At 64.7% G+C, this 55,746-nt stretch carries 53 protein-coding genes, 1 other RNA gene and 1 riboswitch (2 of these 55 running past the window's edge); of the genes, 24 read left to right on the top strand and 30 right to left on the bottom strand.

Translation table 11 applies throughout. The features are described from left to right. The 9 genes from BM190_RS08420 to BM190_RS08380 form a co-directional block, all read right to left on the bottom strand. Positions 1–435: the 5' portion of a HEPN domain-containing protein gene (locus tag BM190_RS08420; protein WP_092253549.1), read on the bottom strand. Its footprint begins 36 nt before the window's first position; the window shows 435 of its 471 coding nt (coding positions 1–435); it begins with the start codon at positions 433–435; its stop codon lies beyond the left edge, outside the window. A 1-nt stretch (position 436) separates the two neighbouring features. Beyond that, positions 437–1,603, bottom strand: a complete 1,167-nt coding sequence (locus BM190_RS08415) for a DUF262 domain-containing protein (protein ID WP_092253547.1) — start codon at positions 1,601–1,603, stop codon at positions 437–439. A gap of 531 nt (positions 1,604–2,134) precedes the next feature. Continuing rightward, positions 2,135–3,022, bottom strand: a complete 888-nt coding sequence (locus BM190_RS08410) for a ParA family protein (RefSeq protein WP_092253545.1) — start codon at positions 3,020–3,022, stop codon at positions 2,135–2,137. 135 nt (positions 3,023–3,157) lie between these two features. Continuing rightward, the gene (thiC, locus tag BM190_RS08405) at positions 3,158–5,056 is read right to left on the bottom strand and encodes a phosphomethylpyrimidine synthase ThiC (protein WP_092253543.1); all 1,899 of its coding nucleotides are present in this window, start codon (positions 5,054–5,056) and stop codon (positions 3,158–3,160) included. Positions 5,057–5,220: 164 nt separating this feature from the next. Beyond that, positions 5,221–5,829, bottom strand: coding sequence for a thiamine phosphate synthase (locus tag BM190_RS08400; RefSeq protein ID WP_092253541.1), 609 nt, complete (start codon positions 5,827–5,829; stop codon positions 5,221–5,223). After that, the gene (locus BM190_RS08395) at positions 5,816–6,598 is read right to left on the bottom strand and encodes a thiazole synthase (RefSeq protein ID WP_092253539.1); all 783 of its coding nucleotides are present in this window, start codon (positions 6,596–6,598) and stop codon (positions 5,816–5,818) included. Before BM190_RS08395 ends, BM190_RS08400 begins: the two co-directional genes overlap by 14 nt. A 164-nt stretch (positions 6,599–6,762) precedes the next feature. Further along, complete coding sequence (thiS, locus tag BM190_RS08390) at positions 6,763–6,960, bottom strand: sulfur carrier protein ThiS (protein ID WP_018318622.1); 198 nt, start codon at positions 6,958–6,960, stop codon at positions 6,763–6,765. After that, the gene (locus BM190_RS08385; RefSeq protein WP_092253537.1) at positions 6,951–7,961 is read right to left on the bottom strand and encodes an FAD-dependent oxidoreductase; all 1,011 of its coding nucleotides are present in this window, start codon (positions 7,959–7,961) and stop codon (positions 6,951–6,953) included. The genes thiS and BM190_RS08385 overlap by 10 nt, the downstream gene beginning before the upstream one ends. After that, a riboswitch (TPP riboswitch) is annotated at positions 7,949–8,077 on the bottom strand. Its footprint overlaps the gene before it by 13 nt. Positions 8,078–8,255: 178 nt before the next feature. Next, positions 8,256–8,813 (bottom strand): lytic transglycosylase domain-containing protein, encoded by a 558-nt coding sequence (locus BM190_RS08380; RefSeq protein WP_092253535.1) that lies wholly within the window; start codon positions 8,811–8,813, stop codon positions 8,256–8,258. Between the two features lie 242 nt (positions 8,814–9,055). Between BM190_RS08380 and BM190_RS08375 the strand changes: the two genes are divergently transcribed. Further along, a complete protein-coding gene (locus BM190_RS08375) occupies positions 9,056–9,271 on the top strand; it encodes a hypothetical protein (protein ID WP_092253533.1) in 216 nt (71 codons plus the stop codon). 1 nt (position 9,272) lies between these two features. Here BM190_RS08375 and BM190_RS08370 read toward each other — a convergent pair whose 3' ends face one another. Together BM190_RS08370 and BM190_RS08365 are read right to left on the bottom strand one after the other, a co-directional pair. After that, a complete protein-coding gene (locus BM190_RS08370; RefSeq protein WP_092253531.1) occupies positions 9,273–10,595 on the bottom strand; it encodes an ATP-binding protein in 1,323 nt (440 codons plus the stop codon). 14 nt (positions 10,596–10,609) lie between these two features. Continuing rightward, positions 10,610–11,389: a response regulator gene (locus tag BM190_RS08365; RefSeq protein WP_092253529.1), complete on the bottom strand. Its 780-nt coding sequence runs from the start codon at positions 11,387–11,389 to the stop codon at positions 10,610–10,612. Positions 11,390–11,569: 180 nt separating this feature from the next. Between BM190_RS08365 and BM190_RS08360 the strand changes: the two genes are divergently transcribed. Both BM190_RS08360 and BM190_RS08355 read left to right on the top strand, forming a co-directional pair. Then, positions 11,570–12,142, top strand: coding sequence for a hypothetical protein (locus BM190_RS08360; protein WP_177236970.1), 573 nt, complete (start codon positions 11,570–11,572; stop codon positions 12,140–12,142). Positions 12,143–12,373: 231 nt separating this feature from the next. Beyond that, positions 12,374–12,904: a PRC-barrel domain-containing protein gene (locus BM190_RS08355; protein WP_018318630.1), complete on the top strand. Its 531-nt coding sequence runs from the start codon at positions 12,374–12,376 to the stop codon at positions 12,902–12,904. A gap of 108 nt (positions 12,905–13,012) precedes the next feature. Here BM190_RS08355 and BM190_RS08350 read toward each other — a convergent pair whose 3' ends face one another. The 8 genes from BM190_RS08350 to BM190_RS08315 form a co-directional block, all read right to left on the bottom strand. Next, positions 13,013–14,224, bottom strand: a complete 1,212-nt coding sequence (locus BM190_RS08350; protein WP_092253527.1) for an ABC transporter substrate-binding protein — start codon at positions 14,222–14,224, stop codon at positions 13,013–13,015. A 366-nt stretch (positions 14,225–14,590) separates the two neighbouring features. Continuing rightward, the gene (locus BM190_RS08345; RefSeq protein ID WP_177236969.1) at positions 14,591–15,418 is read right to left on the bottom strand and encodes an ABC transporter permease; all 828 of its coding nucleotides are present in this window, start codon (positions 15,416–15,418) and stop codon (positions 14,591–14,593) included. Continuing rightward, complete coding sequence (locus tag BM190_RS08340; protein WP_092253524.1) at positions 15,415–16,677, bottom strand: ABC transporter permease; 1,263 nt, start codon at positions 16,675–16,677, stop codon at positions 15,415–15,417. Before BM190_RS08340 ends, BM190_RS08345 begins: the two co-directional genes overlap by 4 nt. Positions 16,678–16,699: 22 nt before the next feature. After that, positions 16,700–17,758: an ABC transporter substrate-binding protein gene (locus tag BM190_RS08335; protein ID WP_026202048.1), complete on the bottom strand. Its 1,059-nt coding sequence runs from the start codon at positions 17,756–17,758 to the stop codon at positions 16,700–16,702. Positions 17,759–17,806: 48 nt separating this feature from the next. Next, complete coding sequence (locus BM190_RS08330; RefSeq protein ID WP_092253522.1) at positions 17,807–18,916, bottom strand: ABC transporter ATP-binding protein; 1,110 nt, start codon at positions 18,914–18,916, stop codon at positions 17,807–17,809. Between the two features lie 136 nt (positions 18,917–19,052). Next, positions 19,053–20,618: a DUF4403 family protein gene (locus tag BM190_RS08325; protein ID WP_092253520.1), complete on the bottom strand. Its 1,566-nt coding sequence runs from the start codon at positions 20,616–20,618 to the stop codon at positions 19,053–19,055. A 140-nt stretch (positions 20,619–20,758) separates the two neighbouring features. Then, positions 20,759–21,397 (bottom strand): Vgb family protein, encoded by a 639-nt coding sequence (locus BM190_RS08320; RefSeq protein WP_018318637.1) that lies wholly within the window; start codon positions 21,395–21,397, stop codon positions 20,759–20,761. Between the two features lie 28 nt (positions 21,398–21,425). Then, on the bottom strand, positions 21,426–22,646 hold the full coding sequence (locus tag BM190_RS08315; protein WP_092253518.1) for a winged helix-turn-helix domain-containing protein: 1,221 nt from the start codon (positions 22,644–22,646) through the stop codon (positions 21,426–21,428). A 153-nt stretch (positions 22,647–22,799) separates the two neighbouring features. Here BM190_RS08315 and BM190_RS08310 point away from each other — a divergent pair, with 153 nt between their 5' ends. Continuing rightward, on the top strand, positions 22,800–23,591 hold the full coding sequence (locus BM190_RS08310) for a DUF899 domain-containing protein (protein WP_409362358.1): 792 nt from the start codon (positions 22,800–22,802) through the stop codon (positions 23,589–23,591). After that, complete coding sequence (locus BM190_RS08305) at positions 23,584–23,850, top strand: hypothetical protein (RefSeq protein WP_092253514.1); 267 nt, start codon at positions 23,584–23,586, stop codon at positions 23,848–23,850. The genes BM190_RS08310 and BM190_RS08305 overlap by 8 nt, the downstream gene beginning before the upstream one ends. On the opposite strand, the gene BM190_RS08300 is transcribed toward BM190_RS08305, so the two are convergent. Continuing rightward, a complete protein-coding gene (locus BM190_RS08300; RefSeq protein ID WP_049814899.1) occupies positions 23,847–24,263 on the bottom strand; it encodes a c-type cytochrome in 417 nt (138 codons plus the stop codon). The two genes, BM190_RS08305 and BM190_RS08300, sit on opposite strands and share 4 nt — an antisense overlap. Positions 24,264–24,377: 114 nt before the next feature. Further along, the gene (locus BM190_RS08295; RefSeq protein WP_018318642.1) at positions 24,378–25,094 is read right to left on the bottom strand and encodes a L,D-transpeptidase; all 717 of its coding nucleotides are present in this window, start codon (positions 25,092–25,094) and stop codon (positions 24,378–24,380) included. A 275-nt stretch (positions 25,095–25,369) separates the two neighbouring features. Here BM190_RS08295 and BM190_RS08290 point away from each other — a divergent pair, with 275 nt between their 5' ends. The 3 genes from BM190_RS08290 to BM190_RS08280 all read left to right on the top strand — a co-directional run bounded on the left by BM190_RS08290 (position 25,370) and on the right by BM190_RS08280 (position 27,930). Beyond that, positions 25,370–26,422, top strand: coding sequence for a glycosyltransferase family 4 protein (locus BM190_RS08290; protein ID WP_177236968.1), 1,053 nt, complete (start codon positions 25,370–25,372; stop codon positions 26,420–26,422). 33 nt (positions 26,423–26,455) lie between these two features. Beyond that, positions 26,456–27,145, top strand: coding sequence for a class I SAM-dependent methyltransferase (locus BM190_RS08285; protein WP_092253510.1), 690 nt, complete (start codon positions 26,456–26,458; stop codon positions 27,143–27,145). Between the two features lie 125 nt (positions 27,146–27,270). After that, positions 27,271–27,930, top strand: coding sequence for a hypothetical protein (locus BM190_RS08280; RefSeq protein ID WP_018318645.1), 660 nt, complete (start codon positions 27,271–27,273; stop codon positions 27,928–27,930). 350 nt (positions 27,931–28,280) lie between these two features. Here the strand turns inward: BM190_RS08280 and BM190_RS08275 are convergent, their stop codons facing one another. Continuing rightward, the gene (locus BM190_RS08275; RefSeq protein WP_092253508.1) at positions 28,281–29,945 is read right to left on the bottom strand and encodes an aminotransferase class III-fold pyridoxal phosphate-dependent enzyme; all 1,665 of its coding nucleotides are present in this window, start codon (positions 29,943–29,945) and stop codon (positions 28,281–28,283) included. Between the two features lie 35 nt (positions 29,946–29,980). Between BM190_RS08275 and asd the strand changes: the two genes are divergently transcribed. After that, positions 29,981–30,844, top strand: a complete 864-nt coding sequence (gene asd, locus BM190_RS08270; protein ID WP_092253506.1) for an archaetidylserine decarboxylase — start codon at positions 29,981–29,983, stop codon at positions 30,842–30,844. A gap of 69 nt (positions 30,845–30,913) precedes the next feature. Next, positions 30,914–31,477, top strand: a complete 564-nt coding sequence (locus tag BM190_RS08265; protein WP_018318648.1) for an NUDIX hydrolase — start codon at positions 30,914–30,916, stop codon at positions 31,475–31,477. A 179-nt stretch (positions 31,478–31,656) separates the two neighbouring features. Here BM190_RS08265 and BM190_RS08260 read toward each other — a convergent pair whose 3' ends face one another. Together BM190_RS08260 and BM190_RS08255 are read right to left on the bottom strand one after the other, a co-directional pair. Continuing rightward, a complete protein-coding gene (locus BM190_RS08260) occupies positions 31,657–33,099 on the bottom strand; it encodes a FecR domain-containing protein (protein ID WP_177237002.1) in 1,443 nt (480 codons plus the stop codon). Positions 33,100–33,363: 264 nt separating this feature from the next. Beyond that, positions 33,364–34,143, bottom strand: a complete 780-nt coding sequence (locus BM190_RS08255; protein WP_092253502.1) for a DUF2147 domain-containing protein — start codon at positions 34,141–34,143, stop codon at positions 33,364–33,366. 194 nt (positions 34,144–34,337) lie between these two features. Between BM190_RS08255 and BM190_RS08250 the strand changes: the two genes are divergently transcribed. Together BM190_RS08250 and BM190_RS08245 are read left to right on the top strand one after the other, a co-directional pair. Further along, positions 34,338–35,177 carry a DUF2147 domain-containing protein gene (locus BM190_RS08250; protein WP_092253976.1) on the top strand — a complete coding sequence of 280 codons (840 nt, stop codon included), beginning with the start codon at positions 34,338–34,340 and terminating at the stop codon, positions 35,175–35,177. A gap of 471 nt (positions 35,178–35,648) precedes the next feature. Next, positions 35,649–36,854, top strand: a complete 1,206-nt coding sequence (locus BM190_RS08245; RefSeq protein ID WP_092253500.1) for an extensin family protein — start codon at positions 35,649–35,651, stop codon at positions 36,852–36,854. 42 nt (positions 36,855–36,896) lie between these two features. On the opposite strand, the gene BM190_RS08240 is transcribed toward BM190_RS08245, so the two are convergent. Together BM190_RS08240 and BM190_RS08235 are read right to left on the bottom strand one after the other, a co-directional pair. Next, entirely contained in the window at positions 36,897–37,232 is a 336-nt protein-coding gene (locus BM190_RS08240; protein WP_092253499.1) for a DUF6665 family protein, read from the bottom strand. 44 nt (positions 37,233–37,276) lie between these two features. Beyond that, positions 37,277–37,912, bottom strand: coding sequence for a TetR/AcrR family transcriptional regulator (locus BM190_RS08235; protein ID WP_092253497.1), 636 nt, complete (start codon positions 37,910–37,912; stop codon positions 37,277–37,279). 196 nt (positions 37,913–38,108) lie between these two features. On the opposite strand from BM190_RS08235, the gene BM190_RS08230 reads away from it, so the two are divergent. The 5 genes from BM190_RS08230 to BM190_RS08210 all read left to right on the top strand — a co-directional run bounded on the left by BM190_RS08230 (position 38,109) and on the right by BM190_RS08210 (position 46,185). Further along, positions 38,109–39,422 carry an HlyD family secretion protein gene (locus tag BM190_RS08230; protein ID WP_092253495.1) on the top strand — a complete coding sequence of 438 codons (1,314 nt, stop codon included), beginning with the start codon at positions 38,109–38,111 and terminating at the stop codon, positions 39,420–39,422. 29 nt (positions 39,423–39,451) lie between these two features. Further along, complete coding sequence (locus BM190_RS08225) at positions 39,452–41,035, top strand: DHA2 family efflux MFS transporter permease subunit (protein WP_092253493.1); 1,584 nt, start codon at positions 39,452–39,454, stop codon at positions 41,033–41,035. 519 nt (positions 41,036–41,554) lie between these two features. Further along, positions 41,555–43,354, top strand: coding sequence for an ABC transporter ATP-binding protein (locus tag BM190_RS08220; protein WP_177236967.1), 1,800 nt, complete (start codon positions 41,555–41,557; stop codon positions 43,352–43,354). 78 nt (positions 43,355–43,432) lie between these two features. Continuing rightward, entirely contained in the window at positions 43,433–44,839 is a 1,407-nt protein-coding gene (locus tag BM190_RS08215; protein ID WP_177236966.1) for an MATE family efflux transporter, read from the top strand. A gap of 74 nt (positions 44,840–44,913) precedes the next feature. Continuing rightward, positions 44,914–46,185, top strand: a complete 1,272-nt coding sequence (locus tag BM190_RS08210) for an O-antigen ligase family protein (RefSeq protein WP_092253487.1) — start codon at positions 44,914–44,916, stop codon at positions 46,183–46,185. Here the strand turns inward: BM190_RS08210 and BM190_RS08205 are convergent. Then, positions 46,182–46,925 carry a sulfite exporter TauE/SafE family protein gene (locus tag BM190_RS08205; protein ID WP_092253974.1) on the bottom strand — a complete coding sequence of 248 codons (744 nt, stop codon included), beginning with the start codon at positions 46,923–46,925 and terminating at the stop codon, positions 46,182–46,184. The genes BM190_RS08210 and BM190_RS08205 overlap by 4 nt on opposite strands. Positions 46,926–47,149: 224 nt before the next feature. Here BM190_RS08205 and BM190_RS08200 point away from each other — a divergent pair, with 224 nt between their 5' ends. Beyond that, positions 47,150–47,413, top strand: a complete 264-nt coding sequence (locus tag BM190_RS08200) for a hypothetical protein (protein WP_177236965.1) — start codon at positions 47,150–47,152, stop codon at positions 47,411–47,413. A gap of 1 nt (position 47,414) precedes the next feature. Here BM190_RS08200 and BM190_RS08195 read toward each other — a convergent pair whose 3' ends face one another. Further along, positions 47,415–48,785 (bottom strand): aminotransferase-like domain-containing protein, encoded by a 1,371-nt coding sequence (locus tag BM190_RS08195; RefSeq protein WP_177236964.1) that lies wholly within the window; start codon positions 48,783–48,785, stop codon positions 47,415–47,417. 49 nt (positions 48,786–48,834) lie between these two features. On the opposite strand from BM190_RS08195, the gene BM190_RS08190 reads away from it, so the two are divergent. Then, a complete protein-coding gene (locus BM190_RS08190) occupies positions 48,835–49,299 on the top strand; it encodes a DUF983 domain-containing protein (protein WP_177236963.1) in 465 nt (154 codons plus the stop codon). A 135-nt stretch (positions 49,300–49,434) separates the two neighbouring features. On the opposite strand, the gene rnpB is transcribed toward BM190_RS08190, so the two are convergent. Next, positions 49,435–49,914, bottom strand: an RNA gene (rnpB, locus tag BM190_RS08185) — RNase P RNA component class A. Positions 49,915–50,063: 149 nt separating this feature from the next. On the opposite strand from rnpB, the gene BM190_RS08180 reads away from it, so the two are divergent. Together BM190_RS08180 and BM190_RS08175 are read left to right on the top strand one after the other, a co-directional pair. After that, positions 50,064–50,417: a YciI family protein gene (locus BM190_RS08180; RefSeq protein WP_026202052.1), complete on the top strand. Its 354-nt coding sequence runs from the start codon at positions 50,064–50,066 to the stop codon at positions 50,415–50,417. Positions 50,418–50,439: 22 nt separating this feature from the next. Then, positions 50,440–51,675, top strand: a complete 1,236-nt coding sequence (locus BM190_RS08175) for an RNA polymerase sigma factor (protein ID WP_092253479.1) — start codon at positions 50,440–50,442, stop codon at positions 51,673–51,675. A 5-nt stretch (positions 51,676–51,680) separates the two neighbouring features. Here BM190_RS08175 and BM190_RS08170 read toward each other — a convergent pair whose 3' ends face one another. Further along, a complete protein-coding gene (locus BM190_RS08170; protein WP_092253477.1) occupies positions 51,681–52,463 on the bottom strand; it encodes an N-acetylmuramoyl-L-alanine amidase in 783 nt (260 codons plus the stop codon). Positions 52,464–52,987: 524 nt separating this feature from the next. On the opposite strand from BM190_RS08170, the gene rsmH reads away from it, so the two are divergent. The 3 genes in view from rsmH to BM190_RS08155 are tightly spaced (at most 3 nt apart) and all read left to right on the top strand, a layout consistent with a single transcriptional unit that may run on beyond the window. Continuing rightward, positions 52,988–53,977: a 16S rRNA (cytosine(1402)-N(4))-methyltransferase RsmH gene (rsmH, locus tag BM190_RS08165; protein ID WP_177236962.1), complete on the top strand. Its 990-nt coding sequence runs from the start codon at positions 52,988–52,990 to the stop codon at positions 53,975–53,977. A 3-nt stretch (positions 53,978–53,980) separates the two neighbouring features. Next, complete coding sequence (gene ftsL, locus BM190_RS08160) at positions 53,981–54,373, top strand: cell division protein FtsL (RefSeq protein WP_092253473.1); 393 nt, start codon at positions 53,981–53,983, stop codon at positions 54,371–54,373. Beyond that, positions 54,370–55,746, top strand: the 5' portion of a protein-coding gene (locus BM190_RS08155) for a peptidoglycan D,D-transpeptidase FtsI family protein (protein WP_092253471.1). 366 nt of this gene lie beyond the right edge of the window; the window shows 1,377 of its 1,743 coding nt (coding positions 1–1,377); the start codon lies at positions 54,370–54,372; the stop codon falls past the right edge of the window. The genes ftsL and BM190_RS08155 overlap by 4 nt, the downstream gene beginning before the upstream one ends.

Raw genomic sequence — 55,746 nt, 5'->3', positions numbered from 1 at the left:
CCGCGCCGCCGGCACCCACTGCAATAGGGAAGTGACTCCCATCGAGACACTTTCGCCATGCGCAATGCGGTTCCTATTGGAAACAATGGACTTTATCTTATCTTCGCCTACGGCATCGATTACGGATCCAATGTGAGACCCCCAGTCTGGGTCGAACCTCGAAAGAGTCTCCTTGATATATCCGGGGGAAGGATTCCTTCCCGTCTTAAGCGACTCGGAAACAAAGGCGCTCAGGCGATCGTCACCAAATCTATCAGCGTAAGACACCGCAGTATCGATCAATGCCTGTTCGATAGCTGCGCACGTCAGAAGACAACCATAACGAACCAACTGCGATTGAATGAAGTCGCCATCGCCTCCGGGAAGGCTGATTGGAGCGCTTTTGGCTTGGGAAATTAGATTGTCGACTTGATCCAAAATGCCATGACTTCTCATCTTACGTCACACTGGCGAAAGCCGATGTTGCAAGCTTGATACGATTCTTAACGCTCTCTTCGTCCGCCGTTGCTCGTTGATAGTTGCGACGAAAAGTTTCGTCTGCAAGAAGTGCAGCGTACGCATTGGCGAATTCGTCTTTGTTACTAACATTGCCATTCTGGAGCCGCTTGGCGCAACCGATCATCATTGCATCAAAGACCGCGGCATTGATGGCCTTCTCCGGACGAAATGCTCGATCTCCTAAAACATCATAGAAGACATCTAGTGTCCTTACAAAAAGAGCTACAAGATCGGCGAAGGATTGGTCGGATATGTCTTTGTTTGCCTCGAGATAGTCATCAAGAAAGACGCGCATCGGTCGCTTATAGCTGTCGACGGCGTGCAGTAATGCAAAGAACCGAAGGATCAGTTCTTCGTCCTTCAGTCGTGGACTCCTTCTGCCATAAATTCTGCGCCAATTCGGAAGCTCAGCAGCTTCGCCCAACTTTACGACGAAGGTGCCGTGGCTAACGCACGCTCTTATTTCCTGGGGCGAGAGACGAAGGCCGCCGGTGTTAATTCTTTCAAAGACCTCGTAGATGCTGCGATCTTTAGCCTTTGGATGATCTTGACGAAATATCGTCGCATGAATGAGGTAGTTCTCGATTTCGTCTCGATCGTCTTTGTCCAATTTCTGGAATGTCCTCCCTTCCCATGCAGGATCCACATCTACCAGATCGAACGGCGTGACGACTTCAACGTCCTTCCCTCCTTGCTTTCGAGTCTTCGTCTCCCAAGTTCCTGACAGAAATCTGTCCAAAGTAATCAGCCGCTGTTGTCCATCGACGATGAGTTGCTTCTTATCCTTCAGATAGACAAAGATACCAGGCACAGGGAGGCCAAGGAGAATAGATTCGACAAATCGCGATGCTTGGCGTTGGGTCCAGACAAATTTCCGCTGAAATGGCGCAGGGATGAGAATTTCATGTCCAAGTCGTCGTCTAAGATCAAACACGGAAAGGTCGGCGCCATAAGACGTGATCCGAAAGCGTGTTGGTGCTAGCTTTTCGTCTTCCGTCTCGTCGATGACGTTCAGTTCGTCGGAGACCTGCTCAAGTGCTAGCTTGTCTTCAGTAGCTGCTGCTGCATCGGAATGCTCAATTTCGTCGAATAGTGTTTTGGCCATGAAAACTCCCGTTCGAATGAGGTTTGCGAATGCATCGTTCGCCTTGCCGAGTGCCGCAGTTCTGTCCACTGCAAGATGTCAGCTGGCAAGTTGTTCATTCTCGACGACTATGACGTGACAAGAGTAGGCTCTCTCGGACTTTACCGAGAATTGCGTCAAGCATAGCGCGAACCGAAGGTTTGTTACTGGGAAATGTAACGCCAACTTCTCTCGCTATTGAGAGTAGGTCGGCAGAAGGACGGCGAGCAAGATAAGTCTCTGCCTCAGATGTGGCTCCTGAAGAGGCGAGCTGTACAATCTTGTCGAACTCGGCCACCGCTTGATCGGCTGAGAGAGTGCTTTCCCTCTGCGCTGACCGTGCTTGCCGCTGCTCCTTAATCTTCTTGGCCGCAGCTGGAAACGCGGCCTTTATCCGGTTCTCCATCCGGGAAAGCTGGGAACTAATGGTCTTAAGTGTCCTCTTAAGCTCCCCGCATTCCTCCAAGAGCTTTTCAATCTCTTCGTCAGAACTCCGAAATGGTGCTTCATTTGTCACTTAATCACCCCCAAACACGCACTCCAGAGCGTCTGAAAATCGGCGACTAAATCCGCCGGTACGCCGCCGCCGGTAATGGCTCGCTTAATGCCTACTCTCTCACGTACCCATGCATCATCGAAGAATTTTGCACGGATGCCGTGATCTTTAGTCGCGCGGTCGCAGATCTGCTGAATTTGCCGCATGTAGAATGTAGTTTCTTTTGTTGGTGAGTTGGCCCACGTCTTAGTCTTGTTCATGAAGACCGCGATCTGCGGAGTTGGGTGGGGTTCTATTCGCATCTTAAGCGAATTCAACAACAAGCTGACGCCCCTTGATGCAAAGAAGTCTGGGTTGACCGGGATGAGGACCAAATCGCAGCATGACAGTACGCTGTACGAAAGGAGCGTGAATGAAGGCGGGCAATCGAACAGAACATAGTCATAGTCGGTGACTTTGCTTGAGTGATGAATTTTGCCGAGTAGCCTGCGCATAAAGTCCTTCATCTGGTCCCGATCAAAAACTTCCAGTTCGAGCCAATAGAGGTCCTCTACCGAGGGAACGAAGTGAAGACCCTTCGTAATCTGATAGATAAAGTCGTACGCTATCGGAAAATCGAAGTGAGCTCCTGGCTTCGTGTATTGATCAATCGCATCAAAGATTGTCCGACGGTCAGAGACGCTTTTGTCGTACCAGCTGCCAAATGCTGCATGCAGTGAGCCGCTGTCCTCGTTAAGGCCAACAGCCTGTGTAAGTGACATTTGCGCATCGAGGTCGAACATGAGAACGCTTGCATTGGAGTAAGTGGCAAGCGTATCGGCGAGACACCAGGTAACCGTTGTTTTCCCCACGCCGCCTTTAAAATTGATAGTCGCAATTGTCTTAGGGCTCTTATTGCCTGCCATGACCTTCCCCCTAAATGGCCAAAAATCAAATGAGGTTAGCTTGGCTGAAAATAAATCGGTCGGCAACTAAAAGTTGCCGGCCGATGGTCTAAGCGCTCTATCTTTAGGCTTCTAGGTGAAAACGGGCTTGCCCCCTCACAACACCCGATTGCTCTCCTTCACCTTCTCCGCATCCAGATAAACGCTGCTCCCCATCTCCTTGAACTTCGCGCTCATCTTGGCCATGCCGTCCTCGGCGGTGCCGGCCAGCGACATGCCCACGCTGTTCGGATCGTTCAGCGTCGCCGCGTAGTCCCGCACGTCCTGCGTGATCTTCATCGAGCAGAATTTTGGGCCGCACATCGAGCAGAAATGGGCGACCTTGTGGGCTTCCTTGGGCAGGGTCTCGTCGTGGAAGTTCTTGGCCGTGTCAGGGTCGAGGCCGAGGTTGAACTGGTCGCTCCAGCGGAAGTCGAACCTCGCGCGGGAGAGGGCGTCGTCGCGCAGTTGGGCTGCGGGGTGGCCCTTGGCGAGATCGGACGCGTGGGCGGCGATCTTGTAGGTGATGACGCCGACCTTGACGTCGTTGCGATCGGGCAGGCCGAGATGCTCTTTCGGCGTGACGTAGCAGAGCATGGCGCAGCCGAACCAGCCGATCATGGCGGCGCCGATACCCGAGGTGATGTGGTCGTAGCCCGGCGCGATATCGGTGGTCAGAGGTCCAAGCGTGTAGAACGGCGCTTCGCCGCACTCCTTGAGCTGCTTGTCCATGTTGATCTTGATCTTGTGCATCGGCACGTGGCCGGGGCCTTCGATCATGACCTGGCAGCCCTTGTCCCACGCAATCTTGGTGAGCTCGCCGAGCGTCTCCAGCTCCGCGAACTGCGCGCGGTCGTTGGCGTCCGCGATCGAGCCGGGGCGCAGGCCGTCGCCGAGCGAGAACGAGACGTCATACTTGCGCATGAGGTCGCAGATCTCGTCGAAATGCGTATAGAGGAAGCTCTCCTTGTGATGCGCCAGGCACCACTTCGCCATGATCGAGCCGCCTCTGGAGACGATGCCGGTGACGCGGTTGGCGGTGAGATGGATGTATTGCAGGCGGACGCCGGCGTGGATGGTGAAATAGTCGACGCCCTGCTCGCACTGCTCGATCAGCGTGTCCTTGTAGAGCTCCCAGGTGAGCGCCACCGGATCGCCGTTGCACTTCTCCAGCGCCTGATAAATGGGGACGGTGCCGATCGGCACCGGCGAGTTGCGCAGGATCCATTCGCGGGTGGTGTGGATGTTGCGGCCGGTCGAGAGGTCCATCACGGTGTCGGCGCCCCAGCGGATCGCCCACACCATCTTCTCGACCTCTTCCTCGACGGACGAGGTCACGGCCGAGTTGCCGATATTGGCGTTGATCTTGGTCAGGAAGTTGCGGCCGATGATCATCGGCTCGAGTTCACTGTGGTTGATGTTGGAGGGGATGATGGCGCGGCCGCGCGCGATCTCGTCGCGAACGAACTCCGGGGTGATGAAGGCGGGCACGGCGGCGCCGAAGCTCTCGCCGTCGGCGAGGGCTGCTTCCGCGCGCTCGAGCTGCTGCTTGCGGCCGAGGTTCTCGCGGGCGGCGACGTAGATCATCTCCTTGGTGATGATGCCGGCGCGGGCGAATTCGAGCTGGGTGATCTTGTGACCGTCGAGGCCGCGTAGCGGCTGGTGATAGGCGCTGAAGGCGCGCGCGGCGTTGTCGGTGGAGACGCTGCCGTTGTCCTCCGGCTTGATCTGCCGGCCGTGATATTCCTCGACGCCGCCGCGCTCCAGCACCCATTGCTTGCGATTGCGGGCAAGGCCGGCGTTGACGTCGATGGTCACGGACGGATCGGTGTAAGGGCCCGAGGTGTCGTAGACCGGCAGGTTCGGCTCGCCCGCGCCTTCGGACAGGATGATCTCGCGCAGCGGCACGCGCAGGTCGGGCGCAGCGTCCGGCGAGGCGAAGATTTTTCGCGAGGAGGGAAGGGGGCCGGTGGTGACGGCGGGGACGGTTTTCTCGGGATTGGAGCGGATGTTCATGGGATCCTCCGGTTTAATTCTGTTGTGAGATATTCGATCTCGTCATCCTGAGGTGCTCGCGGAACGCGAGCCTCGAAGGATGAAAGAGCCGGGCCGTCGCCCTTCGAGGGCCGCTGAAGAAGCGGCCACCTCAGGGTGACGGGTCGAATAGGGGCGGACCTGCATCATGCATCCTCCGCTGATTGGCCGAGCCATTGCCGCACGCGCGCATCGGGATCGGCGTTCTGCGTCACATCGCTCACCACTGCGATCGAGTCCGCGCCCGCCGCAAATATCTCCGCGGCGTGCTCGAACTTGATGCCGCCGATCGCGACCAGCGGGATGTTGCCGATGCGCTTCTTCCATTCGGTGATCTTCGGAATGCCCTGCGGCTCGAAGCGCATCGATTTAAGTGTGGTGAAGAAGATCGGGCCGAGCGCGACATAGTCGGGCTTGGCCTCGAGCGCGGTTTCAAGCTCGGCATCGTCATGGGTGGAGATGCCGAGCGAAAGGCCGGCCTCGCGGATGGCCTTGAGGTCGGCTTCCGCCAGATCCTCCTGGCCGAGATGCAGATATTTCGCGCCGGCGACGACGGCGGCGCGCCAATAGTCGTTCACGACCAGCTTGGCTTGCGTATCCTTGGTGATGGCCAGCGCGTCGGTGACGATCTGCAGCGCGTCGGCGTCGTTGAGCTCCTTGGCGCGCAGCTGGATGGTGCCGACGCCGAGCTTTGTCAGTCGCTCGACCCATTTGAGGTTGTCGACGACGGGATAAAATCGATCAGGATACGGCATGCCAGAACGGAGTCCCAACGACAGGGGTGGAGGGGGAGGCGAAGTCGCGGGCGTTCATCAGCCCGGCTTCATAAGCGGTGCGGCCGGCATCACAGCCGAGGCGGAAGGCGTTTGCCATCGCGACGGGATCGGCGGCTTTGGCGATCGCGGTGTTGAGCAGCACGGCGTCATAGCCGAGCTCCAGCGCCTGCGCGGCGTGGCTGGGAGCGCCGAGGCCGGCGTCGACCACCAGCGTGATGTCGGGCAGGCGCTCGCGCAGCAGCCTCAAGGCATCGCGATTGGTGATGCCCTTCGCGCTGCCGATCGGAGCTGCCCACGGCATCACCACCTTGCAGCCGGCATCGACCAGGCGGTTGGCGACCGAGAGATCCTCGGTGCAATAGGGGAACACTTCAAAGCCGTCCTTGATCAGGATGGTGGCAGCTTCGACGAGGCCGACGACATCGGGCTGCAGCGTGTCGTTGTCGGCGATCACCTCGAGCTTGATCCAGCTCGTCCCGAACAATTCGCGCGCGAGCTTTGCCGTGGTCACGGCCTCGCGCACGCTGCGGCATCCCGCGGTGTTCGGCAGCACGGTGACGTCGAGCTCGCGGATCAGCTTCCAGAACGCGTCCCCGGTCTTGCCGCCGGCGGATTCGCGCCGCAGCGACACCGTGACGATGTTCGAGCCGGAGGCGCGGATCGCTTCCTGCATGATCGCAGGCGAGGGATAGAGCGCGCTGCCGATCAGCAGGCGGGAGGCGAAGGATTTGCCGTAGAAGGTCACCATGGCTTCAATTTCCTTGCGGGCGACTTGCACAGACCGTCATCCTGAGGTGCGCGCACTTGCGCGTCTCGAAGGATGACAGCGCCGCTTGCGGCCATCCTTCGAGGCGAGCCGAAGACGGCTCGCACCTCAGGATGACGGCGTCGTTTGTGGCGACAGGCATCACCTCACCCTCCCTGCCGCGGCGTGATGATCTCGATCTCGTCGCCGGCCTTCAGTGCCGTCTCGGCCCAGCGGCTCTTCGGCACGACGTCGTAGTTCAGCGCGATCGCGAAATGGGTGCCCTCGTAGTCGAGCTCCGAGAGCAGCGCATCGACGCTTCCCGAAGTCACCTCGCGCTGCTCGCCGTTGACGATCACAAGCATCGCATCACCTCGTTGTCGATCTGGCCGCGCTCGACATAGGCGAGCGTCAGCTCGGCGAGCGCCGGCGCGATCAGGAAGCCGTGGCGGTAGAGTCCGTTGACGGAGATCGTCTTGCCGCGAATGCCGATGCGCGGCAGATTGTCGGGATAGGCGGGACGCAGCCCCGAGCCGAATTCGACGATGCGGGCCTCGCCGAAGGCGGGGTGCACGGCGTAGGCCGCGCCCAAAAGCTCCAGCGCGGAGCGGACGCTGACGCCGGTGTCCTCGGCCTCGATCGAGGTCGCGCCCAGCATGAACAGATTGTCCTCGCGCGGGATCACGTAAAGCGGCCAGCGCGGATGCATCAGCCGCACCGGGCGCGCAAGCTGCACCTCGTCTGTCTCGATCAGGATCATCTCGCCCTTGACGCCGCGAAGCTCGCTCTGCTCGTCGCGGGCGCCAAGGCCGCGGCAGTCGATCACGATGCCGTCGAGATCCCCGGCTGCGACGTCGCTGGAGAATTTGATGGTGCCGCCGGCGGCGCGGATGCGATCGTGCAACTGCGGCAGCACGCGGCGCGGCTCGACATGGCCCTCGGCCGGGAAGAACAGCGCGTCGCGGAAGCGGCCCTCCAGCGAGGGTTCGAGCGCGGCGAGGCCTGAGGCATCGAGCCGGCGGTGGTCCTCGGTCATGCGCGCAAAACGCTCGAAATCGTTGCGTTCGCGCGGATGTGCGACGACCAGCGAGCCGTTGAAGGGCGTGTCGGGCAGCTCGCGCCGCCAGAGGTCGAGCGAGCGCAGCCCGAGGCGGCTGATGATGGGTTCGGCGACCTCGGCCTCGCAATAGGGCGCGAGCATGCCGCCGGCCCAATGGCTGGTGGCGTCCGTCATCGCCTCGTCACCGCGCTCGTGCAAGGTCACGGCATGGCCGGCCTGCGCGAACAGCAGGGCTTGCCAGGCTCCGGCGATGCCTGCGCCGATGATGGATACCGGTGAGTCCGGTCGCTTGGTCGTTTGCAACATCCCTGTCCCTTCGCCGGCATGACCCGGATCAGGTTCAAAGGGTCACCGCGGTCCTGGGCGTTATTGCCCATTTAGCGGTATCTCAGCTCCTCCTCGGAGCACCCCTCGGAACGGCTCTAATGTATGCCACGGAGGCGGGGTGGTCAACGCGTGTTGCGGGAACCCTCATGCCCCGGACGCAGCGCATCACGCAGTGCTGCGCTGCTGAGCCGGGGCCCATGCTGATGCAGGGATGCTGGGTCCCGGCGCTGCGCAGCAACGCTACGCGCTGCAGCGCGTCCGGGACACGAGCGGCTATTGCGAGGCTTGCGCCCGCGCATTGCGGACACGCTGGGCCAGCTTCCTGTGCGGAGTGGCGCCGAACATCGGCTGCGGGTTGCCGTTGGGCTCGAGCCAGGGTTGGCCCATATTGCCCATATTGGTATCGCCCATATTGGCGATTTGCACGGCCTGCTGCCGCTGGCGTTTGGCGGCGTAGTAATAGCCGCCGGCGAAATAACGCACGGCCCGGGCATGGTCGCCGTTGGCGGCGCGATAGGCGCCGGCGAGGTATTTCACGGCATACGTGAGGTTGGTGTTGGGATCGCGCAGGCCGGCGGCGTCGCCGGTGTAGCCGACCCCGCGGGCGGTCGCGAGCTTGATCTGCATCAGCCCGATGGTGCCGCCGCGGCCGACGAGGTGCGGCTGGTAGCGGCTCTCGCGCATGATCACGCGATGCACCAGCGCTTCCGGCACGCCGTTGGCGCGGGCATGGGCCGCGACCATCTCGGCATATTCGGCTTCGCCCGCGACTGCAGCCTGCGGCAATGTCAATCCGGCCGCGAGCAGCGCGGCAATGCATAAAATTTTCATCAGATATCCCTGAGGTCCCCTAGGTGACCTGCGCCCAGCCGCCGTTAGGCCTTCCGAACGCGGCGATGATGTGACCAAACGCCGCCATCGCCCGATTTTGCGGTGCCGAGCCGCGGTTACGACTCAAAGCTGGCGCAAGAGAGCTTCGGGGACGGACGATCCCCGCTCGCGGCAGCACGCCTGTCTATTCGCGCGTGCCAGCGAAAGCGAGTAAGAAGACGCTGCAAATCGGGAGAGGTGCCATGACAAAATCAAACATGGCCAGGCTGTATGCCGGCGACATCCCCAGACAGAACCCCTGTGCCCAATGTGGCGCGCCGATCCCGCAGCCTGACTGGATCGAGCCGGGCGAGGGACGCGTCTCCTATCTCTGGAATTGCCACGCCTGCAATTATCGCTTCGAGGCGATGGCCATCTTCGACGAGACCGCGATCGAGCACCCGCCGCTCGCGGCGTGAGTTAGGCGGCGAGCCGCGGCTGCTGCCAAAGCGGCAATTGCATTCGTACGATTAGTCCATGTGGGTTGCGGTCGTGCAGCGACAGCTCGCCGCCATGGGCGAGCGCGATGGCGCGCGCGATCGACAGGCCGAGCCCGAAGCCGGTGGATTCGTCCATGGTGCGCGCATCGTCGCCGCGCACGAACGGCTCCAGCATCTCCTGCTTTCGCGCATCAGAAATGCCGGGGCCGTCGTCCTCGACGTCGATGACGAGCGTGGTACCCGAGATGTCGAGGCGGATCGTCACCTCGGCGCCGAAGCGCACGGCGTTCTCGACCAGGTTGGTGACACCGCGATGCAGATCGTCGGGCCGCGCGGCGGCGGTCGCGGACGCCGGCCCGTCGTAATGCACGACATGGCCCATGTCGCCGAACTGGTCGGCGACGAGCTGGAGCGTGCTGGCGATGTCGACCAGCGTAACCGCCTCGACCTTGCGGTCGTTGCGCAACAGCGACAGCACCGATTCCAGCATCGCGCGCATCTGATCGAGGTCCATCAGCATGCGCTTGCGGTTGCCCTCGTCCTCGATGAATTCGGCGCGCAGGCGCAGCCGCGTGATTGGCGTGCGCAGATCGTGGCTGATCGCGGCCAGCATCCGGGTGCGATCCGACATCAGCCGGGCGATCCGCTCATGCATGCGGTTGAGCGCGCGCGCTACCGAGCGGATCTCCTCCGGGCCGCGCTCCGGCAGCGGCTCCGCCTCGCCGTCGACGCTGAAATTCTCGGCGGCGTTGGCGAATGACGATAGCGGTGCTGCCAGCGCGCGCACCGCCCACAGGCCGAGCACGCTGACGCAGATGAAGGCGGTCATCAGCGCCGTCAGCCAGGGGCCGCCCCAGAACCACGGGCGCGGGTCGCCCTCGACATGTCCGGCGATCACGGTGCCGTCGGGCAACTCGACGCCGACGCGGGATGCTGTGCCGCCCAAGGTCAGCTGGACCGCCCTGTAGCCGCGTCCGAGATGACGGCGCATCCCGCGCAGATGCTGATTGTCGCTCTCTGCGACGCTTGCGGCGCCGGGGGCGAGCATTTCGATGCCGAGCTTGGGGAAGGCGCGCGCGAGATCGGCGACGAGGCGCGGACGCTCGCCGGCCTCGGCCGAGCCGAGCAGCAGCGCGGCATCGGTCAGCTGATGGGCGCCGTCCGGCGGCGTGTCGGGGCGGTCGGGCCGGCTGATCAGGAAGGCGGTGGTGACGACGAGATGGAGCGCGACGGTCGAAGCCAGCACCAGCGCGGCGATCTGCCCGCCGATCCCCTTGAGGTGGAAGAATCCGAACGGCTTCATCGTTGGCGTCCCCTTCAACTGCTCAGGGGCGCCGCAACCGCTTCAATGCTCGCTGCTTGAGTGCCTTGAGGACTCGCCACCTGCGTTCGCGGCGTGAACAGATAGCCGCCGGAGCGCACCGTCTTGATGAGCGTGGGATCGGTTGGATTGGGCTCGATCTTGCGGCGGATGCGGCTGACCAGAACGTCGATGGAGCGTTCGAACGAACCGGTGCTGCGCCCTTGCGTGAGGTCGAGCAGGCTGTCGCGTGACAGCACGCGGCCGGGCCGTTCGCAGAACGTGCGCAGGAGATCGAACTCGGCGCTGGTCACCGCGACGCGCGCGCCTTCGGGATTGCGCAATTCGCGCAGGCGCAGGTCGATGTGCCAGCCCTCGAAGGTGAGCGTGGAGGCGCCTTCGATCGAGCTCGCCGCCTGGGCCGCGGCCTGGCGGCGCAGCACCGCGTTGATGCGGGCGAGCAGCTCGCGCGGGTTGAACGGTTTCGGCAGATAGTCGTCGGCGCCCATCTCCAGGCCGACGATGCGGTCGACGTCCTCGCCGCGCGCGGTCAGCATGATGATCGGCGTCTGCGCCTCGGCACGCACCTTGCGGCACAGGCTGAGGCCGTCCTCGCCCGGCAGCATGACATCGAGGATGATGAGGTCGACGCGGTGATCGGCCATGGCGCGCGACATCTCGCGGCCGTCGCTCACGGCGGTGACGTTGCAGGCGTTGTTGCGCAGGTACTTCGCAATCAACGTCCGGGTTTCGCGGTCGTCTTCGACGACCAGGATGTTGGGATTGGGAACGGCCATGCGCTTTGTTTGTCCAGGATTCGGGCCAAATGGCGAAGATTTTTGTTTCGGATTGTTTCTGTCGGGCTTCCCGCAACAGGCGGCAATCGCGCCGTCGCGAAGCGGCAAGGTCTCGTTAAGGCCGTTAACCATAGCGTGGCGTGGTCCGCGACGAAACCCCGCAAAATCCACGGAGCCATCATGACCTCGATTTCGGCGGCCTCCGCCAACAACCACCCCTCGCCGCTGCAGCGGCTGCAGCAGGAATTGCAATCGGAAGTGTCCGCCGGCACGATCTCGTCGTCGGACCAGTCAGCGCTCTCGACGGCGCTGACCGACATCGACACGGCACTCCAGCAGAGCCGCTCGAGCGACCAGTCGAGCGGCACGCGTCCCTCCAAGGAGGACATGAAGTCGAAGATCGACGACCTCATTTCGAACGAGGTGTCGAACGGCACGCTGACGTCGGATCAGGCCGAAGCGCTCAAGGGCGTGTTTCAGTCCGCCTTCGCGGGCGGTCCGGGCGGGCCGGGTGGCGCCGGCGGTGCAGGCGGACCTCCGCCCGGTCCGCCGCCGGACGACAGCGCTTCGGATTCGGCGTCGTCTGCGGACTCGACCAGCAGCACGTCGACCGATGCCTCCACGGCCGAGATTCTCCAGCAGTTCCTGCAGGCGCTGCAGCAGTCGCAATCATCGAGCTCGTCCTACGGCGCCAACGGCAGTTCGTCCGGCAATTCCGACCTCTCCGCGCTTCTGATCGACTACAAGAGCTGACCCTGAGCGACGCGGGTCGGCGCGAGTCCTCGCCACGATCGTGCTTCACCCAGGGCGCATGATCGTCGGCGGGGAACCGTGCGCCGCAAAATGTTCCTGGGTGACGCAGGAACAGTCCCTGCGAGGTTTCCGCGCTCGCGCATAGCGCGACGAAATTGCGGCGCGCACGGAACTGCGTGTGATCAGCGCTGTTTTCTCCACACGAGTTTTTTCTGTGAAGGAGAGGACAACATGCTGACGAAATCCATCGCCGCCGGCCTCGCCGGCACCGCACTGCTTGCGACCGTTGCGTTCGCGCAATCGCCGACCGCCACCACCGACAAGGCGCCGACCGCGGCCACCGCGACGACGGCCACCACGACCGCTTCCGGCGAGTGGCGTACGTCGAAGATGTCGGGCCTGAAGGTCTATAACGAGGCCAACGAGAACATCGGCTCGATCAACGAGCTGCTGATGGACAAGAGCGGCAACGTCAAGATTGCCGTGATCGGCGTCGGCGGCTTCCTCGGCATGGGCGAGCATCTGGTCGCCGTGCCCTATGAGAAATTGAAGTTCGTCAACGAGGCCGTCGCCTATACCGGCACCGGCACGAATCCGGGCGCCAAGCCCGCCGCATCGACCACGACAGGCGCTGCGACCGGCACCGACAGGCCGGCTGCGACCACGACGTCGTCCACCTCGAAGTGGTATCCGGACCACGCCGTGTTCAATGCCAGCAAGGACGAGCTGAAGAACATGCCGGAGTTCAAGTACGCGGAGTAATGCAGCCCGCGTAACTGCCTAAACGAAGCGCGCCTGGTTTTCGCCGGGCGCGCTGTCGTGTCTTTCTCTTACCTCGTCCCGCTAGAGAGGCGGCGAGGGAGACGGCTCTCAGTGCGTCACCAGCGGGCAGCCGCCCTTGTCGAGCGGACGGAAGGCCTCGTCGCCGGGCACGGTGGCGATCAGCTTGTAGAGGTCCCACTCGCCCTTGGATTCCTCGGGCTTCTTGACCTCGAACAGATACATGTCGTGGACCATGCGGCCATCGATGCGGATCTTGCCGCCTCTGGCGAAGAAGTCGTTGACCGGCGTCTTGCGCATCTGCTCCATCACCTTCGGCGCCTCGTCGCTCTTGATGGCGTCGATCGCCTTCAGATAGTGCATGGTCGCCGAGTAGAGCCCGGCCTGGATCATGGTCGGCATGTGGCCGACCTTCTCGTTGAAGCGCTTGGAGAAGGCGCGGGTCTCCTCGTTCATGTCCCAGTAGAAGGCGTCGGTGACGATCAGGCCTTGGGTTGCCTTGATGCCGAGCGAATGCGTGTCGGTGATCTCCTGCAGAAGCGCGATCATCTTCTGGCCGCCCTGGGTCAGGCCGAACTCGGACGCCTGCTTCAACGCGTTGGTGGTGTCGCCGCCGGCATTGGCCAGCGCGACCACCTTGGCCTTGGAGGCCTGGGCCTGGAGCAGGAACGAGGAGAAATCCGACGAGTTGAGCGGATGGCGGACTTCGCCGAGCACCTTGCCGCCGCTCTCCTTGACGACGTTGGCGGCGTCGCGCTGCAGCGCCATGCCGAAGGCGTAGTCGGCGGTGACGAAGAACCAGCTATCCTCGCCGCGCTTGACCATCGCCTTGCCGGCGACGTTCGACAGCGCATAGGTGTCGTAGGTCCAGTGCACGGTGTTGGGCGAGCAGGCGGTGCCGGTGATGTCGGACGAGCCGCCGCCGGAATTGATGTTGATCCTGTTCTTCTCGCGCGTCAGCGCCGAGACCGGCAGCGCCACCGATGACGTCGGCACGTCGAAGATCGCGTCGACCTTGTCGTTGTCGTACCAGTTTCGGGCGATGTTGACGCCGACGTCGGGCCTGTTCTGGTGGTCGGCGGCGACCACCTGCACGGGCTTGCCCGCGACCTTCGCGCCGTAATCGGCGACCGCCATCTCGACGGCGGCGAGCGAGCCCTTGCCGGTCGCGTCCGCATAGAGGCTGGACATGTCCGTGAGCACGCCGATCTTGACGACATCGTCGGAAATCTGCGCCTGCGCCGCGCCGGACGTAGCGGCGAGGGCGAAACCGGCCGCGACGGCGGCGATGAGTTTTTGCATGGTTGTTCTTCTCCCTGTGTTGTTGTTTGGGCTTTGTTGCGGGGACTGTTCTAGCGACAATCGACCGCGGCAGCTAAGCGATGCGCGCCATAGCGGAATGCAAAAAGAGAAGGGGCGGGCGTGTTCCCTTCGCCTCTCCCCGCAGCTGATGAGGCTCAGCAGGATCAGCGAGCTCAGGATCGTAGGGTGGGCAAAGGCGCATTTGCGCCGTGCCCACCATCTCAGCATGATCGAGGGACATGTGGGCACGCTTCCGCCTTCGCTCTTCGAGCTACGGCGGACAAGTCGCTTTGCCCACCCAACGATACTGCCGTCGTCCTTGCGAAGACTTCCCCTCACCCTGCAATCGTGGAGAAGGAAGAGCGCTCAGCCGCCGGCCTTGAGCCGTTCATTGCGGCGGCGCAGGCCTTCGAGGGTGGCGAGGAGGATCACCGAGACCGCCGTCAGGATCACCGCCGCTGCTGTAATCGTCGGGCTGATGTTCTCGCGGATGCCGCTGAACATTTCGCGCGGCAGGGTGCGCTGCTCGGGACCTGCCATGAACAGCACGATCACGACCTCGTCGAAGCTGGTCGCGAAGGCGAACAATGCGCCCGAGGCGAGGCCGGGCAGGATCAGCGGCAGGATCACGCGGCGAAACGCTTGAAGCGGCGAGGCGCCGAGCGAGGCGGCGGCGCGCGAAAGATTGGTGTCGAAGCTCTGCAGCGTCGCGCCGACCGTGATCACCACGAAGGGCGTCGCCAGCGCGGTGTGGGCCAGGATCAAGCCGAGATAGCTGCCGGTCAGCCCGATCGGCGCGAAGAAGAAATACAGGCCGACCGCGGTGATGACGCCGGGCACGACGACCGGTGACAGCACGAAGGCCAGCACGAGCGGCTTGAACCTACTCTTCCACTGCGCCAGGCCGAGCGCCGCGAGCGTGCCGAGCACCATGGACAGCAGCGTCGAGGCGACGCCAATGATCATGCTGTTCTTCAGCGAATTCATCCAGCGCGGCGAGCTGATGAAGTCGTCGTACCAGCGCAACGACAGGCCCGGAAGCGGATAGGTCAGGTACGAGCCCGAACTGAAGGACAGCGGCATGATCGCCAGGATCGGCGCGATCAGGAAGATGAACACCAGCGCGGAGACAATGATGGTTGCGGTCCACGCAATGCGCTGGCTCGGCGTGCGGAGGGAAGCATTGTCGCTCAATTCTTCATGCCTCCCGTGACCTGCTGGCCCTGCACGAGCTTGCCGTAGACCAGTGCCAGCAGAATGGTGGCGAGCAGCAGCACCGCACCGAGCGCCGAAGCAAGACCCCAATTGGCTGTTTCGGTGGTGTAGAGCGCGATGAAGTAGCTGATCATCTGATCGGCGGCGCCGCCGACGAGCGCAGGTGTGATGTAGTAGCCGAGCGCGAGGATGAAGACGAGCAGGCTTCCTGCGCCGATGCCGGGCAGCGTCTGCGGCAGGTAGATCCTCAAGAAAGCGGTGAACGGTGGCGCGCCGAGCGAGGCGGCGGCACGCATGTAAGCAGGTGAGATCGCCTTCATGCTGCTGTAAAGCGGCAGGATCATGAAGGGCAGGAGCACGTGGGTCATCGCCACGCAGACGCCGAAGCGGTTGTAGATCAGGCGTAACGGCTCGTCGATGATGCCGAGCCAGTGCAGGCTGTCGTTCACGACGCCCTTGCTTTGCAACAGCACGATCCAGGCGCAGGTGCGAACCAGGAGCGACGTCCAGAACGGCAGCAGCACGAAGATCATCAGCAGGTTCGATCTTCCCGGCGGCAGTGTCGCCAGGAGGTAGGCGACCGGGAAGCCGAGGATCAGGCAGAGCGCGGTGACGCTGAGGCTGATGATGAAGGTGCGGGTGAACAGGCTGCGGTAGATGGCTTGGTCCGGCGGGGCCGCGACGATCGCGCCGTCGACGTTCCTGACAAGGTCGAGCGCCGCCAGCAGGTAGAAGCCCGTGATGGGGCCGCTGGCATCCCTGATCGTCGTCCAGGTGGCGCGTTCGCGCCAGGCCGCATTGATCTTGCCCAGCGTCTCCTTGGCCGCGCCGGGCTCCGGCATCGTCTTCAGATTGCGTGCCGTGCTGGTCAGGATCGTGCGAAAACCGTTGAGTGCGTAATTCAGCCGCTTCGCCGCAATCGCGATGGTGCCAGAGGCGCGCGCCGCCACGATGTCGCTTGCCAGCGCAGCGTACGCCTTTTCGTCCGGCAGGTCCTTGCCGTCCCAATCGGCGAGAGCCGCGACGGTTTGAGGCAGAACCTGACGCACCTCCCTGTCATCGACCGCGCGCCACAGCATGCCGGCGATCGGGCCTGCGAAGGTGAAGAGCAGAAAGACGAGAAGCGGCAGGACCAGCGCCAATGCCTTGACCTGGCGTGTCCGCTCCGCGCGCCTCAATCGGCGCTTGAGCGGCACCTCGGTCGACGCATTGCCGCCGGTCAAGAGCGCATCCGTCATGGGGCGAGCCTTGCGGCGCGCGTTATTTCGCGGCCCATTTATTGAAGCGCTCGGTCAGGCGGTCGATGTTCTCGAGCCAGAAGCCGACGTTGATCTCGACCGCGTTCTTGATGTTGTCAGGCGCCGTCGGCAGGTCCTTCAGAACGGCGGGCTGCAGCTTGCCGGCGGCGTCCTTGTTCGAGGTGCCGTAGGCAATGTTCTCGGAAAGCTTGGACTGGTTCTCCGCCTTGCCGACGAAATCCAGGAATTTGTAGGCCGCGTCCTTGTTCGGGCTGCCCTTCAGGATCACCCAGCTGTCGAGGGTGAACAGCGCGCCGTCCCAGACCATGCCGAAGTTCTTCTTCTCGTTCTTGTTCGCGGTATCGATGCGGCCATTGTAGACCGAGGTCATCGCGACTTCGCCGGAGGCGAGCAGCTGCGGCGGCTGGGCGCCGGCCTTCCACCAGACGAGGTCGCTCTTGATGGTGTCGAGCTTCTTGAACGCGCGGTCGACGCCCTCGTCGGTCGCCAGCACCTTGTAGACGTCCTTCGGCGCGACGCCGTCGGCCATCAGCGCGATCTCCAGCGTGGTCTTCGGGCCCTGACGCAGGGCGCGCTTGCCGGGAATCTTCTTGGTGTCGAAGAAGTCGGCCCAGCCCTTCGGAGCCTCCTTCAGCTTGTCCTTGTCGTAGCCGAGCACAAAGTCATAGAGGATGGCGCCGACGCCGCAGGGATTGACGGATGGCGGGATATAGGCGGCCTCGCCGCCGATCTTGGAATAGTCCATCTTCTCGAACAGACCTTCCTCGCAGCCGACCGCCAGCTCGTCGCTCTCGACCTGGACGACATCCCAGGTGGCGGCGCCGCCCTGCACCTTGGCGCGCAGCACGCCGACGCCGCCGTCCCAGGACTCGTCATTCATGGCAATTCCGGCCGCCTTCTTGAACGGCTCGAAATAGACCTTCTTCTGGGCATCCTGATACGCGCCGCCCCACGACACGACGGTGAGATCACGCGCCTGCCCGACCGTGGCCAGCGCGGCGCTGGCGGTGAAGGCCGCGGCGAAACCCAGAGCAATCTTGCCAATCTTGCGCTTCAGCATGGTCATTGTTCCTTCTTCATATGCGTTGCATTGAGTTCGATCGCTGGATCAGACGGGATCGAGGGCGAGGCAGTCCTCGGGGCGAAAGGTGACGAACACGTTTGCACCATGTGTCAGGCTGTCATGCGCGCCGGGCTGAAGCTTGACCATGAACTCGGCATTCCCCGAGACATCGAGCACGGCCAGCGCGTGGTCGCCGAGATAGATGGTGTTCTGCACCTTGGCCGGCAGCCGGTTCGGTCCGTCACTGGAGCTGCCGTCCGGAATAATAGTGATCCGCTCCGGCCGCACCGACAGCGAGGTCGATGCGCCCGCGCCTGATATGTTGATCGCCCGCGCGGTGACAGTGCCGCCGGCAGCCAGCGCGACGCGGCAATAATCCTTGTCGACCGTCTCGACGGTGCCGGCCAGCACATTGTTCTCGCCGATGAAATGGGCGACGAAGCTGTTCACCGGGTGCTCGTACAGCGCGTCGGGCTTGTCGATCTGCTGCACGATGCCGTCATTGAACACGGCGATGCGGTCCGACATGGTGAGCGCTTCACTCTGGTCATGGGTGACGTAAACGACGGTGATGCCCATCGTCTCGTGCAGTTGCTTGATCTCCAACTGCATCTGCTCCCGCAGGCGCTTGTCCAGCGCCCCTAGCGGCTCGTCCATCAGCACGAGTTGCGGATTGAAGACCAGCGCGCGGGCCAATGCCACGCGCTGCTGCTGGCCGCCGGACAGCTGTCCGGGCCGACGGTGCGCCAGGGTTTCCATCTTGATCATGCGTAACGCCGACCCGACGCGCTCCTCCACGTCCGCCTTGTTCGTCTTGCGCACGGAGAGCGGGAAGGCGATATTCTCCGCGATCGTCAGGTGTGGAAACAAGGCATAGTTCTGGAACACCATGCCGATGTCGCGTTTGTGCGGCGGCATGTTCTTGATCGGCCGGCCTGAGAGGTAGATCTCGCCATGGGTCGGAACCTCGAAGCCGGCCAGCATCATCAGCGTGGTGGTCTTGCCCGAGCCCGACGGGCCAAGCAACGTGATGAACTCGCCCTTCCTGATGTCGAGGTCGAGGTTCTTCACCACGAGATGCTCGCCATCATAGGTCTTCTGAATGCCGGAGAAGCGCACCAGTGCCGGCGCAGGCGTGACCATGCCGGCTTCCATCTTGTCCCTCGCGTTACCCAATACAGTGCTGTCGGCACCTCATTCGAGGTTGCGAGGAACAGCTTAGCACCCTCCGATCAGAATGCCAGCGGCGCAACCGATCAAGAGGCGCCCAGATACGGCGAGCGAAAGCGAGCTACATCCCCGACAGCTTCGTCACCGACACATTCAGCGTGCCGCCGGCTTCCGCGACCACGCGCAGCGTCTTGGAATCGAAGGCGATGTCGGCCAGCGTCAGGCTGTCGATCTTGGCGTCGACCTTGACACCGTCCTCGCTTTTCTGGAAGTCGGCGATGACGCCAGCGATCTTCTCGCGCGCGTTCGCCGCAATCGGCTTCAGGTCGAGCGTCGCCCTCTGCAGCAACGCCTGCTGCATCTGCGGCACCACCGCGCGCGCCGCGGCACCCAAGAGGCCAAAAGCGGCTTCCGACTCCACCGCGAGCTGGATGTCGGTGAGCCGCAGCGTCTGCTGGGCCTGATCGAGCACCGGCCGGCCCCAGATGTGCACGGTCGCCTCGGCGCCGAGACCGAGCCAGCTCTTCTTTTCCTTGGCGCGGACCAAAAGCGAGATCAGCAGGCGCTCGCCCGACGGGATCACGTTGACGCTCTTGACGGTGACGTCGACCGGGCCGGAGCCGTCCTCGGGATAGGTGTGGCCGACCATCTGCGCGGCGATCAGCTTGTTGATCTCGGTGAAGGGCACGTCGATGGGCACGCCGATGTTCACGCCGGTGCCGGTCGGCGGCACGATCGCGATCTTGTCGGGGAACGGGCAGTTCGGCTTGGTCTGCGCCGACGTCACGCGCGTCTCCGCTTCCAGGCCCATCAGCAGCGTCACGGCCTGCGCGTCCACGCGCGGCTGCGCGGCAATGGCGCGGATCGGCTTCATCTCCAGCCAGAGCGGCGGAAGCGCGGTCGAGCCCGAGCCCTGCAGGGGGATCGAGCGGCAGGCCTTGGCCCATTGCAGCTTCGCATTCTCGCGCAGGCTCGGATCGTTGCGGATGCGTTCGGAGACGATGTTGATCTGCTCGCCGACATTCTTGTCGATCAGCGGCTTAACCTGCGCCGGAACGTTGACCTTGGCGCCGGCGACGTTGAGATTGGTATCGCCGAGATTGACCTGGGCGCCAAGATTGGGCTCGAGATGCCAGTTGGCCGCAAGCTTCGGGCGCGAGGTGACGACCACGTTGCCCTTGATCTCGGCGCTGGCGTTCAAATTCTTGATGTTGACAGCGCCGATCCGTTTCGCTGCGTCACCGCCAAGCACGCTGCCGAGCGCGTCGCCGAGCGCGCCTGTGGCCTTCGCCGACAGCGAGCCCGTCACGTTCAGCTTGCCGCTCAGCGGTGTCGAGATCGTCAGCACGTCCTTGTCGCCGGCAGTCGCCATCGGCCCGCGCACGGCAGTCCAGCCGATATCGGCGTTCTCCAGGATCTGCGAGATCGGGTTGTCGGCCTTTCCTGCGAAATTGCGCGGGGCGGCCTTCTCGGCCTGGTCGCGGATCGCCGACAGCGCGATGGCGACCGGCGCCACCACGATCGAGCTCTTCGCGACCGGCGGCAACGGCGGCAGTTGCGCCACCGGCGGCGCGGAGTTCGTCGCGCGCGGCGACAGCCAGTCCATGGCCTTCAAGCTGATGAAGAATGACGCCGCGAGCACTACGACGGCGATCGTGATGGTCTTCAAGTTGAACGTCAGTCGCATCGATCCCCCAGGCCGCCCCGGCTGGGATTTTACAGGGCAGGCGAGGAGGGCGCTAGAGCGCACCGATGGGGTGGAATTGGGGCGAATGGGTTGACGGCAGCGACCGCATCGCTGCCGTGCATTCAGGCCATCGTCGGGGGCTAGCCGCGCCGGGGACGGCGGACCGCTCTCACATTGCCGTTAGGGCCACCGCCGCAGAAGAAGCGGTCACCGCCGTCGGACTCCAACCCTGACACCATCGTTCCGGCAGGCAGGTCGAGCTGCTCGAGCACCTTGCCTGTGGCGGGATCGATCCGCCTGATATCGCTATCCTCGCCCTCCCAGGTGCCGTGCCAGAGCTCGCCGTCGACCCAGGTCACCCCGGTGACGAAGCGCTTGCTTTCGATGGTGCGAAGGACCTTGCCCGTGTCCGGATCGACCTGATGGATCTTGCGCTCGCGATATTGCCCGACCCACAGCGAGCCCTCGGCCCAGGCCAGGCCGGAATCGCCACCGCCACCCGGCGCCGGGATGCTGGTGAGCACCTTGCCCGAGGCCGCATCGATCTTCTGGATGCGATCCTCGGCGATCTGGAACAGGTGCCGGCCATCGAACGCCGTTCCCGCATGGGCTGCGACATCGAGGGAGCGCGCGACCTTGCCGCTATCAGGATCGACTGCATTCAGCTTGTCGCCGGATGCGAACCAGACATGGCTGCCATCATAGGTGACGCCGTGCACGGCCTCGACGCCCTCAAACGGCCCGTACTCCCTGACGATCTCGGCGGCTGAACGCTTCATGTCTCGCTCCCTGTGATGTGCTCCTACCTTACGTCTTCAGCAGTGGCGTGGGGAGTAACAAGCCTGTCGGGAAACCCGGGACGGGCGGCGTCATCCAGCGCCGCGCCCGTCCATGTCCGAACGACTGCACCTTGTTCGATCGCGCCAGCTCGTCGAGCGCGCGCTGCACGGTGCGCGCACTGGTTCCCAGCGCCAGCGCGAGCGCAGAGCTCGACCACGGCTCGCCATCGGAGAGGAAGGCGAGGACAGCGGCGTGCTTCTCCTCGACGGGCCGCGCCAGCACCATGACCTGCCGCGTCTTGCGCGGGGTCAGCGCAAAGCCTTGCTTCGTGGCGCCGACATCGGCCACAGGCTTGAGCTTGGCGCGGAGGCGGCCGATCTCCACGCGCAAGCGCGCGCGATGCGATTCATCGACGTGCCTTGCGCCGAACGCTCCGGTGATGAGCTTTTCTCGCGAGACGTCCGCGGGCCAGGCCTGCGCCAGGAGGCGGACGAGCGCGAACAGCACTGGGCGAGTCCCGAGCGATAGGATCGTGGCTCGCCTGCGCACCGAATGATGGAACGTGTCCACGACCAGCGCGTCCGAGGTCGCGAGCTCCTCGACCTGCTCCAGCAGCAACGGACATTCGCCGCCATGCGTGATCAGGCGTGCTGCGGGTGTATCGAGCACGCGGTTCGTGCTCTCGACCTCGGCTGTCAGCCCAGGGATGCCCGCCAGGCTCGCTGCGTCGGTCGCCCGGGCAAGCGCCGCGCGCGCGTCTTTGGTTCTGAGCCGCCGTATTGCGATGCCGGCGACCACGAGCTCGCGGACGACCTGCGGGGCAGGCGGAAGCGGAGAGGTGCCGAGCTCGGCGAGGATACGCTCGGCGTCGTCGAGCCGTCCGACGAGAAGAAGACGTCGTGCCTCGATGTGGCCCGCATGCGTGGCATTGGCGACATCGCCGTGCTTTTCGAGCGTCGTCCGTGCCGCCGCGAGCGTCTTCGCCGGCCAGCTCAGGTCGCGCGAGACCAGCGCAATCTCGGCTTCGGCCACCACGCATCTGGCGCGCGCCACCGCCTCGCGCGGACCGAACGCGCGCGCCGCGCTTCGCAGCAGCGTCTTCGCCTTCGCGAGATCGCCGAGCTGCGCCATCGCGATGCCGCGCAGCGCCAGCGACGGCGCATCGTTGCGCAGCGCGACGCGGTTCAGAGCGCCGAGCGGATCGCCGGCCTCGAGCGCGCGCGCGGCGGCGGTGATCAGCGACTCCATGTCAATCCCGCCACACTTGTTACTCCCACCGCGCAACCGCGAGGTGCCAGAATTCGTTGACGGCCGACAAGGTGCGGTGACGGGCGAGCGGTTCCGCGAGACGCGGAGTGATCGCCCAGGCAAAACGTCAAGCAAGGAATTCGGAGAGTCATGATGACATTAGCCCAAAACGAACGGAACAACGGACAGGCAGGCATGCAAACACCGCCGGTGGTGTCGCCGCAGGACTGGGAGGCCGCCCGTCAGCAACTGCTCGTGAAGGAAAAGGCCCATACCCGTGCCCGCGACGCCCTGGCCGCCGAGCGCCGGCGCATGCCGTGGATGGAAGTGAGCAAAACCTATGCGTTCGAGGGGCCCGGCGGCAAGGTCAGCCTGCTCGACCTGTTCCAGGGCCGGCGGCAGCTGATCGTCTACCGTGCCTTCTTCGAGCCCGGCGTGTTCGGCTGGCCCGATCACGCCTGCCGCGGCTGCTCCATGGTGGCGGACCAGGTCGCCCACGTCGCGCACCTCAACGCCCGCGATACCACGCTGGTGTTCGCCTCACGCGCGCCGCAGGCCGACATCATCAGGCTGAAGCAGCGGATGGGCTGGACCATGCCGTGGGTCACCGTTACCGACAGCTTTGACGCCGATTTCGGCGTCGACGAATGGCATGGCACGAACGTGTTCTACCGCGACGGCAACCGCATCTTCCGCACCTATTTCGTCAAGAGCCGCGGCGACGAGCAGATGGGCGGCACCTGGAATTATCTCGACATCACGCCGCTCGGACGGCAGGAGGTCTGGGAGGATTCGCCAAAGGGCTATCCGCAGACGCCGACCTACAAATGGTGGAACTGGCACGACAGCTACACCGAAGGCGCGGCGCCCGACAAAAAATGGGTCGAGATCTCCGACGCCGGCGAGAAGGCCTTTCGCGACGAGGCCGCGAAAGGACGTGACTAGTCCGCTCAACGCAACGGCCGGCGCCGGTCGCGATGGCGTGGTGGCTGCGCGCCATCTCGCCAAGTGGCTGGCCTTGGCGGCGACGCCAACCTTCGCGATCATGGCCGTGCTGACGGCCATGATCGGGGGTGGGCCGGACATGCTGTGCGGCGCCGGGCAGGGATCTGTGCTCGGCGGCATGGTGCCGATGTATCTCTTGATGAGCGCGTTTCACTCGGCGGCGTGGCTGAGGTTGATTGCGGAGCGGCGGATTCGTTAGGGCGTCCCACCTGCCTGCAAATAAGCAACGATCTTCCCCGCTTCCTCCGCCGAGATGCCGCCATAGGGCTGCATCTTGTTGCCGGAAACGACCTCGTCCGGCTTGACCATGAAGCGCGCGAGCTTGTCCTGGTCCCAGACGAAACCGGCATCCTTCATCGCAGAGGAATAATTATAGTCCGGGAGCGCGCCGGCCTTGCGTCCCAGAATCTTGTTGAGGTTGGGGCCGAGACGGTTGTCGCCTTCCTTCACGGAATGGCAGGTGCGGCAGGAATTGTTGAAGGCTTGGTGGGCTGCCTCGTTGCCCGCAGGCTGCTGCGCGAGCGAGGGGGTCGAGAGAAGCAGTGTCACTGCTCCGGCGGCCGCAATCGTGCGCAGCGATGAACTTCGTGACGTCTGCAGGCGTGATTGCATTTGCGCCTCCATCGGGGACCCGCGCCGCAGCAAGCGCGCGCCGGAATGTCGAGGGCAAACGAAAGCGGCCCCGGGGATGTTCCGGGGCCGTTTGCGTCACAATGTCCTGTCGGTTCAGCGCGTCGCGGTTCCGAGCTCCGCTCTCCGTTCCGTCATCGGCAGCACAATCACCTTGGTGCCGACGTTGACGCGGGAGTAGAGGTCGGAAACGTCATCATTGGTCAGGCGAATGCAGCCGGAAGAGACGCGCTTGCCGATGGTGTCGGGGGCGTTGGTGCCGTGGATGCGGTAGATGGTGCCGCCGAGATACATGGCGCGGGCGCCAAGCGGGTTACCGGGGCCACCGGCCATGTGGCGCGGCAGATAGGGCTGGCGGGCGATCATTTCCGGCGGCGGAGTCCAGGCCGGCCACTCTGCCTTTCTGGTGACGGACTGCGTGCCCGACCAGGTGAAGCCGTCGCGGCCGACGCCGATGCCGTAGCGCAGCGCCTGGCCGTTGCCGAGCACGTAATAGAGATAGGTGTTGGGCGTATCGATGATGATGGTGCCCGGCGCCTCACGCGTCGCGTAGGACACGGTCTGGCGACGGAAGCGTGCCGGCATCTCCACGGCGTCCTGATCTTCGGACGGCTCGGTCTGATAGGTCGGTGCCTGGTAGGGCTGATAGGGCTGGATCGGCTGCGGCGCGGCGAACGGCGGCAGCGGCTGGAAGAAGGGGAAGAGCTGCACTGGCGCGGCCTTGGCTGCGCCTGCGAATGCGATCGCGGAGACCGCGACTGCGCCAAAAGCAACGGCGCGCGAAAACGTCTTGAACGTGTCCAGATTGAACATGTGATCGCCCCTGTTTGCTCGGTGGTCTCGGCCACCGCGGCACCGTTGCGGTGCTCCGTTGCGCAAGATCACTAACGGCAAAACGTTTCGGGACATTTGCGCGGAAAACCGAAAACGGTTTCACGGCGGCAAGGATTGTTTCATGACAGTTTCGTGGCCGCAGGCGCCCGTTAACGAACAAAACGGTGGGCCGACACTTCTGTGACGTCACACGCCTGAAATATCCTTCGTTGATGGTCGGAAACCGAGAATCATCAAACTCTCGGGATTTCCCCATGCGGGTATTAATCGCGACTGACGCCTGGCATCCCCAGGTTAACGGTGTGGTCCGCACCCTGACCTCGCTGGCGAACGCCGCCAAGGCCCTCGATGTCGAGATCGACTTCCTGACGCCGGACGGCTTTCCGTCCTGGCCACTGCCGACCTATCCGGGCCTGCGCATCGCGCTGCCGAGCGGAAAGGAGATCGCGCGGCGGATCGAGAAGGCTGCGCCGGACGCGCTCCACATCGCGACCGAAGGTCCGATCGGCTGGGCCGCGCGGGCCTATTGCCGCCGCAACCGGCTTGCCTTCACCACGTCCTACACGACGCGCTTTCCCGAATATGTCTCGGTGCGGACCGGCATTCCCGCCGCCGTCGGTTATGCCGTGCTGCGCCACTTTCATGATGCCGCCGCGATGACGATGGTGGCGACGCCCTCGCTGCGGCAGGAGCTCTCCGAGCGCGGCTTCAAGCGACTCGGCTTCTGGACCCGCGGCGTCAACACCGAGCTGTTTCATCCCGATCATCCGGCACGGCTCGATCTGCCGGGGCCGATCTTCATGACCATGGGCCGGGTCGCGGTGGAGAAGAATCTCGAAGCGTTTCTTTCGCTCGATCTGCCCGGCACCAAGGTCGTCGTCGGTGACGGCCCGCAGAAGGCGGCGCTCGAGAGGAAATATCCGGACGTGGTGTTCCTCGGCGAGAAGAAGGGCGCGGATCTCACCGCGCATCTCGCCGCCGCCGACGTGTTCGTGTTTCCGAGCCTGACCGATACGTTTGGCGTGGTGCAGCTGGAGGCGCTGGCCTGCGGCACGCCGGTTGCGGCGTTTCCGGTGACGGGCCCCAAGGACGTCATCGCCGATCACCCGATCGGCGCGATCGACCACGATCTGCGTACCGCGTGCCTGCGCGCGCTCACCATGTCGCGCGAGACCTGCCGCAACTTCGCGCTGGAGCGTTCCTGGGAAAACAGCGCGCGCCAGTTCGTCGGCAATCTCACCTCACTTCAGCCCAGCCGCGTCCTGCGCGCCTCGCCTCGCATGGCGCGGCGGCCGGTGCGCGGTTGATCTTTCATTTGAACCACAGCGAGAACCTCATCGATGGCTAAGATCATGAACCTTGACGGCACCCAGCAGCTCGACCTCACGCGTGGCACGGTCGAGCAGGCCTATGACCGCTGGGCGCCCGTCTACGATCTCGTGTTCGGCGGTGTGTTCGCCAAGGGCCGGCAGGCTGCGATCGCGGCCACCAACAAGATCGGCGGCCGCGTGCTCGAGGTCGGCGTCGGCACCGGCATCTCGCTGCCGCTCTATGCACCGAACCTGCGCATCTTCGGCACCGACATCTCGGAAGCAATGCTGGACAAGGCGCGCCAGCGCGTCACCGAGGGCAAGCTGAAGAACGTCGAGGGGCTCGCGGTGATGGATGCGGAGAAGCTCGAATTCCCCGACAATTCCTTCGACGTCGTGATGGCGCAATATGTCGTCACCGCCGTGCCGAACCCGGAGAAGGCGCTCGACGAATTCGCCCGCGTGCTGCGTCCCGGCGGCGAGCTGATCATCCTCACCCGCGTCAGCGCGGACGCCGGCATGCGCCGTTTCATCGAGCAGAAGCTGCAGCCGGTGGTGCGTCCGCTCGGCTTCCGCACCGCCGATTTCGCCTGGTCGCGCTATGCCAAATGGCTGGCCGGCGCCCACGGCATCGAGCTCGCCGAGCGCCGCCTGATTCCGCCGCTCGGCCATTTCTCGCTGGTGCGCTTCCGCAAGGTCGACGTCGCCAAAGCGGCGTGAGCTGAAGCTCACGCGTTAAGTGCGTCATCGCGCCGCTGCACATCGTCACATGACAAAATGATGATGTCACACGGCCTACATCGAATCCCTGTAATCCCGTACCCGAAAGCATTTTGGGGGAGAGCATGATCAAGAATTATCTCGAGCAGCTGCGGATCCAGCGCTGGGACGACCATCGCTACTATCACCACAGCCGCATCAACCAGAGCCTGCACTTCGTCAGCGCGCTGAGCTTTCTCTTCGCCTATGTCTGGCTGTTCATCGATCCCGTCGTCTCCGCGCTGGTCGGCTGGCTGGTCTCGATGACCTCGCGCCAGGCCGGTCACTTCTTCTTCGAGCCGCACGGCTACGACCACATCAACCAGGCCACCCACGAGCACAAGGAAGAGATCAAGGTCGGCTACAACCTGCAGCGCAAGGTGGTGCTGATGGCGATCTGGGCGGCTTCTCCGCTGGTGCTGTTCGCCGATCCGACTCTGTTCGGCCTGTTCACCCCCTGGGCGAGCGCGACCGACTTCATGCGGCAGGTCGCCAAGATCTGGCTCGTGGTTGGCGGCGGCGGTCTGTTGTTCCGCACCGTGCACCTGTTCTTCATCCGTGACGTCGAAACCGGCCTCGTCTGGATGACCAAAATCCTGACCGATCCCTTCCACGATCTGATGCTCTATCGCAGCGCGCCGCTCGCCCTGATGCGCGGCGAGCTGATGGACCCCGGCCTGCACCTCAACCCCGAGCACACGCTGGGCCTCATCGGCGAGCCCACGCTCGAAGAGCAGCACGCCTGAGCGCGCTGCGTACACGACACACTCCGATGTCTAATGGTTGCGTCATGCCCGGGCTTGTCCCGGGCATCCACGTCTTGGGGGCTTCTTCTTCGCCTCTCCCCGCTTGCGGTCGGACAATCGCATATGGTGCACACAGTGCAGCGGCAAAGGCAGCGGGCTCCCTCTCCCGCTTGCGGGGGAGGGCTGGAGTGGGGGTGTCTCGGCGTCGGGATTGTCGGGGATTGCTGAGGGTGCCCCTACGCGGCGAGAACCCTCACCCGCCGCGCGCGGGACGATGCTTTCGCATCGCCCGGGGCGCGTCGGCCTCTCCCGCAAGCGGGAGAGGCGGAGCAAGCCCGCGCAGTGTGGCCTCAGCGCCCGAAGCGCTTGGCCAGCATCTCCTTCAGGATCTGCCGCTTGATCTGCTTGTTGGTGAGCACGCCGTCGTGCCACCAGAAGCCGTCCGCCTTCATCTTCCCGGCGGCGCGGACGAAGCGTTCGGCAACCTCGGTGAAGTCGGCGTCGGTGTAGTTCAGGCTGAAGATCAGCCGGCCGGTGCCGACCCAGCTCAAGGACAGGCCTTCGGCGCGCAGATAATATTGCAGCATCCAGTTGTAGCGGGACGGCGTGGTGTATTTCACCGTCCAGATCGACGAGAAGTTGGCGAACCGCACCGGCAGGCCGGCGTCGGTCATCATCTGGTTGAGCTTCTGCACGCGGCTATTCCAGGTCGCGTCCAGCCCGTCATAGATGGCGCGGAAGTTCGGGCTGGCGAGCCGGCTCAGGAACTCGTCCATGGCCGTCATGACGTAGGGATGCGAGTTGAAGGTGCCGCGGGCAAAGCAGATGTCGGCGGGCCGGTCGTCGCGGAAGCGGCGCATCAGCTCGCGCTTGCCGCAGACCACGCCGACCGGCAGGCCGCCGGCGAGGCTCTTGCCGTAGGTCACCATGTCGGCGCGCACGCCGAAATATTCCTGGGCGCCGCCAGCGGCGAGGCGGAAGCCGACGAAGACCTCGTCGAAGATCAGCACGATGCCGCGCTCGGTGCAGACTTCTCGCAGCCTCGCAAGCCACTCGGTGTAGGCCGCGCGATCGAAATTGCCGCCGCGAGAGGAATCCACCAGCGAGGAATCGCCGGGCGCGTTGGCGTTGGGATGCAGGCCCTGCAGCGGATTGACCAGCACGCACGCGATGTCCTTGCGGGTGCGCAGGACGTGCAGCGTCTTCTCGGACATTTCGGCGAGGGTGTAGGTCTCGTGCGCGGGAATCGGGTTGCCGACGCCGGGCTGCACGTCGCCCCACCAGCCGTGATAGGCGCCGGCGAAACGAACCAGATGCGTGCGCTTGGTGTGGTAGCGCGCAAGCCGCACCGCCTGCATCACGGCTTCGGTGCCGGACATGTGGAACGAGACTTCGTCGAGGCCGGAGATCTGGCACAGACGCTGCACGTTATCGAGGATGACGGGATGATAGGGGCCGAGCACGGGACCGAGCGCATGCGCGCGCTTCTCGGCGCCCTCGATGCACTCCTTGTAGAAGTCGTTGCCGAAGATATTGACGCCGTAGGATCCCGTGAGGTCGTAGGACGTGTTGCCGTCGACATCCGTGACGGTGACGCCGCTGGACGATTCCATGAAGGTCGAGGTGCCCAGGTGCTCGCGGACGAGGCGCGAGAACTGGAATGGCACGCGGTAGCTCTCGGTGAAGTGCAGGTCGGAGATTGTCTCCGCCGCTTCCTTCGTCATCGCGCGTCCCTTGGGATAGCGCTCGGCGTAGAGTTTGGCGAGACGGAAGAAGGCGTCCTTGCGCTGCGTCACGACGTTATCAGGCGCGCCATCGCAGCCGAAATACTGATCCCCGCTGAACTCGTAGAACGGGAGCAGCTTCGCCACCCGGCGCGACATCTTGGAGTGCCCGGCGAGAGAGCGGTGCTTGGCGCGGGACAACTCGACCCGCGCCTTGATCTTCGGGAAGACGGCGGCAGCGGACGCTGCGGCGGCCACGGACATCGAGAGAATCGGCAGTGTCGTTTCCATGACAACAAGCGCTAACCCTGTGAGCTGACAGATTCATGACAGTCAAAGCCCTCATCGCCTCTTTCACCCAGCAGGAAGACCTCAACTTCCTGTTGACCAACCGCATTCCGCGCGCGGCCCTGACCCGCTTCATGGGCTGGTTCTCCAAGATCGAGAATCCGCTCGTGCGAGACTTCTCGATCGCGCTGTGGAAGCTGTTCTCCGACCTCGATCTGTCCGAGGCACGCAAGACGCATTTTAGGAGTCTGCACGATTGCTTCACCCGGGAGCTGAAGCCGGGCCTGCGACCCTTTGATCCGGATCCTTCCACTGTCGCCAGCCCCTCTGACGGCATCGTCGGCGCCCACGGGAAGATCGCCGACACCGAGCTGTTTCAGGTCAAGGGCGCGCCCTATTCGCTGCTCGACCTGCTCGGCGATTCCGCGCTGGTCGACCAGCACCGCAACGGCTCCTTCGTCACGCTGCGGCTGACCTCGAGCATGTATCATCGCTTCCATGCGCCGTTTGACGCGCATATCGAGCGTGTCACGCTGATCCATGGCGATGTCTGGAACGTCAATCCGATCGCCTTGAAGCGGGTCGAGCGTCTCTTCTGCAAGAACGAGCGCGCTGTGATCCGGACGCATCTTTCGACCGGCGAGGCGGTGACGCTGGTGCCGGTCGCCGCGATCCTGGTCGCGAGCATCCGCCTGCACTTCCTCGACATGGTGCTGAACGCGCAGACCCGCGGGCCGGTCAATTTCCCCTGCGACGTCAACGTGGCCAAGGGCGAGGAGCTCGGCTGGTTCGAGCACGGCTCGACCATCATCATCCTCGCGCCCGGCGATTTTACCTTTTGCGAGGGCATCGCCGAGGGCACGCGCATTCGTGCAGGAGAGGCGCTGTTGAGGAGAGGATAGCCTTCAATCCGCCGCGTCCGCCGCCTATATCGTCCTTCGGGGATGCATAGATCGACACGGATGTGAGTGATGGCGCGAGCGCCGGTGATGGCGGCGGGTGGTATTGTGCTGCGGCGGGGAGCGGTGCCGCTGGTTGCAGTCGTGCGTCAGCGCAAGCGCAATGAATGGGTCCTGCCCAAGGGCAAGCTCGACGACGGCGAAACGCCGAAGGAAGCGGCGCACCGCGAGGTGCTCGAGGAGACCGGTCACGACGTCGCGATCCACGAATTTTTGGGCACGCTCGTCTACCAGTCCGGCGGCCGCTCAAAAGTCGTGCATTTCTGGCGGATGGAAGCCGACGGCGGTCCGGTTCGCAAGCTGATGAACGACATCAAGGCGGTCGACTGGCTGCCGCTGGACGACGCGCTTGCGCGCCTGTCGCGGGAATATGAGCGCGCCTTCCTGACCCAGATCGGCCCGATCGCGCTTGCGGCCGCGGGGTTGGCGTCCGCACCGGTGGCCGAGCCGGTACCGTCGAGCGACGACATAGATGCCGCCTTGCAGACATTGACACCCGCCGAAGCCGCATCTGTCGAGGAGCTGCGGCATGGTCTGCTGCAGAAGGTGAAGGCCTGGCTGCGCGGCGAGGCGTGAGTTCAAGCGCGCTGCTTTCGCGAGTTAATGCGGTTGGGCGAGCGTCAACTCCCTCCACATCGTGATTGCGAGCGCAGCGAAGCAATCCAGGATCCTTCCGCGGAAAGATCCTGGATTGCTTCGTCGCAAGGGCTTCTCGCAATGACGAAGGAGAAAGCGGCGCGGCGAGGGCGGCACTATCACCGCCGCTCCTTCTCCTTCGGCACCGGTCTGCGCGGTGCGGCGGGGCGTTGCGCGGCAGGGAGGCGCTGCTGGAAGCCGCCGGGGCGCTGCATGCCCGGCTGTTGAGCTGCGGGCGGCTGGCCCGGCTGCATGCCGGTGCGCGGCAGTTGCGGCTGCGGATGAGTCCCGCCCGGCTGTGACGGCATGACTCCTCCGGGCTGAATTTGCCCACCACGCTGCGGCTGTGTTTGCGGCGTGCCGTTTGGCTTTGCGCCCTGTCCTTCGCGCGGTGCACGTGGACGTCCGGCGCCTTGCTGCTCGCCGCGCTGCGGCTGGCCTTGCTGCTGGCCTCGCGGCTGCTGCCCCTGGCCCACGCGCGGCGTGCCCGGTTGCACCGCGCCGCCCTGTCCTTGCCGTTGCGGCGGCTGGGCACCTTGCCGACCTGGCGTGCCCGGCTGCTGCTGACCGGGACGGTTATTCTGGCCGGGCTGGCCGTTCGGCCGCTGCGGCTGCTGTCCCGGCGCGGTCATCGGCCGCAATTGTTGTTGCTGCGGTGGCTGGGCCGGCCGCGGAATGCGGCTGAGCGCGGTCGGATTGGCGCGGCGGAAGTCGCGTTGCTCGGTAACGATCTGGCGGCCCGTGGTTTGCGCCAGGTGCACCTGGCCGACGAAGCCGCGGTCGCGCGCGATCTGCTGCGCGGGAATCGTGATCGGCACCGCGGCAAAGCGCATCGCGCCGGCAATGCCCGCGCCGGGCCGGATCGCAAAGCCGCTCGCGCCTTGCGTCAGTGCGCCGAGCCGCGTGCCGCTGCTGCGGTCGTCGACGTCGATGTGGCCGACGCGGCCGTCGGCGTCGGGATAGAGCTTGATGTTGACGTTGCGCGCGTTGCTCGCTGCCGCGCCCTCGGGCACGTCGACGACGCCGGTGGTGCCGCGGATGCCGAGCGTCGCGGTCGGCGTCGTGATCTTCATGTTGCCGGTCTTCGCCACCGCAGCCGCAACGAAGGCGACCGTGCCCCTGCCGACGTCGAAGATCGCGGAGTTCTGCTTGCCGCCGTCCTCATAGACGTAATTGTCGATGGTGATCTTCGAGCTGGCTGAAAGATTGAACGTGGTGGCGTCGTCGAAAGTGATGCCAACCGTGGAGTTCGACGAGGTCTGCACGACGTCGTTGAGATAGATGTCGTCGCGCACGCGCAGCGGATAGGAATTCTTGTCACGGATCACGGTCGCGATGCCCGTCACCGTCGCGACGTTGCCGATCGGTTCGACGGCGGCGGGTTGTGCGTCCGCGGCCGGTGTCGGTGAAGCTGACGGCGCCGGGGAGGGCGCTGGCGCCGGCTGCGCTTGTGGCTGGGCCTGCGCGACTTCGATCGCATCGGATGCGATCGCAACGCTCGCGCCGGCCAGCGGCAGGGCCAGCAGGGCGAGCGCGAACACGAAGCGGCGCCAAGCCAGCATTGATGGCACGAGAAAGTCCCGGTGAGAACGCGAGGCGAGATCGGTTGATATCAGCCGGGAGGACCTGAATGGCGGATGAACGTCTGTCGCAGCGAGGGTGAACGTTCAGAAGTCACGTTCGGCGAGGGATGTGGCGCCGCCTTCCTACTCGTCATTCCGGGGCGCGACGAAGTCGCGACCCCGGAATCTCGAAGCTGTGGTGCGAGTTCGCCGCGCGAGATCCCGGGTCGATGCTTCGCATCGCCCGGGATGACGAGGTTAATGTCAGCTCACGCGCTTCCAGGTCTGGCCGCCGCAGAACATGCCACCGAAGGCGCAGCCCTGCACGCGCATCGCATTCGGGCCCTTCATCGCGATGGTCGAGTCGTAATTGCGGCCGGAGTCGGGATCGTGGATGCGGCCGCTCCACTTCGAGCCCTCTGGCTTCATGTTGATCAGGATGCGCGCATTGGTCTTCACGGCATAGCCGCAGAGATTGGCGCCGCACTGCTCGACGCGGACATTGCCCTTGTTCTCTTCGGTCGCCCAAACGCCGATCGGCGTGTTGGCGGCTTGCACGGGCGCGGCGGCCGCCGGAGCCGGAGCAGGCACATAAGCAGGGGCCGGCGCAGCGGCGACCGGAGCAGGAGCCGCAACGGGCGCGGGCTGCGTCGTCGCATCGATGGACGGCGCGGCGGCGACGGTCGCCGCAGGGGCCGCGGGAGCAACAACGGGGGCGGCCGGCGCGATCGCTTGCACGGGCGCCTGTTGCACGGGCTGCGGCGCCGGGGCGGGCTGCGCGGTGGTGGCGGGAGCCGGCGTGGTGTCGACGTCATCGTCCTTGGAGCCGCCGAGGCCCTTCAGGTTGATGTTGTTCAGCTTGATCGGCTTGTCCGACAGGCCCGGCGCAACGATGGTCACGCAGTTGAGCGAGGCGCAGTTGCGCGGCGTCTCGATGCGGATGTGCTGGCCCTCGATCTGGAACGAGATCGTGTTGCCGCCGGCTTGAGCGGCGGCGGTCGACGCCAGAAAGAGCGCGGCGGCGGCGATGGTGAGCTTGTTCATGACAACCTCCGAAAATGGCGTGATCCCGATATGGACCGAAGTCGCTGGTGGATGAAGCGTGGTTCAACCCTACGCCGGACCGGCCGAGCGTTCTGTGATGGGGGTCACAACGATGCGCGCCGTCTGGGTGAGACACCGCACATTCAGTGGCAACGCCTCTGCGTAAGCTCGTGGCGACACTCAAGGAGGTGTGGATGAAACGGCTTGCGACTTCGCTTGGCACCTTGATCGCACTGATGGCGATCACGCCCGCGGCCGTGGCTGGCTCCTATTCTTTCTCGATCGGCGGTCACCGCTTCCGCGTTGAGTCGCCGCGCAATTGCCGGTCTGCTTCTTGTGTTTCGGTGTCCAGCCGCAGCCTTCGACCGACAGAGGACGTCAACACGACGTCAGCCGCGCCGCCTGCGGTCGCGGCGCTGCAGCCGGCCTATCCCCCGGCGCCGGTCAAACCGGCGCAAGCGAGCGTCGTCGCGGCATCGCCAGCGCCGACCGGCCCTGTTGTCGCCGCCACGACGTCGCAGCCCGTTGTCGTGCCGCCGACCGGGGTCGAGACGCCGACACTCGCGGCGTCGAACCTCAATCCACCGCGGGTCGACCTGCCGCCGCGCATGGAGCCGCCGCCCTTCCCGAGTCCCGAGATCAAGCAGACCGCAACGGTCGCACAGCCCAGCGACGACGAGCCGGCCCATATGCCGCTCGGCGAATGGGAGAGCCCCGGCGCCAAGGGCACGGTCCGCATCGAGCGCTGTGGTCCTGCATTGTGCGGTTACGCGCTGACGGAGGCGTCGAGCCGCGGCGAGAGCGTGCTCGTCAACATGAAGCCGAAGTCGCACGACGTCTGGACCGGCAACATCTACAGCCGCTCCAGCGGCAACACCTATTACGCGACCATGACGCTGAAGAGCTCCGGCAGGCTCCACGTCGAAGCCTGTGCGCTCGGCCGTTTCTGGTGCTCCGGCAATGACTGGACGCGGATCGAGGCGCCACGAGAGCAACTGATCACGACATCGCGGCAATGGAGTGCGCGGTCGTAGCGTTTCTCTTACCCTCCCCTGGAGGGGGAGGGTCGATCGCGCAAAGCGCGAGCGGGGTGGGGTGATCTCTCCACTCGGGCACTGTTCGACGAGGAGAGACTGTCACCCCACCCCGTCTCACATTCCGCTGCGCTTCATGTGAGCCGACCCTCCCCCTCCAGGGGAGGGTAAGCGGCCGCGATGTGGTTGATCGATGCTAGATCATGCCGAGCACGATGGCGCCGACGAACGCCATGGCGAGGTACGCGGTGACTATGCTCAGTCTCCCGGCGAACGTCATGAGGTCGCTCCCTCCATGCGCGCCGCTTTGCGCGGGGGCATTATGGTTAACAGAGAGTCTCCTCGCGAAAAAGTCAGGCTTGCTGTCGCTCGGTCCTGCCGGCTCCGGGCGCGCGGCAAGCCCGTATGGTTAAAGAACTCTGAAATCAACGTGTTGAAGAGTCTTTAAGTAAATTCACCGAACGTGCGTGCATGACGCGCGGAGTTCGTTTGTATCTCGTCGGCTCCATCGTCCTTGTTTCGCTAGCGGGTTGCGGACGCGGCTTCTTCCAGGCCGAACGCGAACCGTGGCGGGCCGAGGCCGAAGCCGCATGCCTGAAATCGGGCGCGGTGAAAGAGGGGCCGGATCTCGTCCGCATCGACCCGATCTCCGGGCCCGGCATGTGCGGCGCCGAGTTTCCGCTCAAGGTCGCTGCCATCGGCGAAGCCTCGAGCAGTTACGGCTTTGCCGACGAGGAGCTGCGCCCGCCGGGCAGCATCGGCGGCCAGCCGCGCTGGCCGGTGACGCAGCCGCGCTCGACTACGCCGCAGAGCCAGAATTATCCGGCATCGTCCTATCCGCAACGATCGAACTATCCCGAAAGCGCGGTGCGCCAACCCTCCGGCTATGGCAGCTCAAGCGGGCCGGTGTCGCTAAACGCGCCCGGCGTCGCCGCGCAGGAGGACGAGATCGACCTGCCGCCCGATGGCACCGACGCCGCGGGAGCGGCACGCTACATGAATTCGCCGAGCTATCCGGCGCGGCCTGCACCTTACTCCCAGGCGCCTGCGCAGCAGCCGCCGCCGCGCCTTGGCCCGGCACAGGGCAATCCCGTCACGGCCGTCGGTCCGGTCGCGATCAAGCCGACCGCGACGCTCGCCTGTCCGATCGTGTCCGAGCTCGACCGCTGGCTCGCCGACACCGTGCAGCCCTCCGCGATGCGCTGGTTCGGCGTCCGCGTCGCCGAGATCAAGCAGATCTCCGCCTATTCCTGCCGCGGCATGAACGGCAATCCGCATTCTCACATCTCCGAACACGCCTTCGGCAACGCGCTCGACATTTCCGCCTTCGTGCTCGCCGACGGCCGCCGCGTTACCGTGAAGGATGGCTGGCGCGGCATGCCGGAGGAGCAGGGATTTTTGCGCGACGTGCAGTCGGGTGCCTGCGCGCATTTCACCACGGTGCTCGCGCCGGGGTCGAACGTCTATCACTACGATCACATCCACGTCGATCTGATGCGCCGTGCCAGCCGCCGCCTGATCTGTCAGCCCGCCGCCGTCTCCGGTGAAGAGGTCGCCTCGCGTGCGCAGTCGCGCAGGCCGTACGCGAATGCGCGCGAGCCTTCCGTGACCGGCTCGCTCGGTGCGCGCAAGAGCACGGGGCACAAGCGCGAGGAAGACGACTACGCCGACGATTAGACGGAGCAGTTGCTCTTGTAGCTGCGCTCACGAGGCTACGATCTACTTCGGCTTCGCCGGTGCGGGGACCAGCCCCATGCAGAGCTGCACCTCGCCCGGCACGTTGTAGGTTCGCATGATGTGGCGGCTGTCGCGCAAGCCTGTCGCTTCACGCTGCACCACGAACATCCAGAGCGCCTGGCCGGCTTCCAGCACGAGCTTGCGCCGCGCCGGCTGCATCGATGCCGGCAGCTCCGAGCGCGCGTGCGCGGCGTCGAACTCGCGCAAGCGCGTTAGCGCCTGTTCGAGTGTGCGGCCCATCCGTCCAAGCGCCGAGGCCTGTTCCTGGACGATCTCGTAATGGAGGATATCGACGGGAGGGCGAAGATCACGGGACATGGCCGCAAATATAGGGCCGCCTGACCGGTCCGCGCAACGCGCCGCTACTTCGCCTTATACGCGGCCAGGAACATCCGCGTCGCGCTGTCGACCACCTCGGTCATGCGCTCTTCCGACGGCGCGGGCGCAGCCTGGAACACGAAGGGCAGGAACAGCGAGGCCTTGCACAGCTCCATGAACTGCGACGCTGCGAGGTCGCAATCGTCGATCCTGAGATCGCCGGAGGCGACATGGATCTTGAGATAATCGGAGAGGCGGTTGATGGTCTTATCCAGCACTCGCGCATAATAGCGGCGGCCGACATCGGGCATGCGCTCGGCGATCGCCATCACGGTGCGGATCGCCGATCCGCCGCCGGGCCGGCAGAGCAAGTGGATGTAGGCCCGGCCGAACTCCCTCAGTGTGGTCTCGGCATCGCGCGCGGGATCGAAATTGAACACGACCTGGCCGAACTGGAGGGCCTCCTGCTCGAGGATGGCTTCGAACAGCGCGCTTTTGTCGGCGAAGTAGACGTAGAGCGTGCCCTTGGAGACCTGCGCGGCGCGCGCGATCTCGCCCATGCTGGCGCCGTCGAAGCCGAGATCCATGAACACTTTGCGGGCGCCATCCAGGATCTGGCGACGTTTGGAGCCGTCCTCCTCCTGGATGACGTGCAGATGATCGCGGCCGGCTACAACCATTGGTTCAGGGTCTCGGCAGGTTTTTGAGTCGGGTCGGCGGCCATGAAACCCGAATAAAGGATTCTCGTCAGTAGGGTCCGGCCGGAATTATTATGTATATTGACCGAACCGTTCGGTCAATGATATTTGGATTAGCGAGAGGGAACAGGCCGCACGCCGGCTGTCCCTTTGATCGCGCTTTTTTGGGGAGGCCTTTATGGCCGTATCGAGAGACCAGGCCGCGCGCGTCCTTCGCCAGGAAACGGTGGAGGAGCACGCGGACGGTGATGCCGCGATCGAGAACGCTGCCCCCCTTGCCGAGCAATTGCGCGCTCACGTGGCCGAGGAAGCCAAGCGCCGCACTGCCGAGGCGCCGGAGAAGCCCGCGACCGACAAGCCGGCCGCATCTGCGCCGGAGGCACCCGCTGCCGGCGCTCCCAAATCCGGCAAGCGCAAGTTCGTCCTGATGGGCGTCGGCCTCCTGCTGGCGCTCGCGGCCGCGAGCTATGCCGGCTACTACACGCTGGTTGGCCGCTTCTACATTTCCACCGATGACGCCTATGTCCGCGCCAACAACACCATGCTGGGCGCGCGCGTCTCCGGCCACATCGCCTCGATCCTTGCCGGCGACAACACGACCGTGAAAGCGGGCGACATTGTCTTCCGCATCGACGAGGGTGACTACAAGATCGCGGTCGATGCCGCCGCGACCAGGATCGCGACTCAGCAAGCCACCATCGATCGCATCGGCCGCCAAGTCGCCGCGCTCGACAGCCAGGTGGCGCAAGCCAAGGCACAGCTCGTCTCGGCCGAGGCCGGCCTCAAGCGCGCCGATCTCGACTATGAGCGCCAGCAGGCCCTGAGCAACAAGGGGTTTGCCTCGCGCGCCACCTTCGAGAGCTCGGAAGCCGGACGCGACCAGGGCGCCGCTGCGGTCAAGGCCGCGCAGGCCGCCTACGACGTTGCAATCAGCAATGTCGATGTCGCCAAGGCGCAGCAGGCCGAAGCGCAGGCCCAGCTCGCCGAGCTCAAGACCACGCTCGCCAAGGCCGAGCGCGACCTCGCCTTCACCGCGGTCCGCGCGCCGGTCGACGGCACGTTCTCCAATCGCCTCGTCAACACCGGCGACTTCGTCGCGGTCGGTCAGCGCCTCGGCAACATCGTGCCGCTGGACGCCGTCTATATCGACGCCAATTTCAAGGAAACGCAGCTCAAGCGCATCCGTCCCGGCCAGTCGGTGACGATCAAGGTCGATGCCTACGGCATGCGCAAGTTCTCCGGTGTCGTCGACAGCATTGCGGCGGGTGCGGGCTCGGTGTTCACTCTGCTGCCGCCCGACAACGCCACCGGCAATTTCACCAAGATCGTGCAGCGCGTGCCGGTCCGCATCCGCGTGCCGAAGTCGGTGGCGAAGCAGAACCTGCTTCGTGCCGGCATGTCGGTCTATGCAACCGTCGACACCAACAAGGGCGCGGCTGACGCCGACAGCGAGGTCGACCTCGACGATCCCACCGCGATCCACCCGCAGTAGCCACAGCCTGAGCGCTGCGAGGTCAGACCATGGCCAACGCCACCACCGCTTCGCCCGCCATGATGGCCGATCCCGCTTCGGAGCGCATCGCGCCGAAGCGGCTGTTCGCGTTCATCATTATGGTGTTCGGGATGTTCATGTCGATCCTGGACATCCAGATCGTCTCGGCCTCCCTGAGCGAAATCCAGGCCGGATTGTCAGCGAGCTCCAGCGAGGTCTCCTGGGTTCAGACCGCCTATCTGATCGCCGAGGTCATTGCGATCCCGCTGTCCGGATTCCTGTCGCGCGCCTTCGGCACGCGGTTGTTGTTCGCAATCTCGGCGGCCGGCTTCACCGCCTCGAGCCTGCTCTGCGGCTTCGCCACCACCATCGAGGAGATGATCCTCTGGCGCGCGCTGCAGGGTTTCCTCGGCGCCGGAATGATCCCGACGGTGTTCGCCTCGGCCTACACCGTGTTTCCGCGCACGAAATTTCACATCGTCGGTCCCATCATCGGGCTGGTCGCGACGCTGGCCCCAACCATCGGGCCGACGGTCGGCGGTTACATCACCGACCTGATGTCGTGGAACTGGCTGTTCTTCATCAACGTCGTACCCGGCATCGGCATCACCCTGGGCGTGCTGGCGCTGGTCGATTTCGACGAGCCGCATTTCGAGCTGCTCGACCGCTTCGACTGGTGGGGTCTCTTGTTCATGGCCGGCTTCCTCGGCACGCTGGAATATGTGCTGGAGGAGGGGCCGCAATATGAATGGATGCAGGATACCTCGGTCGCAATCTGCGCCTGGATCTGCGCGATCTCGGCGATCGCCTTCTTCTGGCGCGTCTTCACGGCGGCCGAGCCGATCGTCAACCTGCGCACCTTCTCCAACCGCAATTTCGCGATCGGCTGCGTGCTGCAGTTCTGCATCGGCATCGGCCTCTACGGCCTGACCTACATCTATCCGCGCTATCTCGCCGAAGTGCGCGGCTACAGCGCGCTGATGATCGGCGAGACCATGTTCGTCTCCGGGATCACGATGTTCCTGGTCGCGCCGCTGGTCGGCCGCCTCATGGTGAAGCTCGACATGCGCTACATGATCGCATTCGGCCTCGTCGTGTTCGCGATCGGCTCCTACCAGATGACCTGGATCACGCGCGACTACGATTTCTACGAGCTGCTGGTGCCGCAGATCCTGCGCGGCGTCGGCATGATGTTCGCGATGGTGCCCACCAACAACATCGCGCTCGGCACGCTGGCGCCTGATAGGGTGAAGAACGCCTCGGGCCTGTTCAACCTGATGCGCAATCTCGGCGGCGCGGTCGGACTAGCGGTCATCAACACCGTGCTCAACGACCGCACCGATTTGCACATCACCCGCCTGCAGGAGCGCGTGACCTGGGGCAATGCGACGGCGACTGAAACCCGGACCATGTTCATGCAGAAGTTCCAGGGGCTCGGCGATTCCACGCTGATGGCGATGAAGCAGCTCTCCCAGCTCGTGCACCGCCAGGCCGTCGTGATGAGCTTCGGCGATGCCTTCTTTGTGCTGACGCTGTTCTATCTCGGCCTCGCCCTGCTGGTGACGCTGCTGAGCAAGCCGGCCCCAATGACCGGCGGCGGCGACGCGCATTGAGCCTGCCACACACGCGGTGTCGTCGTCCGGCTTGACCGGCCGATCCAGTATTCCAGAGGCCGGCGTTGGTGAACTCGCTCTCACCACATCCGCCGCGGCGGACTGGATGCCCCGCTTTCGCGGAGCATCACGGCGGAGGGCGGGGCGGCTGTGGAGCGCACCAAGGCCGCGCGCACCAAATTGCAACACTCATCCGTGATCTCACGCGAGCCCCGTTGCAAGTCGCGAACGACACATCTATAAAGCGCACCTCATTCACTCGAACCGGGGAGAGATTTGCATGATTTCGTCGCATTCGCAGATCGTACGCCCGCGCTCGATGATGTTCTGGTTCGGTATGTACGCGGCCTGTTAGAGGCCTCCTCCGCCAGTTTCGATTGGGCCAAGTTTTCGACCAAGCGTCCCGATCGCTTTCTTTCCCAAGTCAAAGCCAACCTTAAGTGACGCCGTCTCGGCCCTCGCGGCCGGCCTGCGTCCATCGATGGAGCCGGCCCGCGCCAAAGGCGGCCGGATGATGTCATGACCGCTCTGTCAAAAAAGCCCGCGGCGATCCGCCTGGTGCTGCCCTTCGTATTCCGGCACTGGCTGAAGCAGCCGGGACGGGGGCTCATCGTGGCCGGCGGCCTGCTGGGTGCGACCATTGCCGACCTGTTCATGCCGGTCTTCTCGGGCCGGCTGGTCGATGCGCTGACGCGTGGCCCATCCGATCCCGATGCGCGGCATGCCGCCCTGGTTGCCTTCGGCGCCATCGTGGCGCTGGGCGCTACCTCCGTGGCGCTGCGGCTGGCCGGCCTGCAGGCGATCGTGCCGTTCACGCTCAAGACCATGTCGGACGTCGCACAGGAGGCCTTCATCCGTGTGCAGCGTTTCTCCACCGACTGGCACGCAAACTCCTTCGCGGGCTCCACCGTGCGCAAGATCACGCGCGGCATGTGGGCGCTCGACCTGCTCAACGACACCATCCTGATGGCGTTGGCGCCCTCGCTGCTGGTGTTGATCGGCTCGATGGTCCTGATCGGGATGCACTGGGCCTCGCTCGGCGTGGTGATCGCGGTCGGTGCGTTCTTCTACGTCACCATCACCGTCGTGTTCTCGACGCGCTACATCGCGCCGGCCGCCCGAGTCTCCAATGCCTGGGACACCAAGGTCGGCGGCACGCTTGCGGATGCCCTGACCTGCAACGCGGTGGTGAAGTCGTTCGGCGCGGAAGCGCGCGAGGATACGCGGCTCGCCCGCGTCATCAACCGATGGCGCGTGCGGGTGCGGCGGACCTGGCTGCGCTACAACTACACGTCCATGGCGCAGCTGTCGCTGCTGCTCTGCCTCCGCACGTCCGTGATCGGCGGCGCGGTGCTGTTGTGGATGTCTGGACGCGCCTCACCTGGCGACGTGACCTATGTGCTGACCAGCTACTACATCATCCACGCCTATTTGCGTGACGTCGGCATGCACATCAACAACCTCCAGCGCTCGGTCAACGACATGGACGAGCTGGTGGCGATCCATGCCGAGCCCATCGGCATCGCCGATGCAACCGATGCGCGGCCGATCGCGATCGAGGGCGGCGAGATCGTGTTCGACGACGTGACGTTCCATTATGGCGGCCATCGCGCGCCGCTCTATGACGGGCTGTCGGTGACGATCCGGGCCGGTGAACGTGTCGGCCTCGTCGGACGCTCCGGCTCCGGCAAGACGACCTTCGTCAAGCTGGTGCAGCGGCTCTACGACGTCACCGGCGGCCATGTGCTGATCGACGGGCAGGACATCGCTATGGCGACGCAGCAATCGCTGCGCAGCCAGATCGCGATCGTGCAGCAGGATCCGATCCTGTTTCACCGCTCGCTCGCCGAGAACATCGCCTATGGCCGGCCCGGCGCCAGCCTCGAGGCGATCGAGCAGGCGGCGCGGCTTGCGAACGCGCACGACTTCATCCTGCGCCTGCCCAAGGGCTACGGCACGCTGGTCGGCGAGCGCGGCGTGAAACTGTCGGGCGGCGAGCGGCAGCGCGTGGCGTTGGCGCGCGCGTTCCTGGCGGACGCGCCGGTGCTGATCCTGGACGAGGCGACCTCGAGCCTCGATTCGGAATCGGAGGCGCTGATCCAGGAGGCGATGGAGCGGCTGATGAAGGGCCGCACCTCGATCGTGATCGCGCACCGGCTGTCGACGGTGAGGAGCCTCGATCGCATCCTGGTGTTCGACCGCGGCGAGGTCGTCGAGCAGGGCACCCACGCCGTGCTCGCGAGCAAGCCTGCAGGCATCTATCGCGGCCTGTTCGAGCGCCAGGTGGTGGAGCTCGGGCGCGTCGCAGCGGCGGAGTGAGGGGGCGGCAGCGGGGCGAACGTCCCGCTGTCACGCCGCCAAGGAATTCGTCAAGGAATGCGTCAAGGATGGAATGAGATGAAAGACCTGACGAACGGCTCCATCGTGAGACACATCCTGGCCATGGCACCTCCGATCATGGCCGGCATGATCTCGATCATGATCTGCCAACTGGTCGATCTGTACTTCGTGTCGGGCCTGGGCGATGCCGCCGTGGCGGGCGTGGCCGCGGCCGGCAATGCTGGCTTTCTCGTCAACGGGCTGATGCAGGTGCTCGGTGTCGGCGCGGGGGCACTGATCGCGCATGCCGTGGGACGCAAGGACCGGCGGGATGCGAACCTGATCTTCAACCAGGCGATCGTGCTGTCGGTGCTGTTCGGACTGTCGACCCTGCTCGCAGGTGCCGCGCTGTCGCGCGCCTACATGCGTTCGATCGCAGCGGACCAGGCCACGATCGAGGCCGGGACCACTTATCTGCTGTGGTTCATGCCGGCGCTCGCGCTGCAGTTCGCGACCCAAGTCATGGGGGCTGCGTTGCGCGCGACCGGTATCGTGCGTCCCACCATGCTGGTGCAGGCGTTTGCCGTGGCCATCAATATCGCGCTGGCGCCGGTCCTGATCACGGGCTGGGGCACCGGCCATCCGCTCGGGGTCGCCGGTGCGGGGCTGGCGAGCTCGATCGCGGTCGGCATCGGCGTGCTGGTGCTGCTGGCGTATTTCCGCAAGGTCGAGCGCTATGTCGCTTTCAATCCGGCGCAATGGCGCCCGCAGCCGCACCATTTGAAGCGCATTCTCAATGTTGGCCTGCCGGCCGGCGGCGAGTTCGCGATGATGTTCATCTTCATGGCGGTGGTCTATTACGTGCTGCGCGATTTCGGCGCGGCGGCGCAGGCCGGCTTCGGCATCGGGCAGCGCGTGCTCGGCCTGATCAACATGCCGGCGCTTGCGGTCGGGCTGGCGGCCGGGCCGATCGCCGGCCAGAATGTCGGCGCAGCCAACGCTGCGCGCGTGCGGGAAACTTTCGTCAAGGCCGCCTTGATCGTCACGATCGTGATGACCGGCTTCATGATCCTTGCGCAAGTGAAGCCGGAGCTGCTGCTCGCCGGATTCTCGAACGACCGCGAGACCATGGACATCGCTTACCTGTTCCTGCGGATCATCTCCCTCAACATGGTCGCACAGGGGCTGATCTTCACCTGCTCGAGCATGTTCCAGGCCCTTGGCAACACCAGGCCGGTGCTCTTGAGCTCGGCGACGCGCGTCTTCACCTACTCGCTGCCGGCGATCTGGCTGTCGACGCGGCCGGGCTTTCGCATGGAGTACGTCTGGTATTTGTCGGTCGCGGCGACAATGTTGCAGGCGGGCTTGAGCCTGTGGTTGCTGCGCCGCGAGTTCAGGAAGCGCCTGACTCCGGCGCCGAAGGAGAAGGCCCTAGAGCAGGAGAGCACCGAACCCATTGTTCCTCTCGCCCGCGAGCCTGCGTAACGGTGGCTTGTTCCATCCCGGCCGCTCCGGCTAACTTGCCGGGCGGTTGAGGATGGTGGGCTGCAGAAGGGCCAATGACCGGAGTGACGAACGAGCCGCGGGCGGCGTCATGGCTCTCCGCGATCTGGGCGGCGCGCTATCGCACGCCAGCCCGCTTCGTTGCGCTGATCGCGCTGCTGCTGCCGTGGACCACGACCGGGCTGATCTTCGCGCTCATACCCTGGCTGATCGCGTTCGCATTCGTCGATCTTCGCGCGTTTCCACGTTCGCTGCTTCGCCCGATCTGCCTGCTGCCGATCGCGCTGGTCGCGCTCGCCGCCGTCGGAACGCTCTGGTCGGATGCGCCATGGCCGGAGCGTATCCACGCGATCGGGCCGGCGGCGAAGCTGCTGGTCATTCCGCTCCTGATCTACCAGTTCGAGCGCTGGCCCTACGGCCATTGGGTGTTTTCCGCCTTCCTGGCGTCCTGCGCGGCCTTGATGCTCTATTCCTTCGCCGTCGCCTTCGACCCCGCACTCTCGCTGAAGCTCTATCTGTCGCGTGGGCCTTTCAGGGTCGAAAGCGGGATCGCAGTGCGCAACTATATCGACCAGAGCCAGGAATTCGCGCTCTGTGCGCTCGCGCTGGTCTATCCGATCGTGTCGCTGCTGCGACAACGCCGCGCCGCCACCGCGGCGCTGTTCGCGGTGCTCACGATCGGATTTCTCGCCAACATGTTCTTCGTCGTAGTCTCGCGCACGGCGCTGGTGACGCTGCCGATCCTGGTGGTGCTGTTCGCGCTGCTGTATCTGCGCCTGCGTGCGGCGCTGCTTGCCGCGGGCGCGATGGGGCTGCTGGCCGTGCTGCTCTTTGGCGTGTCGCCGCATCTGCGCATGACGGTTGCGAAGTTTCAGGCCGATTATGAGACGAGCGTGCAGGATCGTCAGGTCAGCGGCATGGGTTCACGTCTGGAATACTGGCGGAAGTCCCTTCGCTTCATCGCCGATGCACCGCTGGTCGGTCACGGCACAGGCTCGATCCGCGGCCTGTTCGCAAGCGTGGCCGCCGATGCGAAGATCGACCCGCTGCGCGGCGAGATCGTCAGCAACCCGCACAATCAGACCCTCAGCGTAGCCGTGCAGTGGGGCGTCGTCGGTGTCCTGATCCTCTACGCGCTCTGGTTTGCGCATCTCTCGCTGTTTCGCGCCGCGGGGCTGGCCTCCTGGATAGGCCTGCTGGTCGTGGTGCAGAACATGCTGACCTCGCTGCTCAACACGCATTTGTTCGACTTCACGCCGGGCTGGATCTACGTCCTCGGCGTCGGTGTCGCCGGCGGCATGGCGCTCGCCAAAAAGACGCAGAATTAGAGTGCGCCGAGACTGTTCCAGACGAGGGTCAGGCCCGACAGGAACAGCAGGCCGAGCACGACGTCGCCAAAATGCTTGTCGTTGAGGGCGTGATAGACGCGCGCGCCGGCCCAGGCGCCGATCAAAGTGCCGGGAAACGCGACCATTGCCAGCCAGACCACCTTGAGCTCGACGAGGCCCGATGCGGTCTGCAGCACCAGTGCTGTCGCGAGCACCGTGAAATTGAAGAGCTGGAAGATGCCGCGCCGCTCATGCTTGTTCCAGCCGCGGATGTTGGCCCAGAGGATCGGCAGTGGTCCGGACAACCCGGCGAGGCCGCCAAGAATACCGCCGGCAAAGCCGATCGCGCCGTCGGCGAGTCGGCCGCCGAATTTGATCGCGAGCGGCCTTTTGTTCAGATAGAGCGCGCTCGAGAAGACCAGAATCAAAATGCCGACGCTCAGCTTGAACACTTTTGGATCGGCGGAGGCGATCAGCATGGTGCCGAGCGGTACGCCGATCAGACCGCCGATCAGGAACGGCCAGACCAGCGAGAGATCGAAGCTCTTCCACATCGAGGGCAGCGTCGAGGTTTGCGCGATCACCGAGCAGATCAGCACCAGGGGCACCGCGAGCGAGGGCGGCAGCACGTAGAGCCAGATGCCGAGCGCCATCAGTGCCGTGCCGAACCCGGCCAGGCCCGAGACGAAGCCGCCGGCCAATGCGCCGAGCAACAGCAGCGCGTAGGTGAGCGTTTCCAACAGAATGTCCTCGTCGCCGGGCGATCCCGAACTGTTGATCGCCGTCGTCCGCATAGCATGCTTGCTGCTGTGCAAGTCAATCCGCCCTGCACGCAAGCGTGATCTGCGGCGTCGGGCGTTCGCGAAAGACACGCCTACATGACGGTCGTACTTCAAATCGGGTCCCGCCGCCGCTATCTGCGCTCGGATCGGACGGCCCCCGAAGGCGACGATGGAGAATGACCATGACCCGCGCTGAAATCGCCGCTGCAGCCGCGCTGTTGGCGGCCGCCTTGATGCCGACAATGGCCCAGGCGCAGCTTTCAGAGCCTGCGGCCTATCAGGCCGCCCATCCCGACCGCGACGTGCTGAATGGCGGCCAGCTCACGCCTGCGGCGCGTGCGGCTCTCGGTCAGCGGGGCGCGCCCAGCGATGCATATGCTTTGCAGGCCTATCCGTCGCCTGGGGCACCGGTCGTGCGCTCGGCCCATCGCCGTCATCGTCGATGATCTAGACGATCTGTCTGGTGTCGGCGGGCTTCTGCAGCGCGCCGACCAGGATGCGCAGCGCTTCCGTCAATTCAGACCTGTTCCGTGCCGCGCCCAGCGAGACGCGCGCCGCATGCGGCGGTGTCCCATCGATCGTGAAGGCATCGCCGGCGACGACCGCCAGTCCGTTCCGCAACAGATGCGCCGCGACATCGGGCCGGTCCTCAGGCAGCCGCAGCCACAGATGATGCGCCGCCGGCTTGGCCAGGAACTGGAAGCCTTTCAGTGTGCGCTGCGCGAGCTGTTGACGGCCGACCGCCTCGCTGCGGATGGCCGTGATGATGCGATCGGCAATGCCACTTTCGATCCAATGCGTCACCAGCGCGACCATCAGCGGCGCCGGCATCTGCACGGTCGCCTGCAAATATGTCCGCATGTCCCGCTGCGCCTCGCCGTCGGGCGTCACCAGATAGGCAACGCGGAGCGCCGGCGCGATGCATTTTGACAGCGTGGTCGCAAGATAAGTCCGCTCCGGAATGAGATTGGCGATCGGCGATGCCGAGCGGTCGAGCAGGCCGTAGGCGTCGTCCTCGATCAGGATCGTGCCGGTATCGCCGATGATCTTTGCGATCGCGCCGCGCCGCTCGGGGACAAGCGTCGCCGTGGTCGGATTGTGCAGCGTCGGGATGAGATAGACGGCCTTCGGCTTGTGCGCGCGGCAGGCCTTTGCCAGCGCATCGGGAAGGATGCCGCCGTCATCCATGGCGACGCCGACGAGCTTGATGCCGAGCCGCGCTGCTGCGGCCTTGATGCCGGGGAATGTCAGCGCCTCCGTCAACACGATGTCGCCGGGCCGCGCCAGATGGGCGAGCAAGTTGAACAGGATCGTCTGCGTGCCCGGAAAGACTACGAGCCTGTCGGCATGCGCGTGCGGCACCCTTGCGCGCATCCAGTGCGCGGCGACCTCGCGCTCATGCGCGCTGCCGCCAGGCGGCTGATAGTTGAGATACGCCGTCAGGCCCGATTGCGCGCGGATCGCTTCCATCCCGGCGATGATGCGCTCGTCGAGCTGCGCCTCCAGCGGATGCGGCGGCACGTTCATCGAAAGATCGATCGCGACGGGATGCGGCAGGTCGACCGCGCGCCGCGCGCTGGTCTCCGACACGAACGAGCCCTGTCCGACCCGCGCCTCCATGATTCCGCGACGCCGCGCCTCGGTGTAGGCGCGCGTCACCGTGGTGAGGTCGACGTCGAGCGCCTTTGCAAGCGCGCGCTGCGTCGGCAGCTGCTGGCCACGCACGAGCCGGCCGGCGGCGATGTCGGCTTCCATGGCCTCGACGATGCGCTGGTAGCGCGGCCCTGATAGCTCCGAGATTGTCGGGGTCCAATCCATGCAATTTAGGCCCATATCCTTTGAATGTATGGATGCAAGATATTATTGTATGGATCGTCGAAAAGGAAGAGGTGGGGTCATGGCGGCAGGTTCAGTCTCTCTGGCGAAGGCGATGTGGCGCGGTTGTCGTGGCAAATGCCCGAACTGCGGCGAAGGACATTTGGTCGGCCGCTTCCTGAAGGTCGCCCATAGCTGTGATCATTGCGGCGAGGAGCTGTTCCACCAGCGCGCCGATGACTTCCCCGCCTATCTCGTGATCGTCGTGGTCGGCCATCTCGTGGTCCCCGCGATCCTCGCAGTCGAGACCGCCTATGCGCCGGCGGTCTGGCTGCAACTCGTGGTGTGGTTGCCGGTGACGCTGTTCGCCTCGCTCGCGTTGCTGCAGCCGACCAAGGGTGCCATCGTCGGGCTGCAATGGCAGATCGGCATGCACGGTTTTGAGGTGAGCAAGCAGCGGCGTGAAGCCGATGAGCTCGCGCCGGTGCTGGTAAAAGCGGACACGCGCGCGGCCTGAGGCGCGGCGACGTTAAGGCGTTCCTGAAAATGGTGAGGGGTTCGATGCGGTCAGCATCGAACCCCTCGTTGCTTCTTAGCAAGACGCGTTTTCTTCGCGCGAACCGGAAACCCACTTCGCTCGAAAACGCTTTAGAATATCAGCCGGCCTGTAAGCCGGGTTCTGTAAGGCATCGTCCGCTTGCGCGAACGATACGTGACGGCCATTCCTCTGGGACCATGTTTGCACATGGCCTCGAGCAACCTACCCGGACGGCGGGCCTGACATCGCCCCGCGGCGTTATCGCTTGCGCGAACAGCCCGCTACGCCGTCCCTATTCGGTTTTGCTCCCGGTGGGGTTTGCCATGCCGGCTCCGTTGCCGGACCCGCGGTGCGCTCTTACCGCACCTTTTCACCCTTACCCGTCTACGCAGCGTTCGCTGCTACGACGCGGCAGGCCCGAGGGCTTGCCGCGCCAAAGCCCCATAGGGGCGAAGGCGGGCGGTTCGTTCTCTGTGGCACTTTCCCTGGGGTCGCCCCCGCCGGACGTTATCCGGCACCGTATGTCAAGGGAGCCCGGACTTTCCTCCCCGGCGGCCTTTCGGCACCTGCCGGAGCGGCCGTCCGGCCGACTGACTGACAACGCATGGGCATTTGTGACGGTTTCGTCAAGCCGATATCGCGGCCCACGATCCGCCCGAAATAATTTATCCTGAAGATGTCGTTTGCTGCGTGCCCCGTTCGACTGGATGTCGGCGACACAGCCGAACAACAGGAGTGAAGCGATGCAATATCTGCTGATGATCTACCAGAACGAGGCCGAGTACGCGAAGATTGACACCGGAACCAGCCAGAAGATGTCGGCGGAGTATGAAGCCTTCACGCAATCCATCATCCGGAACGGCAATTTCAAGGCCGGCGATCGGCTGCGACCGACCACGACCGCGACGACGGTGCGGGTGCGCGACGGCAAGATGCTTACGACCGATGGACCGTTTGCGGAGACCCGCGAGCAGCTCGGCGGCTACTATCTGATCGAGGCCAAGGATCTCGACGCCGCGATCGAGATCGCGGCGCGGATTCCGAGCGCGCGCGTCGGTTCGATCGAGGTGCGGCCGATCTGGGTCTACGACAAGTGACGGCCGGGCCGCGCGTCACCGCATGACCCCAGGCGAGATCGACAAAATCTTCCGCGACGAGGCGGGGCGGGCGCTGGCCACGCTGATCCGCCTCGTCGGCGATTTCGATCTCGCCGAGGACGCGCTTCAGGATGCTTTTGCCGTCGCGCTGGAACGCTGGGTGGCGTGCGAGGTCCCCGACAATCCGCGCGCCTGGCTGGTCAATGTCGCCAGGCGCAAGGCGATCGATCGTGTCAGGCGCCAGGCTGTCTTCCGCGGCAAGCAGCAGGCGCTCCTGCACGAGATCGAGCTCAACGCGCAAACGGTCGACGAGCCGGCGACAACACTCGACGACGACATGCTGCGGCTGATCTTCACCTGTTGCCATCCGGCGTTCGCGCCAGAGGTCCAAGTCGCGTTGACGCTGCGCACCGTCTGCGGGCTGTCGACCACTCAGGTCGCGCGCGCCTTTCTCGTGGGCGAGGAGGCGATGGCGCAGCGGCTGGTCCGCGCCAAGCAGAAGATCAGGCTCGCCGGTATCCCCTACGAGGTACCTGAGCGCGAGGCGCTGGCGCCGCGGCTCGATGGCGTGCTCGCTGTGATCTATCTGGTCTTCACCGAGGGCTATGTCGCGACCGCTGGCGCGGATCTGATGCGGCCTGATCTTGCGGCCGAAGCCATCCGGCTCGGCCGCTTGCTTGATCGGCTGATGCCGGATCGCGGCGGCATCAAGGGTCTGCTGGCCCTGATGTTGCTGCACGATGCGCGCCGCGCCGGACGCGAGACCGCGGCCGGCGATATCGTGCTGCTCGAGGAGCAGGACCGCATGCTGTGGGATCGCGCGCAGATCGAGGAGGGCCTGGGCCTGGTCGAGGATGCGCTGCGCGTGCCCGGACGGCCGCAGCCTTATGCTGTGCAGGCCGCGATCGCCGCGCTGCATGCCCGCGCGCCGAGCTTCGAGCAGACCGACTGGCGGCAGATCGCCGGGCTCTACGAGGTGCTGCTGCGTATCTCTCCCTCTCCGGTGATCGAGCTCAACCACGCTGGCGCCGTGTCGATGGTCGATGGGCCGGCACGTGCGCTCGATCTCGTCGATGCGATCAGCGGCCGAGGCGGGCTCCGCGGCTATGAGCTGTTGCCCGCAGTGCGCGCGGATCTGTTGCGGCGAATGGGGCGCAAGGATGAAGCATGCGAGGCGTATCGGGCAGCGACGGAGGCGACACAGCTCGAGCCGTTGCGGCGGCTCTATGCGCGGCGGGTGAGGGAGATGAATAACTAGCGCCGTCACTTCGACGCGACGGTCGTCCCCTCTGCCGGCAGGCTCGCCAGCAGGGCCTGCAATGTCGACAGCGTCGAATGATCCGCGACACCGTCCAGCCGCGCCGGGCGGAAGTGGCGCTGGAAGGCGGTGACGACTTCCATGGTCGCGGCGTCGTATTTGCCGGTCAGCGGCACGCCGTAGCCGTATCTGGCGAGCGCTTGCTGCAGGCTCAGCACCTCGTCGCTGATGGTGCCCAGCATCAGAGTCTCGCCGCGCACGACCGGGGCCGGCGTCACCCAGTGACCGACGCCGGAATTGGCCAGCGAGTGCCACGGAAATTTTTCGCCGGGGTCCTTCTTGCGCGCGGGTGCAACGTCGGAATGGCCGAGTACCCGGTGGGCCGGCACCTTGCGGCGGAGCATGATGCCGCGGCACAGCGCGATCACGGCGGCGATCTGGCGCAGCGGATATTCCGGATAGCCCCAGTCATGGCCGCGATTGATGATCTCGATGCCGATCGAGCAGGAGTTGATGTCGTCCTCGCCGGCCCAGGACGAGACGCCGGCGTGCCAGGCGCGCCTGGTTTCGGGCACGCATTGCACGATGCGGCCGTCCTCCAGCACGACGTAATGCGCCGAGACGTCGGTCCCGGCCGTGCACAGCCGCGCCAGCGCGCCCTCGACATCGGGCATGCCGGTATAGTGCAGCACGATCATATCGGGCTGCCGTGCCTTGCTGCGCTCGCCATAGTTCGGCGAGGGGATGATGTCGGACACGATCGAGGAATCCGGCTCGAACGCCCTCATGCTCGCCGCGGCCTTGGGAACCGGGAGAACGCGTTGACGCTTCGAATCAGATCCAGACGGTGTGGACGAACCGGACGGCGGCATAGGCAAACCAAGGTGGGACGGAGAGTGGGCCAAGCCCTTCTCTTTACTATTCCTTTACCCTCCACCCCGCGCAATCGCGCAGCGCGGTTAACGGATGCATTTTGGCGCAAGTGTGTGGATGAAGCATCACCGCCGCATCAGCTTTTCGACTTGTCACCAGCCGAGCAACGCTTTCTTAACGCTAAGGGCCGTTACTGAGGGATGAAGAGCCGACCCGCGTCCGGAGGCGGCCAAAGCGTATTTTGGCTCGAAATCCCATGGCTGCCCGACAAATTCCGCTGGGAACACTGGGTTTGCCGCCCGGGACGACCGGGCGCGGTAACCATGCTGGACGGTGCGGTCGTGGAACCGCCGCGATACGGAGTCATTCGAGGCGTCATGGGCTTGTTCGTCCCCAATCTCGCTTGGACGTCAGGCTGGGCCTCCAGCAGGCCTGGCGCATGAGCTCGGCTCCGCACATCCCCGTTCTCGGCCGCGAAGCCGTCGCCCATCTCGCCCCGCGCGATGGCGGTATTTATGTCGATGCCACCTTCGGCGCCGGCGGCTATAGCCGCGCCATCCTCGACGTGCCGGGAACCTGGCTCATTGCCATTGACCGCGACAGCACCGCCATCGCCGGCGGTGCCGAACTGGTCGAACGCTCCGCGGGTCGGTTGACGCTGGTCGAGGACCGATTCTCCAATCTTGCCGAGGTCTGCGCCGCGCAAGGCGTGGACGCCGTGGACGGCGTCGTGATGGATGTCGGCGTGTCCTCGATGCAGCTCGACCAGGCCAGTCGCGGTTTCTCGTTCCGCCTCGACGGTCCGCTCGACATGCGGATGGGGCAGGCGGGGCCGACCGCGGCGGACGTCGTCGCCCTTGCCTCGGAAGCCGATCTCGCCGACATCATCTATCTCCTCGGCGAGGAGCGGCATTCGCGCCGCGTCGCCCGCGCCATCGTCGCGGACCGTCAGGAGACGCCGTTCACGACGACGCGTGCGCTTGCCGACCTCATCGGCAGGGTGGTGCGCTCGAAGCCCGGCGACATTCATCCGGCGACGCGGACGTTCCAGGCCCTGCGCATCTTCGTCAACGAAGAGCTCGAGGAACTTCAGACCGCGCTCGCTGCGGCCGAGCGCGTGCTCAAGCCGGGCGGACGCCTCGTCGTGGTCTCCTTTCATTCGCTGGAAGATCGCATCGTCAAGAATTTCCTCTCCGAGCGTTCCAAGACCGGCGGCGGCTCGCGGCATTTACCGGAGGTGGCGCAGGTTCCGCCGAGCTTCCAGCTCCTGACGCGGCGGCCCGTAATCGCCGGTGAGGACGAAGTCGCGCATAACCCGCGCGCGCGCTCCGCAAAGCTCCGCGCCGCCGAGCGCACCTCGGCGCCCGCGCATCAGGATGGCGAACCATCGTCCTGGCCAAAACTCTCCGACGTGATGAGGGGCGGCTAGCGCATGCGCATCATCCACCTCTTCGTCATCGGCGCGCTGATCTTCGCGGCGGCCTATGTCTACCGGATCAAGATGGACTCCACGGCGCGCGTCGAGAAGGTGCTGCGGCTGCATGCGGAGATCCGCGAACAGCGCGACGCGATCGCTTCGCTGCGATCCGAATGGGCCAAGCTCGATGCGCCCCATCGGCTGCAGGGCCTGTCCGACCGGCATCTGCAGCTCAAGCCGGTCAACGGCACGCAATATGATCAGCTCAAGAACCTGCCGGAGCGTCCGCCGCGGATGTTCAGGCCGGGCGAGCCCGATCCGATCGGAGCCATGCTCAACACCATCGAAGCCGCGAGCGATCCTGACAATGTGACGGGCTCCGTGCCTCAGCCCGAGGACAAGCAATGAGCGGTGCGATTCCGGCCAAACCGACGGAACCCTGGCGCCAGCGGCTGATCCGCAGCCTGCTCTACGGGCGCAATGTCGACCGCGCCGCGAAGGCACGCGCGCGCGTTGGTCTTGCCATGCTCGCCTTCGCCTCGGTCTACGCCCTGATCGGCGGGCGGCTCGTGATGTTCGCGATCGGCGCCGATGCCCATGGCGCACGCCGCGCCGCGGCGCAGGAGGTGGTGGCGACCGCACGCCCCGACATCGTCGACCGCAACGGTGCCATTCTTGCGACCGACGTCAAGGCGGCGAGCCTGTTCGGCGAGCCGCGCCGCATCATCGACAAGGACGAGGCGATCGAGCTTCTTACCGCCACCGTGCCCGACCTCGACGAGGCCGAGGTGCGCGAGCGCCTGAGGACGCGCAAGGGCTTCGTCTGGCTCAAGCGCGAGGTCACGGCGAAGCAGCAGCAGGCCATCCACAAGCTCGGCATTCCCGGCATCGGCTTCCTGCGCGAAAACAAGCGCGTCTACCCGACCGGCAACGAGGTCGCCCACCTCATCGGTCTCGTCAACATCGACAACCAGGGCATCGCCGGCATGGAGAAGTGGCTCGATAACCAGGGCCTTGCCGATCTCCATCGCGCGGGCTTTGCCACCGACCGGCTGCAAAAGCCGATCGAGCTCTCGATCGATCTGCGCGTCGAGCACGCGCTGCGGGACGAGCTCTTGAAGGCCAAGGAGAAGTTCCACACCAAGGCGGCCTCCGGCATCGTTTCCAATGTCAAGACCGGCGAGATCGTGGCGATGGTCTCGCTTCCGGACTTCGATCCGAACAATCCGAAGGAAGCGCACGACCCGGACCGCATCAACCGCCTGACCACCGGCGTCTACGAGATGGGCTCGACCTTCAAGGCGTTCACGCTGGCGATGGCGCTCGATTCCGGAAAGATCAATTTGAACACGTCGTGGGATGCCCGCGGAAACCTGCACTACGGCAAGTTCACCATCCACGACAGTCACCCGCTCGGACGCTTCATCAACACCAAGGAAGTGTTCACCTACTCGTCCAACATCGGCGCCGCGCGGATCGCGCTCGGCCAGGGTGTGGAAGCGCACAAGGCGTTCCTTGCCAAGATGGGCCAGCTGACGCGGCTGCGCACGGAACTTCCGGAGAGCGCGGCTCCGCTGATCCCGCGCCGCTGGGGTGAGCTGAACACGGTCACCATCGCGTTCGGCCAGGGCATGTCGGTGGCGCCGCTGCAGGCGGTGATGGGGATCAACGCGCTGGTGAACGGCGGCTATCTGATTCCGCCGACCTTCATGAAGCGCAGCGAATCCGAAGCGGCGGCGATGGCCAAGCGCGTCATCAAGACGGAGACCAGCGACAAGATG

Origin of the sequence: Bradyrhizobium sp. Rc3b, assembly GCF_900114915.1 — a bacterium.
In the GTDB taxonomy this organism is placed as follows: domain Bacteria; phylum Pseudomonadota; class Alphaproteobacteria; order Rhizobiales; family Xanthobacteraceae; genus Bradyrhizobium.
Note: the sequence above shows the minus strand (reverse complement) of the source record. Positions and strands in the feature narration are given on the sequence as shown.

Coding starts and splice junctions, on each gene's coding strand:
- BM190_RS08415 (WP_092253547.1), bottom strand. CDS start 1,603: ATGGCCAAAACACTATTCGACGAAATTGAGCATTCCGATGCAGCAGCA.
- BM190_RS08410 (WP_092253545.1), bottom strand. CDS start 3,022: ATGGCAGGCAATAAGAGCCCTAAGACAATTGCGACTATCAATTTTAAA.
- thiC (WP_092253543.1), bottom strand. CDS start 5,056: ATGAACATCCGCTCCAATCCCGAGAAAACCGTCCCCGCCGTCACCACC.
- BM190_RS08400 (WP_092253541.1), bottom strand. CDS start 5,829: ATGCCGTATCCTGATCGATTTTATCCCGTCGTCGACAACCTCAAATGG.
- BM190_RS08395 (WP_092253539.1), bottom strand. CDS start 6,598: ATGGTGACCTTCTACGGCAAATCCTTCGCCTCCCGCCTGCTGATCGGC.
- thiS (WP_018318622.1), bottom strand. CDS start 6,960: ATGCTTGTGATCGTCAACGGCGAGCAGCGCGAGGTGACTTCGGGAAGC.
- BM190_RS08385 (WP_092253537.1), bottom strand. CDS start 7,961: ATGTTGCAAACGACCAAGCGACCGGACTCACCGGTATCCATCATCGGC.
- BM190_RS08380 (WP_092253535.1), bottom strand. CDS start 8,813: ATGAAAATTTTATGCATTGCCGCGCTGCTCGCGGCCGGATTGACATTG.
- BM190_RS08375 (WP_092253533.1), top strand. CDS start 9,056: ATGACAAAATCAAACATGGCCAGGCTGTATGCCGGCGACATCCCCAGA.
- BM190_RS08370 (WP_092253531.1), bottom strand. CDS start 10,595: ATGAAGCCGTTCGGATTCTTCCACCTCAAGGGGATCGGCGGGCAGATC.
- BM190_RS08365 (WP_092253529.1), bottom strand. CDS start 11,389: ATGGCCGTTCCCAATCCCAACATCCTGGTCGTCGAAGACGACCGCGAA.
- BM190_RS08360 (WP_177236970.1), top strand. CDS start 11,570: ATGACCTCGATTTCGGCGGCCTCCGCCAACAACCACCCCTCGCCGCTG.
- BM190_RS08355 (WP_018318630.1), top strand. CDS start 12,374: ATGCTGACGAAATCCATCGCCGCCGGCCTCGCCGGCACCGCACTGCTT.
- BM190_RS08350 (WP_092253527.1), bottom strand. CDS start 14,224: ATGCAAAAACTCATCGCCGCCGTCGCGGCCGGTTTCGCCCTCGCCGCT.
- BM190_RS08340 (WP_092253524.1), bottom strand. CDS start 16,677: ATGACGGATGCGCTCTTGACCGGCGGCAATGCGTCGACCGAGGTGCCG.
- BM190_RS08335 (WP_026202048.1), bottom strand. CDS start 17,758: ATGCTGAAGCGCAAGATTGGCAAGATTGCTCTGGGTTTCGCCGCGGCC.
- BM190_RS08330 (WP_092253522.1), bottom strand. CDS start 18,916: ATGGAAGCCGGCATGGTCACGCCTGCGCCGGCACTGGTGCGCTTCTCC.
- BM190_RS08325 (WP_092253520.1), bottom strand. CDS start 20,618: ATGCGACTGACGTTCAACTTGAAGACCATCACGATCGCCGTCGTAGTG.
- BM190_RS08320 (WP_018318637.1), bottom strand. CDS start 21,397: ATGAAGCGTTCAGCCGCCGAGATCGTCAGGGAGTACGGGCCGTTTGAG.
- BM190_RS08315 (WP_092253518.1), bottom strand. CDS start 22,646: ATGGAGTCGCTGATCACCGCCGCCGCGCGCGCGCTCGAGGCCGGCGAT.
- BM190_RS08310 (WP_409362358.1), top strand. CDS start 22,800: ATGACATTAGCCCAAAACGAACGGAACAACGGACAGGCAGGCATGCAA.
- BM190_RS08300 (WP_049814899.1), bottom strand. CDS start 24,263: ATGCAATCACGCCTGCAGACGTCACGAAGTTCATCGCTGCGCACGATT.
- BM190_RS08295 (WP_018318642.1), bottom strand. CDS start 25,094: ATGTTCAATCTGGACACGTTCAAGACGTTTTCGCGCGCCGTTGCTTTT.
- BM190_RS08290 (WP_177236968.1), top strand. CDS start 25,370: ATGCGGGTATTAATCGCGACTGACGCCTGGCATCCCCAGGTTAACGGT.
- BM190_RS08285 (WP_092253510.1), top strand. CDS start 26,456: ATGGCTAAGATCATGAACCTTGACGGCACCCAGCAGCTCGACCTCACG.
- BM190_RS08280 (WP_018318645.1), top strand. CDS start 27,271: ATGATCAAGAATTATCTCGAGCAGCTGCGGATCCAGCGCTGGGACGAC.
- BM190_RS08275 (WP_092253508.1), bottom strand. CDS start 29,945: ATGGAAACGACACTGCCGATTCTCTCGATGTCCGTGGCCGCCGCAGCG.
- asd (WP_092253506.1), top strand. CDS start 29,981: ATGACAGTCAAAGCCCTCATCGCCTCTTTCACCCAGCAGGAAGACCTC.
- BM190_RS08265 (WP_018318648.1), top strand. CDS start 30,914: ATGGCGCGAGCGCCGGTGATGGCGGCGGGTGGTATTGTGCTGCGGCGG.
- BM190_RS08260 (WP_177237002.1), bottom strand. CDS start 33,099: ATGCTGGCTTGGCGCCGCTTCGTGTTCGCGCTCGCCCTGCTGGCCCTG.
- BM190_RS08255 (WP_092253502.1), bottom strand. CDS start 34,143: ATGAACAAGCTCACCATCGCCGCCGCCGCGCTCTTTCTGGCGTCGACC.
- BM190_RS08250 (WP_092253976.1), top strand. CDS start 34,338: ATGAAACGGCTTGCGACTTCGCTTGGCACCTTGATCGCACTGATGGCG.
- BM190_RS08245 (WP_092253500.1), top strand. CDS start 35,649: ATGACGCGCGGAGTTCGTTTGTATCTCGTCGGCTCCATCGTCCTTGTT.
- BM190_RS08240 (WP_092253499.1), bottom strand. CDS start 37,232: ATGTCCCGTGATCTTCGCCCTCCCGTCGATATCCTCCATTACGAGATC.
- BM190_RS08235 (WP_092253497.1), bottom strand. CDS start 37,912: ATGGTTGTAGCCGGCCGCGATCATCTGCACGTCATCCAGGAGGAGGAC.
- BM190_RS08230 (WP_092253495.1), top strand. CDS start 38,109: ATGGCCGTATCGAGAGACCAGGCCGCGCGCGTCCTTCGCCAGGAAACG.
- BM190_RS08225 (WP_092253493.1), top strand. CDS start 39,452: ATGGCCAACGCCACCACCGCTTCGCCCGCCATGATGGCCGATCCCGCT.
- BM190_RS08220 (WP_177236967.1), top strand. CDS start 41,555: ATGACCGCTCTGTCAAAAAAGCCCGCGGCGATCCGCCTGGTGCTGCCC.
- BM190_RS08215 (WP_177236966.1), top strand. CDS start 43,433: ATGAAAGACCTGACGAACGGCTCCATCGTGAGACACATCCTGGCCATG.
- BM190_RS08210 (WP_092253487.1), top strand. CDS start 44,914: ATGACCGGAGTGACGAACGAGCCGCGGGCGGCGTCATGGCTCTCCGCG.
- BM190_RS08200 (WP_177236965.1), top strand. CDS start 47,150: ATGACCCGCGCTGAAATCGCCGCTGCAGCCGCGCTGTTGGCGGCCGCC.
- BM190_RS08195 (WP_177236964.1), bottom strand. CDS start 48,785: ATGGATTGGACCCCGACAATCTCGGAGCTATCAGGGCCGCGCTACCAG.
- BM190_RS08190 (WP_177236963.1), top strand. CDS start 48,835: ATGGATCGTCGAAAAGGAAGAGGTGGGGTCATGGCGGCAGGTTCAGTC.
- BM190_RS08180 (WP_026202052.1), top strand. CDS start 50,064: ATGCAATATCTGCTGATGATCTACCAGAACGAGGCCGAGTACGCGAAG.
- BM190_RS08175 (WP_092253479.1), top strand. CDS start 50,440: ATGACCCCAGGCGAGATCGACAAAATCTTCCGCGACGAGGCGGGGCGG.
- BM190_RS08170 (WP_092253477.1), bottom strand. CDS start 52,463: ATGAGGGCGTTCGAGCCGGATTCCTCGATCGTGTCCGACATCATCCCC.
- rsmH (WP_177236962.1), top strand. CDS start 52,988: ATGAGCTCGGCTCCGCACATCCCCGTTCTCGGCCGCGAAGCCGTCGCC.
- ftsL (WP_092253473.1), top strand. CDS start 53,981: ATGCGCATCATCCACCTCTTCGTCATCGGCGCGCTGATCTTCGCGGCG.